This window comes from Paraburkholderia suaedae, assembly GCF_040812055.1.
Lineage (GTDB): Bacteria > Pseudomonadota > Gammaproteobacteria > Burkholderiales > Burkholderiaceae > Paraburkholderia.
Map to the genome: position 1 here is coordinate 1 of NZ_JBFOAH010000002.1, position 55695 is coordinate 55695.

53 protein-coding genes, 2 tRNA genes and 3 pseudogenes (1 of these 58 only partly in view) are annotated in these 55695 nt (G+C 59.5%); 33 read left to right on the forward strand and 25 right to left on the reverse strand.

Translation table 11 applies throughout. The features are described from left to right. Positions 1-133, forward strand: a pseudogene (locus ABQJ48_RS03395) (ABC transporter ATP-binding protein); the annotation flags it as partial. Between the two features lie 97 nt (positions 134-230). Here ABQJ48_RS03395 and ABQJ48_RS03400 read toward each other — a convergent pair. The 3 genes from ABQJ48_RS03400 to ABQJ48_RS03410 form a co-directional block, all read right to left on the reverse strand. Further along, complete coding sequence (locus ABQJ48_RS03400) at positions 231-701, reverse strand: GNAT family acetyltransferase (protein WP_367835995.1); 471 nt, start codon at positions 699-701, stop codon at positions 231-233. Between the two features lie 18 nt (positions 702-719). Next, on the reverse strand, positions 720-1904 hold the full coding sequence (locus ABQJ48_RS03405) for an acetylornithine transaminase (protein WP_367835996.1): 1185 nt from the start codon (positions 1902-1904) through the stop codon (positions 720-722). A 369-nt stretch (positions 1905-2273) separates the two neighbouring features. Continuing rightward, complete coding sequence (locus ABQJ48_RS03410) at positions 2274-3305, reverse strand: CDP-6-deoxy-delta-3,4-glucoseen reductase (protein WP_367835997.1); 1032 nt, start codon at positions 3303-3305, stop codon at positions 2274-2276. Between the two features lie 93 nt (positions 3306-3398). Between ABQJ48_RS03410 and ABQJ48_RS03415 the strand changes: the two genes are divergently transcribed. Then, complete coding sequence (locus tag ABQJ48_RS03415) at positions 3399-4448, forward strand: NAD-dependent epimerase/dehydratase family protein (protein ID WP_367835999.1); 1050 nt, start codon at positions 3399-3401, stop codon at positions 4446-4448. Between the two features lie 310 nt (positions 4449-4758). Here ABQJ48_RS03415 and ABQJ48_RS03420 read toward each other — a convergent pair whose 3' ends face one another. Together ABQJ48_RS03420 and ABQJ48_RS03425 are read right to left on the reverse strand one after the other, a co-directional pair. Then, positions 4759-4947 (reverse strand): hypothetical protein, encoded by a 189-nt coding sequence (locus ABQJ48_RS03420; protein ID WP_367836000.1) that lies wholly within the window; start codon positions 4945-4947, stop codon positions 4759-4761. Positions 4948-5113: 166 nt separating this feature from the next. Next, a complete protein-coding gene (locus ABQJ48_RS03425; RefSeq protein ID WP_367836002.1) occupies positions 5114-5824 on the reverse strand; it encodes a pseudouridine synthase in 711 nt (236 codons plus the stop codon). 93 nt (positions 5825-5917) lie between these two features. Between ABQJ48_RS03425 and ABQJ48_RS03430 the strand changes: the two genes are divergently transcribed. The 10 genes and pseudogenes from ABQJ48_RS03430 to ABQJ48_RS03475 all read left to right on the forward strand — a co-directional run bounded on the left by ABQJ48_RS03430 (position 5918) and on the right by ABQJ48_RS03475 (position 16946). Next, positions 5918-7165 carry an MFS transporter gene (locus ABQJ48_RS03430; protein ID WP_367836003.1) on the forward strand — a complete coding sequence of 416 codons (1248 nt, stop codon included), beginning with the start codon at positions 5918-5920 and terminating at the stop codon, positions 7163-7165. A gap of 1 nt (position 7166) precedes the next feature. Beyond that, entirely contained in the window at positions 7167-7340 is a 174-nt protein-coding gene (locus ABQJ48_RS03435) for a hypothetical protein (RefSeq protein WP_367836004.1), read from the forward strand. Further along, positions 7337-8311 carry a MurR/RpiR family transcriptional regulator gene (locus ABQJ48_RS03440; protein ID WP_367836005.1) on the forward strand — a complete coding sequence of 325 codons (975 nt, stop codon included), beginning with the start codon at positions 7337-7339 and terminating at the stop codon, positions 8309-8311. The genes ABQJ48_RS03435 and ABQJ48_RS03440 overlap by 4 nt, the downstream gene beginning before the upstream one ends. Further along, on the forward strand, positions 8308-9303 hold the full coding sequence (locus ABQJ48_RS03445; protein ID WP_367836006.1) for an isoaspartyl peptidase/L-asparaginase family protein: 996 nt from the start codon (positions 8308-8310) through the stop codon (positions 9301-9303). The genes ABQJ48_RS03440 and ABQJ48_RS03445 overlap by 4 nt, the downstream gene beginning before the upstream one ends. Positions 9304-9389: 86 nt before the next feature. Continuing rightward, positions 9390-11312 carry a dipeptide ABC transporter ATP-binding protein gene (locus ABQJ48_RS03450; protein WP_367836007.1) on the forward strand — a complete coding sequence of 641 codons (1923 nt, stop codon included), beginning with the start codon at positions 9390-9392 and terminating at the stop codon, positions 11310-11312. Positions 11313-11480: 168 nt separating this feature from the next. Beyond that, entirely contained in the window at positions 11481-13043 is a 1563-nt protein-coding gene (gene gsiB, locus ABQJ48_RS03455) for a glutathione ABC transporter substrate-binding protein GsiB (RefSeq protein ID WP_367836008.1), read from the forward strand. A gap of 133 nt (positions 13044-13176) precedes the next feature. After that, positions 13177-14097, forward strand: coding sequence for a glutathione ABC transporter permease GsiC (gsiC, locus tag ABQJ48_RS03460; protein WP_367836009.1), 921 nt, complete (start codon positions 13177-13179; stop codon positions 14095-14097). A 7-nt stretch (positions 14098-14104) separates the two neighbouring features. Further along, a pseudogene (gsiD, locus tag ABQJ48_RS03465) lies at positions 14105-15010 on the forward strand (glutathione ABC transporter permease GsiD). Next, positions 15007-16113: a DmpA family aminopeptidase gene (locus ABQJ48_RS03470; protein ID WP_367836010.1), complete on the forward strand. Its 1107-nt coding sequence runs from the start codon at positions 15007-15009 to the stop codon at positions 16111-16113. Before gsiD ends, ABQJ48_RS03470 begins: the two are co-directional and overlap by 4 nt. Next, positions 16113-16946, forward strand: a complete 834-nt coding sequence (locus ABQJ48_RS03475; RefSeq protein ID WP_367836012.1) for a M55 family metallopeptidase — start codon at positions 16113-16115, stop codon at positions 16944-16946. Before ABQJ48_RS03470 ends, ABQJ48_RS03475 begins: the two co-directional genes overlap by 1 nt. A 287-nt stretch (positions 16947-17233) precedes the next feature. On the opposite strand, the gene ABQJ48_RS03480 is transcribed toward ABQJ48_RS03475, so the two are convergent. Next, complete coding sequence (locus ABQJ48_RS03480) at positions 17234-18148, reverse strand: alpha/beta fold hydrolase (RefSeq protein ID WP_367836013.1); 915 nt, start codon at positions 18146-18148, stop codon at positions 17234-17236. Positions 18149-18303: 155 nt separating this feature from the next. Between ABQJ48_RS03480 and ABQJ48_RS03485 the strand changes: the two are divergent. Then, a pseudogene (locus ABQJ48_RS03485) lies at positions 18304-18728 on the forward strand (aromatic amino acid transporter AroP); the annotation flags it as partial. A 175-nt stretch (positions 18729-18903) separates the two neighbouring features. Here the strand turns inward: ABQJ48_RS03485 and ABQJ48_RS03490 are convergent. Continuing rightward, positions 18904-18988, reverse strand: a tRNA-Leu gene (locus ABQJ48_RS03490). A gap of 559 nt (positions 18989-19547) precedes the next feature. On the opposite strand from ABQJ48_RS03490, the gene ABQJ48_RS03495 reads away from it, so the two are divergent. The 3 genes from ABQJ48_RS03495 (at position 19548) to ABQJ48_RS03505 (ending at position 21511) form a co-directional block, all read left to right on the forward strand. Continuing rightward, on the forward strand, positions 19548-19850 hold the full coding sequence (locus ABQJ48_RS03495) for a YkgJ family cysteine cluster protein (protein WP_367836509.1): 303 nt from the start codon (positions 19548-19550) through the stop codon (positions 19848-19850). 144 nt (positions 19851-19994) lie between these two features. After that, the gene (locus ABQJ48_RS03500) at positions 19995-20588 is read left to right on the forward strand and encodes a DUF1439 domain-containing protein (protein ID WP_367836014.1); all 594 of its coding nucleotides are present in this window, start codon (positions 19995-19997) and stop codon (positions 20586-20588) included. 86 nt (positions 20589-20674) lie between these two features. Next, the gene (locus ABQJ48_RS03505; protein ID WP_367836015.1) at positions 20675-21511 is read left to right on the forward strand and encodes an undecaprenyl-diphosphate phosphatase; all 837 of its coding nucleotides are present in this window, start codon (positions 20675-20677) and stop codon (positions 21509-21511) included. A 173-nt stretch (positions 21512-21684) separates the two neighbouring features. Here ABQJ48_RS03505 and trmB read toward each other — a convergent pair whose 3' ends face one another. Continuing rightward, positions 21685-22488 (reverse strand): tRNA (guanosine(46)-N7)-methyltransferase TrmB, encoded by an 804-nt coding sequence (trmB, locus tag ABQJ48_RS03510; protein WP_367836016.1) that lies wholly within the window; start codon positions 22486-22488, stop codon positions 21685-21687. Positions 22489-22924: 436 nt separating this feature from the next. Next, a tRNA-Gly gene (locus tag ABQJ48_RS03515) sits at positions 22925-22998 on the reverse strand. 215 nt (positions 22999-23213) lie between these two features. Between ABQJ48_RS03515 and ABQJ48_RS03520 the strand changes: the two genes are divergently transcribed. From ABQJ48_RS03520 to ABQJ48_RS03530, 3 genes are read left to right on the forward strand one after another with little or no spacing between them, the layout of a single operon-like run. Further along, the gene (locus ABQJ48_RS03520) at positions 23214-24662 is read left to right on the forward strand and encodes a hypothetical protein (RefSeq protein ID WP_367836017.1); all 1449 of its coding nucleotides are present in this window, start codon (positions 23214-23216) and stop codon (positions 24660-24662) included. A gap of 16 nt (positions 24663-24678) precedes the next feature. Then, the gene (locus ABQJ48_RS03525) at positions 24679-26121 is read left to right on the forward strand and encodes a hypothetical protein (protein WP_367836018.1); all 1443 of its coding nucleotides are present in this window, start codon (positions 24679-24681) and stop codon (positions 26119-26121) included. Between the two features lie 34 nt (positions 26122-26155). After that, positions 26156-26644 carry a hypothetical protein gene (locus ABQJ48_RS03530; RefSeq protein ID WP_367836020.1) on the forward strand — a complete coding sequence of 163 codons (489 nt, stop codon included), beginning with the start codon at positions 26156-26158 and terminating at the stop codon, positions 26642-26644. A 38-nt stretch (positions 26645-26682) separates the two neighbouring features. On the opposite strand, the gene mcrC is transcribed toward ABQJ48_RS03530, so the two are convergent. The 7 genes from mcrC to ABQJ48_RS03565 form a co-directional block, all read right to left on the reverse strand. Continuing rightward, entirely contained in the window at positions 26683-27732 is a 1050-nt protein-coding gene (gene mcrC, locus ABQJ48_RS03535) for a 5-methylcytosine-specific restriction endonuclease system specificity protein McrC (RefSeq protein WP_367836021.1), read from the reverse strand. Next, the gene (locus tag ABQJ48_RS03540) at positions 27729-30173 is read right to left on the reverse strand and encodes an AAA family ATPase (RefSeq protein ID WP_367836023.1); all 2445 of its coding nucleotides are present in this window, start codon (positions 30171-30173) and stop codon (positions 27729-27731) included. Before ABQJ48_RS03540 ends, mcrC begins: the two co-directional genes overlap by 4 nt. 513 nt (positions 30174-30686) lie before the next feature. Then, the gene (locus tag ABQJ48_RS03545; RefSeq protein ID WP_367836024.1) at positions 30687-31205 is read right to left on the reverse strand and encodes a hypothetical protein; all 519 of its coding nucleotides are present in this window, start codon (positions 31203-31205) and stop codon (positions 30687-30689) included. An 18-nt stretch (positions 31206-31223) separates the two neighbouring features. After that, positions 31224-32075, reverse strand: coding sequence for a hypothetical protein (locus tag ABQJ48_RS03550; RefSeq protein ID WP_367836025.1), 852 nt, complete (start codon positions 32073-32075; stop codon positions 31224-31226). Between the two features lie 202 nt (positions 32076-32277). Beyond that, positions 32278-32925 carry a hypothetical protein gene (locus tag ABQJ48_RS03555; RefSeq protein WP_367836027.1) on the reverse strand — a complete coding sequence of 216 codons (648 nt, stop codon included), beginning with the start codon at positions 32923-32925 and terminating at the stop codon, positions 32278-32280. A gap of 170 nt (positions 32926-33095) precedes the next feature. Beyond that, entirely contained in the window at positions 33096-33611 is a 516-nt protein-coding gene (locus tag ABQJ48_RS03560) for a hypothetical protein (protein WP_367836028.1), read from the reverse strand. A 46-nt stretch (positions 33612-33657) separates the two neighbouring features. Beyond that, positions 33658-34488: a hypothetical protein gene (locus ABQJ48_RS03565; RefSeq protein ID WP_367836029.1), complete on the reverse strand. Its 831-nt coding sequence runs from the start codon at positions 34486-34488 to the stop codon at positions 33658-33660. A 269-nt stretch (positions 34489-34757) separates the two neighbouring features. Here ABQJ48_RS03565 and ABQJ48_RS03570 point away from each other — a divergent pair, with 269 nt between their 5' ends. Both ABQJ48_RS03570 and ABQJ48_RS03575 read left to right on the forward strand, forming a co-directional pair. Then, positions 34758-34982: a hypothetical protein gene (locus tag ABQJ48_RS03570; protein ID WP_367836030.1), complete on the forward strand. Its 225-nt coding sequence runs from the start codon at positions 34758-34760 to the stop codon at positions 34980-34982. Further along, on the forward strand, positions 34979-35254 hold the full coding sequence (locus ABQJ48_RS03575) for a hypothetical protein (RefSeq protein WP_367836031.1): 276 nt from the start codon (positions 34979-34981) through the stop codon (positions 35252-35254). The genes ABQJ48_RS03570 and ABQJ48_RS03575 overlap by 4 nt, the downstream gene beginning before the upstream one ends. A 32-nt stretch (positions 35255-35286) precedes the next feature. Here the strand turns inward: ABQJ48_RS03575 and ABQJ48_RS03580 are convergent, their stop codons facing one another. Further along, entirely contained in the window at positions 35287-35685 is a 399-nt protein-coding gene (locus ABQJ48_RS03580) for a helix-turn-helix domain-containing protein (protein WP_367836032.1), read from the reverse strand. A gap of 197 nt (positions 35686-35882) precedes the next feature. Between ABQJ48_RS03580 and ABQJ48_RS03585 the strand changes: the two genes are divergently transcribed. The 3 genes from ABQJ48_RS03585 to ABQJ48_RS03595 are packed head-to-tail and all read left to right on the forward strand — an operon-like array spanning position 35883 to position 37155. Then, positions 35883-36362, forward strand: a complete 480-nt coding sequence (locus ABQJ48_RS03585; protein WP_367836033.1) for a MarR family transcriptional regulator — start codon at positions 35883-35885, stop codon at positions 36360-36362. Between the two features lie 58 nt (positions 36363-36420). Further along, positions 36421-36753, forward strand: coding sequence for a hypothetical protein (locus ABQJ48_RS03590; protein WP_367836034.1), 333 nt, complete (start codon positions 36421-36423; stop codon positions 36751-36753). Between the two features lie 42 nt (positions 36754-36795). Continuing rightward, positions 36796-37155 carry a hypothetical protein gene (locus ABQJ48_RS03595; protein WP_367836035.1) on the forward strand — a complete coding sequence of 120 codons (360 nt, stop codon included), beginning with the start codon at positions 36796-36798 and terminating at the stop codon, positions 37153-37155. Positions 37156-37268: 113 nt separating this feature from the next. Here ABQJ48_RS03595 and ABQJ48_RS03600 read toward each other — a convergent pair whose 3' ends face one another. Beyond that, positions 37269-38414, reverse strand: coding sequence for a tyrosine-type recombinase/integrase (locus ABQJ48_RS03600; RefSeq protein ID WP_367836036.1), 1146 nt, complete (start codon positions 38412-38414; stop codon positions 37269-37271). A 773-nt stretch (positions 38415-39187) separates the two neighbouring features. Between ABQJ48_RS03600 and ABQJ48_RS03605 the strand changes: the two genes are divergently transcribed. Then, positions 39188-39967: a hypothetical protein gene (locus tag ABQJ48_RS03605; RefSeq protein ID WP_367836037.1), complete on the forward strand. Its 780-nt coding sequence runs from the start codon at positions 39188-39190 to the stop codon at positions 39965-39967. Positions 39968-39970: 3 nt separating this feature from the next. After that, positions 39971-43219, forward strand: a complete 3249-nt coding sequence (locus ABQJ48_RS03610; protein ID WP_367836038.1) for a plasmid replication protein, CyRepA1 family — start codon at positions 39971-39973, stop codon at positions 43217-43219. A gap of 422 nt (positions 43220-43641) precedes the next feature. On the opposite strand, the gene ABQJ48_RS03615 is transcribed toward ABQJ48_RS03610, so the two are convergent. Continuing rightward, the gene (locus tag ABQJ48_RS03615) at positions 43642-44172 is read right to left on the reverse strand and encodes a hypothetical protein (protein WP_367836039.1); all 531 of its coding nucleotides are present in this window, start codon (positions 44170-44172) and stop codon (positions 43642-43644) included. Between the two features lie 66 nt (positions 44173-44238). After that, positions 44239-45270: a hypothetical protein gene (locus ABQJ48_RS03620; RefSeq protein WP_367836040.1), complete on the reverse strand. Its 1032-nt coding sequence runs from the start codon at positions 45268-45270 to the stop codon at positions 44239-44241. A 389-nt stretch (positions 45271-45659) separates the two neighbouring features. Here ABQJ48_RS03620 and ABQJ48_RS03625 point away from each other — a divergent pair, with 389 nt between their 5' ends. The 5 genes from ABQJ48_RS03625 (at position 45660) to ABQJ48_RS03645 (ending at position 49895) form a co-directional block, all read left to right on the forward strand. Next, positions 45660-45974: a hypothetical protein gene (locus ABQJ48_RS03625; RefSeq protein ID WP_367836042.1), complete on the forward strand. Its 315-nt coding sequence runs from the start codon at positions 45660-45662 to the stop codon at positions 45972-45974. Positions 45975-46112: 138 nt separating this feature from the next. Beyond that, the gene (locus ABQJ48_RS03630; RefSeq protein WP_367836044.1) at positions 46113-47105 is read left to right on the forward strand and encodes an SMODS domain-containing nucleotidyltransferase; all 993 of its coding nucleotides are present in this window, start codon (positions 46113-46115) and stop codon (positions 47103-47105) included. Next, positions 47105-47602, forward strand: a complete 498-nt coding sequence (locus ABQJ48_RS03635; protein WP_367836045.1) for a hypothetical protein — start codon at positions 47105-47107, stop codon at positions 47600-47602. The genes ABQJ48_RS03630 and ABQJ48_RS03635 overlap by 1 nt, the downstream gene beginning before the upstream one ends. Positions 47603-47659: 57 nt before the next feature. Beyond that, positions 47660-49081, forward strand: a complete 1422-nt coding sequence (locus tag ABQJ48_RS03640) for a hypothetical protein (RefSeq protein WP_367836046.1) — start codon at positions 47660-47662, stop codon at positions 49079-49081. 133 nt (positions 49082-49214) lie between these two features. After that, the gene (locus tag ABQJ48_RS03645; protein ID WP_367836047.1) at positions 49215-49895 is read left to right on the forward strand and encodes a hypothetical protein; all 681 of its coding nucleotides are present in this window, start codon (positions 49215-49217) and stop codon (positions 49893-49895) included. Positions 49896-50403: 508 nt separating this feature from the next. Here ABQJ48_RS03645 and ABQJ48_RS03650 read toward each other — a convergent pair. From ABQJ48_RS03650 to ABQJ48_RS03660, 3 genes are all read right to left on the reverse strand, one after another. Next, positions 50404-50967: a YggT family protein gene (locus ABQJ48_RS03650; protein ID WP_367836048.1), complete on the reverse strand. Its 564-nt coding sequence runs from the start codon at positions 50965-50967 to the stop codon at positions 50404-50406. Positions 50968-51157: 190 nt separating this feature from the next. After that, complete coding sequence (locus ABQJ48_RS03655; protein WP_367836049.1) at positions 51158-51478, reverse strand: EthD family reductase; 321 nt, start codon at positions 51476-51478, stop codon at positions 51158-51160. A gap of 77 nt (positions 51479-51555) precedes the next feature. Beyond that, the gene (locus tag ABQJ48_RS03660; protein ID WP_367836050.1) at positions 51556-52491 is read right to left on the reverse strand and encodes a Rossmann-like and DUF2520 domain-containing protein; all 936 of its coding nucleotides are present in this window, start codon (positions 52489-52491) and stop codon (positions 51556-51558) included. A 792-nt stretch (positions 52492-53283) separates the two neighbouring features. Between ABQJ48_RS03660 and ABQJ48_RS03665 the strand changes: the two genes are divergently transcribed. After that, positions 53284-53571, forward strand: a complete 288-nt coding sequence (locus ABQJ48_RS03665; RefSeq protein ID WP_367836052.1) for a hypothetical protein — start codon at positions 53284-53286, stop codon at positions 53569-53571. Positions 53572-53744: 173 nt separating this feature from the next. Next, positions 53745-54710: a threo-3-hydroxy-L-aspartate ammonia-lyase gene (locus tag ABQJ48_RS03670; RefSeq protein ID WP_367836053.1), complete on the forward strand. Its 966-nt coding sequence runs from the start codon at positions 53745-53747 to the stop codon at positions 54708-54710. 40 nt (positions 54711-54750) lie between these two features. Here the strand turns inward: ABQJ48_RS03670 and ABQJ48_RS03675 are convergent, their stop codons facing one another. Then, positions 54751-55428, reverse strand: a complete 678-nt coding sequence (locus ABQJ48_RS03675; RefSeq protein WP_367836054.1) for a LysE family translocator — start codon at positions 55426-55428, stop codon at positions 54751-54753. A gap of 53 nt (positions 55429-55481) precedes the next feature. Beyond that, positions 55482-55695, reverse strand: partial view of a UbiD family decarboxylase gene (locus tag ABQJ48_RS03680; RefSeq protein ID WP_367836056.1) — the end only. It continues 1355 nt past the right edge of the window; only the last 214 of its 1569 coding nucleotides appear in the window; its start codon lies off the right edge, out of view — the gene reads right to left on this strand; its stop codon occupies positions 55482-55484.

Here is a 55695-nt window from a genome sequence, read left to right on the forward strand (position 1 = left end):
GCAGAACGCGCGCCTCGCATTGCAGGCGGCTAACCGCGGCTATGTGATGGACTCGGGTCTGGTCACGATGTCCGGCGACGCGAAGCAGATGCTGGACGATCCTAAGGTGCGCGCGGCTTATCTAGGCGAATGAGTGGGTGAATGAGTGGGTGAATAAGCAGCCGTACCGATGAAAAAAGGCCGCATGCGAGAGATCGCATGCGGCCTTTGCCATTCAGGCGTGCCGCGGATCAGGCCGCCGGCGCCGAATCCGCCAATGCGCCAAGGCGCTTGCCAAGACTGACCACCGGATCGGCGCGATACCCGAGCGCCTCGTAAAACGCGCGCAACCCGGCCTTCGCCGACAATATCTGCAAATTCAGCTTCGGGCAGCCGCGCTCGCTCAACGCCTGTTCCACCTGTGCGACGAGGCGCGCGCCGATGCCATGCCGACGCAGCGACTCCTGTACCGCGAGCGAGTACATCCAGCCACGGTGCCCGTCGTAGCCGCCCATCACCGTGCCGACGACGCGCTCGTCGAGCACCGCGACAAAGAACAGCTCCGGCTGCGTCGCCAGCTTGTTGGTAATCGACAGATGCGCATTGCGCTGCGGCCTCGTCGGGTCGCGGTACTCGGGAAACGCTTGCTGCCACAGCGCGACCACCGCATCGGTATCGCGTGTGTCGAAGCGGCGGATGGCCGGGGTGGCGCGCGTCGTCATCAGCGTGCTCCGCTTCGATTACAGCGTGTCGAGGATCGAACGCAGCATCGCCATCATCTGGTCGATCTCTTCGTTCGTCACGTTCAGGGCCGGCATGAAGCGCAACAGGTTCGGACGCGCCGCATTCAACAGCACGCCGTCGGGTTGCATGTCGCGCGCCTTCTCGACGATCTGTGGGCCGGTGTCCTTGTCGAGCAGCAACGCACGCAGCAGACCTTCGCCGCGTTCGCCGCGGAAGCCGCGCTCGGCCGACAACTCCAGCAGCTTCGCGCGCAGGTACTCGCCGCGCGCCCGGACGCCTTCGAGAAAGCCCGGGGCGGTCAGTTGCGAGATCACCGAATAGCCGACCGCGGTCATCAGCGGATTGCCGTTGTAGGTGCCGCCCTGATCGCCGGCTTCGAACACCGCGACCTCGGCCTTCGACAACAGCGCCGCGAGCGGCACGCCGCCGCCGATGCCCTTGCCGAGCGTCATGATGTCCGGCTCGATGCCCGACAGCTCATAGGCGAACAGCGTGCCCGCACGGCCGCAGCCGCTTTGCACTTCGTCGACGATCAGCAGCAGGTTGTGCCTGGTCGTCAGCTCGCGCAGTTGTTGCATGAATTCGCGCGATGCGGGTATCACGCCGCCTTCGCCCTGAATCGGTTCGAGCATCACGGCGACCGTCTTCGCATTGATGAGCTTTTCCACCGATGCAATGTCGTTCAGCTCGGCCTTCGGGAAGCCCGCCACTTGCGGCGCGTAGATGGTGTCCCAGCCCGGCTTGCCGCTCGCCGACATGGTGGCGAGTGTACGGCCGTGGAAGCTGTGATCGAACGTGATGATTTCGAACGCGCCGTCCTTGAACTTTCTGCCCCACTTGCGCGCGAGCTTGATCGCGCCTTCGTTCGCTTCCGCGCCGCTGTTGGCGAAAAACACCTTGTCGAAGCAGCTGTGTTGCGTGAGGAGACCCGCGAGTCGCGCCATCGGCTCGTTGTAGAAGGCCGGCGACGGATTGATTAGCAGCTTCGCCTGCTGGTTCAGCGCTTCGATCATGCCGTCGTTGCAATGGCCGAGACTGTTGACCGCCCAGCCCTGGATGAAGTCGAGATAGCGCTTGCCCTGATTGTCGTAGAGCCAGGAGCCCTTGCCATGCGTGAAAACGATGTCGGGCCGGTTCGTGATGTACATCAGCGACTCGATTGGATACTCATTGAAATTCATGACGGCGGGCTCCAGGCAACAGGGTGAAAGCAGGTGAAAGGGGATGATGAGCAGGCCGAAGATCAAACTGCGGCCGGAAAAACGAAAAGCCACGGCATGCCGTGGCTTTCATGATTCGAACAGCTTGCGCCTTTGTATGGCGCGAATCCGTGACGAAGCCAGCGGCGCCCCTAGGGGAGCGGCGAGCGGCGACGTCGGAGTTCGGACCGGATACGGTTCATGCGCGAAAGAATACGACAGGCAAAGCGCCGGTGTAAACCATGAATTTGCACCGAGGCACGTGAAAGCGAAGTTCGGCGCGCCCGCTTGGTGCTGACCGCTGGTGCTGGAAACGGTCTCATCGACATGGGGACGAGACCGTTCGTTTGCTCAAATCGCGTTGGCCAGGTCCGCCTCGCTCGTGAACGAGTCCGCGTAGAACTCCTCTTCTGGCAGGCCGTGATGCAGCGTGAAATCGCGTTGCGCCGATTCGACCATCACCGGCGCGCCGCACGCGTACACCTGGTACGCCGACAGATCGGGCAGGTCTTCGATCACCGCGCGATGCACGAAACCGACCCGGCCGGTCCACGCGTCGCTCGGGTCCGGTTCGGACAGCACGGGCACGAACTTGAAGTTGGGAATCTCGCCCGCCCATTGTTCAGCCAGATCGAGCAAGTACAGATCCTTCTTTCGACGCGCGCCCCAGTACAACGTCATCGGCCGCTCGAGGTTCTTGAACGCCGCGTGCTCGACGATCGCCTTGAGCGGCGCGAAGCCCGTTCCCGACGCGAGCAGCACGATCGGCTTATCCGAGTCTTCGCGCAGGAAGAAGGTGCCGAGCGGTGCTTCGAAGCGCAGGATGTCGCGCTCTTTCATCGTGTTGAACACGTGATCCGTGAAGGCGCCGCCGGGCATGTGACGGATGTGCAGTTCGATCGGGCCTTCCGTATGCGGCGCGTTTGCCATCGAATAGCTGCGGCGCTTGCCGTCCTTCAGGATGAATTCGAGGTACTGCCCGGCAAGGTATTGCAGACGTTCGTTGGCGGGCAGTTGCAGCCTAAGGACGATGACGTCGTCGGCCTTGCGCTCGATCGCGTTCACGCGGCACGGCAGCTTCTTGACCTGCACGTCGCCGACACCGGCTACTTCGCGGATGTCCACTTCCAGATCGGAGCAGGCGGTCGCGCAGCACAGCAGCGCCATGCCGCGCGTCTTTTCGTCGTTCGACAACGCCGACGACGAATGCGCGCGCTGTTCTATCTCGCCGCTCGCTATGGTGCCCTTGCACGAGCCGCAGGCGCCGTTCTTGCAGCCATACGGCAGGCCGATGCCCTGACGCAAGGCCGCGCTCAGCACAGGTTCGTCCGGTTCCACCTGAAACTGCCGGCCGCTTTGCCGGAGCTTGACGTTAAATGCCATAGAGTGTTCGAAATAGTAAGTCGGGAATCGTTATCGGACCGGCCGCTCAACCGCGCGCTACCTGCCGCGCTTGACGGCTACAATGCGTCCACCATGAATGCGACACGAAACTTCCGCCGGCCGCGCGTGTTGATCGTAGGATGCGGCGATGTCGGCATGCGCTGCGTGCCTTTGCTGCAACCGCGCGCGCATGTTTTCGCACTGACCAGTCATGCTGAACGCAGCGCCGAATTGCGCGCGCTGGGCGTGACGCCGCTGGTCGGCGATCTCGACGTGCGCAGCAGCCTGAAGCGGCTCACGGGCCTGGCTCTTACGGTGCTGCATCTCGCCCCGCCGCAGAAAACGGGCGACGAGGACCGCCGCACCCGCGCGTTGCTCGCGACACTGAGCGCGCGACGCGCTGTGGCGCGGCGCATCGCGCGTGCGGCGGTGAGGCCGGCAGTCTCGCTGACAGGGCGCTTGCGCCACGCGTCGCTCTCCGTTCGTGCCTCGTGGGCGCTCTCTGAAACAGCCGATATTGTACCCGACGGGGTGCGCCGGTTTGCCGGTTTGCGGGCGCCCGTGCGTCTCGTGTATGCGAGCACGACGGGGGTCTATGGCGATTGCGGGGGCGCGTGGATCGACGAAACGCGCGCAACGCATCCCGCGAACGCGCGCGCCAAACGCCGGGTGTCGGCCGAGCGGCAGTTGCGGCGCGCAAGCGCGCGTGGCAGCGTCGCGGCGAGCATCGCGCGGATTCCGGGCATCTACGCGGGCAACCGTCTGCCGCTCGCGCGGCTCGAAAAGGGGACGCCCGCGCTGATCGACGCGGACGACGTCTACACCAATCACATTCATGCCGACGACCTGGCCGCGATTCTCGTGCGCCTCGCGACGCACGGCAAGCCGGCGCGCGCGATTCACGCATCCGACGACTCGTCGCTGAAGATGGGCGAGTACTTCGATGCGGTAGCCGATGCGTTCGGCCTGCCGCGCGCGCCGCGCATCACGCGCGCCGAAGCGGAGGAGCGGATCGATCCGAGCCTGCTGTCGTTCATGCGCGAATCGAGGCGCCTCTTGAACCGGCGTCTGAAGGACGAGTTGCGCGTGCGGTTGCGCTATCCGAGCGTGGCGGACTTTCTACGTGAGGCGGGCGCGAAGTAGCAAGGCCAGGCGACGCGACGCTGTCAAGCGACGGGCTGAAGTCAGGACGTGAAGCCAGGACGTAAAAGCGAAGGGCTAAAGCGAGGACGAAAAGCGCAGAGGTCGGCGGACGGCGCGCCGGGGCGACGGTGCTGAAAGCGCTGTGCCAAGTGCGCGCAAATGCGCGACAAACGCCGCGCAAAAGCGAGGCGCCAATCCAGCAAGAACCGCACACCCGCACGACCCAAGCCCGGCAAACGCTCACCGGGCCAAGCATTGCCCGGCGCAATTGCAGCGTGCGTCGGGCTCGCGGCTCCCGCTCCTCGCCGGCTCAGGTCAGCGACGGCAGGAATTCCAGCAGCAGGAAGCACAGCATCCCGCCAATCAAAGCGCCGATCAGGTTCGGATGGTACTTGTGGCGCAGCCGCATGACGATGAGCATGCCGCCGACCACCAACAGTCCGAGGCATGTGAACGCGATCATCACTTGCGAGCTCGCGATATTGTCGCCGATAAGCATGGCGCCCCTCCTTGTCAGCTTTTGTAGGTATTTATGTGGACAAGTATAGGGCGAGGTGAAAGAAACACCATGCTGCGCTGCAGCGCTCCCAGCACGGTTTGCGCCATCCATCTGCAGGCGCGCGGGCTTTCTTTGTTCAATCAAGACCTTGCGCACGGCTAGCGGTTTACCCCCTCCGTAAAGAACCGAGGTCGGTTGCGTCGAGCCATTGCCAGGTGCCGGGCGCGAGCGTCGCCGGCAACTCCAGTCCGCCGATCCGCTCGCGATGCAGCGCATCGCAACGGTTGCCGGCCGCCGCGATCATCCGCTTGACCTGGTGATACTTGCCTTCCATCACGGTGAGCGCAAGCGTGTGAGCATCGCGTGCTTCGGCGTCGAGCGCGGCAACCGGTTTCGTCTCACCGTGCAGCAACACGCCGCCGCGTAGCGCGCTCAGTTGCGCGTCGTCGAGCGGGTGACGCGTAGTCGCGATGTACAGCTTCGGCACCTTGCGTTTTGGCGACGTGAACTGGTGCACGAACTTGCCGTCGTCGGAGAGTAGCAGCAGGCCAGTCGTGTCCTGGTCGAGCCGGCCCACGCATTGCACGCCGCGCTCGGCGAACTGCGGCGGCAACAGGCTGAACACGCTCGGATGATGCTGCGGCTCGCGCGAACACTCGTACCCGGCGGGCTTGTTCAGCAGCACATACGCATGCTCGCGATACGGCCACACGACCTCGTCTACGCTGAAGTGAAGGCCGTCGTCGCAAGTCGGGAAATCGGCGTCGGCGTCGGTGCAGACCACGCCGCCGATGCTCACCCGAGCGTCGGCAATCAGCGCGCGGCATTGACGGCGTGAGCCGAAGCCTTGGGTGAAGAGGATGCTTTCGAGATTCATGGCGAGCGAAGAATAACACCGCAAGAACCGGAGCGCCGCGCAGCGGGGGACGAACGACCATGGTGTTCCGAATCGCGCCGCAGGAGTTCTCCCATGCATGTCCCGCCATCGTCCGCGCTTCGTTTGCCTGCCGCGTTCCAGCGGCTCGCCTGGTCGAACCTCGCGGCGCAATCGGCGGAGCAGATCAGTCTTGCCGCCGCGCCGCTCGTCGCAGTGTTCGCGCTCGGCGCCGATGCGCATGGCACCGGGCTGTTGCAAACCGCGCAGACGCTGCCGTTCCTGTTGCTGTCGATACCGCTCGGCGTATGGGCCGACCGCCGCTCGCGCCGCCTGCTGATGACGCTCGCCGAAAGCATGCGCGCATTTGCGATGCTGTGCGTGCTGCTGCTCGTGACGACGCATGCGCTGAGTCTGCCGCTGCTCGCCGCGCTCGGCTTCATCGCGGCGACTGGAACCGTGGCGTACAACGTCGCGGCGCCTTCGCTAGTGCCGTCGATCGTGCCCCGCGAAGCCTATGCGAGCGCCAACGGCCGGCTCGAGCTCGCGCGCAGCGTCGCCTATTCGGCGGGGCCCGCGCTGGGAGGCCTGCTGGTCGGCTGGATCGGCGCGGGCTGGGCCCACGGTTGCGCGGCGGCGCAATCGGCGCTGGCCGTCTCCTTGCTGGCCGGACTGCGCGAACCGCCGCGCGCCGCAGCGCCCGCGCGTCACTTCATGCTGGAACTGCGCGACGGTACGCGCTTCGTGCTGCACGACGCGCTGCTGCGGCCGATGCTCGCGACCGCCGTGTTCTTCAACCTCGGCTTCTTCATCCTGCAAGCGGTGTATGTGCCGTATGCGGTGCATCGGTTGGGGCTGAGCGCGTCGGCGGTCAGGGTGACGCTTGGCGCTTACGGTGGCGGCATGGTGTGCGGCGCGTTGGCCGCGCCCGCCATCGCCCGGCGCCTCGCGTTCGGCCGCGTGCTGGTAATCGGGCCGTCGTGCGGTTTGCTGGCGTCGCTCGTGATGGTGGCGACGCTCGTCGCGCCGTCGTTCTGGCTCGCGACGGCGAGCTTCTTCCTGCTCGGTGCCGGGCCGATTCTGTGGGTGGTTGGCTCGACGACGCTGCGCCAGGCGATCACGCCTGCGCGGATGATGGGCCGCGTGTCGGCGTTAATCAGCACCGCCACCTACGGCGCGCGCCCAGTCGGCGCGCTGCTCGGCACGCTGATGAGTGCGCGCTGGAACGTCGACGCGTGCCTGGTCGCCGCGGCGGCCGCCTTTCTGGTGCAGGCGCTGATCATCTTCATGTCGCCGGCCGCGCGGCTCGCGTGCATCCCCGACGTCGATGCCGCGACCTGCTGACATGAAAACGCATTTTCATTGCGCTGCTCGCGAGCATCCAAAGCGGGTGTATCCAGTTCGCCGCGGATCAGTGAAAACCCTCGAAAATGAAAATGAATTTTTTTCTAAAGATTTTCCATGTAAATATAATTTCACGCCTTCCAACTACGACCGCCGCGCCCATCCGCTCGCATGATCCATCATCCGTCCGTCGCATCCAGTTCAGCCGAGCAGGCCATTGCCACGCGCATCGCCGCCGCGATGCCGACCCTCACGCCGATCCACCGGCGCATGGGCGACTACGTGCTGGCTAATCTGTTTCGCGCGGCGACCATGCGCATCGATGAACTGGCGAGCGTGGTCGGCGCCTCGGTCGCGACCGCCAATCGCTTTGCGCGCGCGCTCGGCTTCGACGGCTATCCGCAGTTTCGCGAGGCGCTGGTGCGCGGCTTCGAGGCCACGCTCGCGCCGGTCGAGCGCTTGCGCAGCGCGCAGGAATCGCTCGCGGCCGGCGACGATCTAATCGACGCGTCACTCGAGCAAGCGGCCAACAACCTGCACGCGACGCGCACGGCCATCGACCGCGCCGCCGCCGACGCCGCCGTCCAAGCCATCATCGCGGCGCGCCGTGTGTTCGTACTCGGCTACGGCGCGAGCGCGTTTCTCGCCGGCCTGATGGAACACGGCCTGATGCCGTATCACGACAACGTGCAGTCGCTGGCGCTGATCGGCGGTCCGTCGCATGCGGCGCGGCGTCTGTTCGCGTCCAACGAAGGCGATCTCGTGATCGGCATCGCGTTTCCGCGCTATGTCGAAGACACGATCGAACTCGCGCGCCGCGCAGCCAGCCAGGGCGCGCGCGTGCTCGCGCTGACCGATGGCCCGCGCTCGCCGCTCGCGCAGTTCGCCGATCTCTCGCTCTTTATTCACGCTGACCGGCGCCTTGCGTCGAACGCCGATTCGGCCGTGCTCGCGGTGATCGAAGCGTTGTGCGACGCGGTCGCATATCGCGCCAAACGCTCGGTGAAGGCGGCCGCCGACGTCAGCGAATTCGTGCTGCCGTGGCTCGTCGATCCGCAGTCGGGCGCGGCCTATGCAGCCGGCGACGCGCCGCGCGTCACGCGCGGCACTCCCCGAACCACTCGCACTACCAAAGCTAAACGATGAACTCCAACGCAGTCATTGCCATTCATGGCGGGGCAGGGACGATCCTGCGCGCGTCGATGTCGGCCAGCGCCGAGACCGAATACCAGGCGGCCTTGCACGCGGTATTGAGCACCGGCCAGCGCGTGCTGGCCGACGGCGGCAGCGCGCTCGACGCGGTCTGCGAAGCCGTGCGTCTGCTCGAAGACTGCCCGCTCTTCAATGCGGGACGCGGCGCCGTGTACACGGCGGCCGGCACGCACGAACTGGACGCGGCCATCATGGACGGCAGCACGCTGGAAGCCGGCGCGATCTGCTGCGTGAAGCGCGTGCGCAACCCGATTCTGGCGGCGCGCTGCGTGCTCGAACGCAGCGAGCACGTGCTGTTCACCGGCGCGGGCGCGGAGGCGTTCGCGGCCGCGCAAGGGCTCGAATTGGTCGAGCCGGCTTACTTCGATACCGAAGCGCGTCATCGTCAGTGGCTGCTCGCGCGCGATCAGCAGCGCGCGATGCTCGATCACGACGGCGCGTCGCTCGCCGCTACATCGTCGGCGAATAGCGACGATGAACCCGCGCCGCACGAACCGATCGATCCGAACCGCAAGTTCGGCACCGTCGGCGCGGTCGCGCTCGATCTGAACGGTCACGTGGCGGCGGCGACCTCGACCGGCGGCGTCACCAACAAGCAGCTCGGCCGCGTCGGCGACACGCCGCTGATCGGCGCGGGCTGCTACGCCGACGACGCGACCTGCGCCGTGTCGACCACAGGTTCCGGCGAGATGTTCATGCGCATGGTCGCCGCCTACGATGTCGCCGCACAAATGGCGTACCGCAACGTGTCGCTGCAAGACGCGGCGCACGACGTCGTGATGAACCGCCTGCCGAAGATCGACGGACGCGGCGGCCTGATCGCCGTCGATGCGCGCGGCAACGTCACGCTGCCATTCAATACCGAAGGCATGTACCGCGGTTTCGCGCGGCTGGGCGAAGCGCCGGTGACGGCGATTTATCGCTAGCGCGTGCGCCGCAACGCCGCTTGCAACCGTATCTGAACCCGCGCCAGAACCCGCGTTAGCCGCGTTCGACATTCAAAGGAACCACCGTGCCGAGCTCATCGCCCACTGCCCGTCCGCTTATCGAAACCTTGCCGCCGCAATGCGTGCTCGCGGTCGACGACCTGTCGGTCGCGTTCCGGCGCGGCGGTTCGACCTTTAACGCGGTGCGCAATCTGTCGCTGACGGTCGAGCGGGGCGAGACGCTGGCCATCGTCGGCGAATCGGGCTCGGGCAAATCGGTGACGTCGCTCGCGTTGATGCGGCTGATCGAGCACGGCGGTGGGCGCCTGGCCGGCGGCAGCATCGCATTCCGGCGCCGCGACGGCAGCGTGCTCGATCTCGCGAAGGCGTCGGCCGGCACGATGCGCGCGATTCGCGGCGCTGACATCGCGATGATCTTCCAGGAGCCGATGACCTCGCTCAATCCGGTCTTCACGGTGGGTGACCAGATCAGCGAAGCGATCGCACTGCATCAGGGCAAGAGCCGCCAGGCCGCGCATGCGGAAACGCGACGTTTACTGGAATTGGTTCGGATTCCTGAGGCTCGGCGCGTGGCGGCGCGCTTTCCGCATCAACTGTCGGGCGGCATGCGCCAGCGCGTGATGATCGCGATGGCGTTGTCCTGCAAGCCGGCGCTGCTGATCGCCGACGAGCCCACCACCGCGCTGGATGTGACGATTCAGGCGCAGATTCTGCAACTGATTCGCGGCCTGCAGGACGAGATGAACATGGGCGTGATCTTCATCACGCACGACATGGGCGTGGTCGCCGAAGTGGCCGATCGCGTGCTGGTGATGTACCGCGGCGAGAAGGTCGAAGAGGGCGCATCCGACGCGCTGTTCGCCGCGCCCTCGCATCCTTATACGAGGGCGTTGCTCGCGGCGGTGCCGCGTTTGGGCGCCATGCAGGGCACCGATCGGCCCGCGCGCTTCCCGATTCTCACCGTCGAACAAGCGGGATCGAGCGGCAGCGATCGAGCCGGGCGGCCCCCCGCCGCCGTGGCGATGCAAACGCAGCCGCTGGTGGAGCAAAGCACGCCGCCGATTCTGCGCGTGCGCGATCTGGTCACGCGCTTTCCGGTGCGCAGCGGTCTGTTCGGCAGGGTCACGGGCCGCGTGCATGCGGTCGAAAAAGTCAGCTTCGATCTGCGTCCCGGCGAAACGCTCGCGCTGGTCGGCGAATCGGGTTGCGGCAAGTCGACCACTGGGCGCTCGCTGCTGCGTCTCGTAGAAAGTCAAAGCGGTTCCATCGAATTTGGCGGCAAGGAAATCAGTTCGCTGACCGGGCCCGCGTTGCAGGCATTGCGCCGCGATATTCAGTTCATTTTCCAGGACCCGTTCGCGTCGCTCAATCCGCGTCTGACGGTCGGCTTCTCGATCATGGAGCCGCTGCTCGTGCATGGCGTCGCGCAAGGCGAAGAGGCCCAGGCGCGGGTCGCCTGGCTGCTCGAAAAAGTCGGCTTGCCGGCCGAGGCAGCGCGCCGTTATCCGCACGAATTCTCCGGCGGCCAGTGGCAACGCATCGCGATTGCCCGAGCGCTCGCATTGAATCCGAAAGTGGTGATCGCCGACGAATCCGTGTCCGCGCTCGACGTGTCGGTGCAGGCGCAGATCGTCAATCTGATGCTCGATCTGCAACGCGAACTCGGTGTCGCCTATCTGTTCATTTCGCACGACATGGCGGTGGTCGAGCGTGTCAGTCATCGCGTCGCCGTCATGTATCTCGGCCAGATCGTCGAGATCGGACCGCGCCGCGCAGTATTCGAAGCGCCGCAGCACCCGTACACGCGAAAGCTGATGGGCGCCGTGCCGGTGGCCGATCCGGCGCGCCGGCACGCGAGGCGCATGCTCGCCGCCGACGACATCCCCAGCCCGATCCGCGCACTCGACGACGAACCGGTCGTCGCGCCGCTCGTCGCGGTCGGAGCGGACCATTTCGTCGCGCAGCATCGGGTCGGCGGCGCTTATTGAGGCGACGACGCGACGGCCAAGACCGAAGCAGATAAGCGACGCAAATAAGCGACGCAAGCAAAGCAACAACAGAAGCAGAACACCGAAGCGCAAAGCAACGCAACGCAAAGCAAAGCGAGTCCTCTCGCAACCTCAACCTGTTTCACCTCGCAGCCTGGAGCCAACCTCATGAACCTGCTGGTCCCGTCTTCTCCGTTTCGTTTGCGCGCGCTGGTCAGCGGCGGCGCGGTAGTGTTCGCGATGCTCGCGGGCAATGCGGCGCACGCCGATACGACCGCCGTGATGGCCGTCGCAACCAATTTCACGTCGCTCGATCCGTACGACGCCAATGACACGCTGTCGCAAGCCGTCGCGAAGTCGTTCTACCAAGGTCTGTTCGGTTTCGACAAAGACATGAAGTTGATCAACGTGCTGGCCGATAGCTACGAAGCCAGCCCGGATGCCACGGTCTACACGTTCAAGCTGCGGCACGGCGTGAAGTTCCAGGACGGCACGGACTTCAACGCGGCCGCGGTGAAAGCGAACTTCGATCGCGTGACCGATCCGGCGAACAAGTTGAAGCGCTACAACATGTTCAGCCGCATCGAGAAGACCGAAGTGGTCGATCCGTACACGGTGCGGGTGACCCTCAAGGCGCCGTTCTCGGCTTTCGTCAACGTGCTCGCGCATCCGTCGGCGGTGATGATTTCGCCGGAAGCGCTGAAGAAGTACGGCAAGGACATCGCCTTTCATCCGGTCGGCACCGGACCGTTCGAGCTGGTGAAATGGGACCCGGCCGGCGATCTGACGGTGAAGAAGTTCGCCGGCTACTGGAAGAAGGGCTACCCGAAGATCGACGCGATCGACTGGAAGCCGGTGGTGGACAACAATACGCGCGCCGCGCTGATGCGCACCGGGGAAGCGGACTTTGCGTTCCAGGTGCCGTTCGAACAGGCCGCTCAATTGCAGTCGAGTTCGAAGGTCGAGCTGATCGCCGGGCCGTCCATCATTCAGCGCTACATCAGCCTGAACATGAACCAGAAGCCGTTCGACAACCCGAAGGTGCGGGAAGCGCTGAATTACGCGGTCAACAAGGAAGCGTTGTGCAAGGTCGCCTTCGCCGGCTACGCGACGCCCGCCGACGGCGTGGTGCCGCAAGGCGTCGACTATGCGGTGAAGCTCGGGCCCTGGCCGTACGACCCCGCGAAGGCGCGCGCACTGCTGAAGGAAGCAGGCTATCCGAACGGTTTCGAGACCACGCTGTGGTCCGGGTATAACTACTCGACCGCGCAGAAGGTGATCCAGTTCGTGCAGCAGCAACTCGCACAGGTCGGCATCAAGGCGCAGGTCGAAGCGCTCGAAGCCGGCCAGCGCGTCGCCAAGGTGGAGAGCGCGCAAGACCCGGCCACCGCGCCGGTGCGGATGTATTACTCGGGCTGGTCGTCGTCGACGGGCGAGGCGGACTGGGCCGTCACCCCGCTGCTCGCGTCGGTGTCGTTCCCGCCGAAGATGGTCAACACCGCGTACTACAGGAACGACACCGTCGACAGCGACCTGTCGAAGGCGCTGCTCACGACCGACCGCGCGCAGAAGGCCGCGCTCTACACCGACGCGCAGAAACGCATCTGGGCCGACGCGCCGTGGATCTTCCTCGTGAAGGAAAAGGTCGTGTATGCGCGCAGCAAGCGTCTGTCGGGCGCTTACGTCGCGCCCGACGGCTCGTTCAACTTCGACGAGATCGCGATCAAGTGACGAGCTGATGCGCTGACCGTGCGAACCCGGACGCCTCTGCTGTCGCAGTTGTTTCAGCAGCGCGCCGAACCGCACGGTCGCGATACCGCCGCAACGATTCGTCGTTGCCCGCATCATTGCCGGATTGGGTTACATGCTGAACTTCCTCGTCAAACGTCTTTTTGGCCTGCTGCCGACGCTGTTCATCGTCGCCGTGCTGGTGTTTCTGTTCGTGCATCTGCTGCCGGGCGATCCGGCGCGGCTTGCCGCCGGTCCCGAAGCGGACGAGGCGACCGTGGCGCTGGTGCGCGCCGACCTCGGCCTCGACCGGCCGATGCCGCAGCAGTTCGTCCACTTCTTCTGGCGCATCGCGCATGGCGACTTCGGCATCTCGACGCGCAGCAAGCGGCCGGTCAGCCAGGAAATCGCCGAGCGCTTCATGCCGACGCTGTGGCTGACCATTGCGAGCATGACGTGGGCGGTCGTGATCGGCATGGCGCTCGGCATCGTCTCGGCCGTGTGGCGCAACCGCTGGCCCGACCGGCTCGGCATGACGCTCGCGGTGTCGGGCATTTCGTTTCCCGCGTTCGCGCTTGGCATGCTGCTGATGGAGATTTTCTCGGTGAAGCTCGGCTGGCTGCCGATCGTCGGCGATGGTTCATGGCAGAGCTACGTGCTGCCGTCCCTCACGTTGGGCGCGGCTGTTGCGGCGGTGATGGCGCGCTTCACGCGGGCGTCTTTCGTGGAAGTGATGCACGAGGACTTCGTGCGCACTGCGCGCGCCAAGGGCGTGCCGGAGCGGCTCGTGATCGTCAAACACTGTCTGCGCAACGCGCTGATTCCGGTCGTCACGATGATGGGCCTGCAATTCGGCTTTCTGCTGGGCGGCTCGATCGTCGTCGAGGTGGTGTTCAATTGGCCAGGCCTCGGACGCCTGCTGGTGGACGCGGTATCGATGCGCGACTATCCGGTGATTCAGGCCGAAGTGCTGTTGTTCTCGCTGGAATTCGTCATCATCAACCTGGTCGTGGACGTGCTGTACGCCGTGATCAACCCGACCATCCGTTTCAAGTGAGGCCCGCATGAGCATCTCAGCAACCGAGGCGAGTGCGGCACGCGCCGCTATCGCGCAAAGCGCGATCCGCACGCCGTGGAGCGAGTTCTGGCGCAAATTCCGCAAGCAGCACGTGGCGCTGGCCGCGGGCATTTTCGTGCTGCTGCTGATTGCGGTGGCGATCGCCGCGCCGCACATCGTGCGCTATGACCCGGAGAATTTCTTCGACTACGACGCGCTGAACGCGGGACCGTCCGCCGCGCACTGGTTCGGCGTCGATTCGCTGGGCCGCGACATTTTCAGCCGCATTCTGGTGGGCTCGCGCATTTCCCTCGAAGCGGGCTTTCTGTCCGTGGCGATCGGCGCGTTGATCGGCACTTTGTTCGGACTGCTGGCCGGTTACTACGAAGGCTGGTGGGACCGCATCACGATGCGCGTGGCCGACGTACTGTTCGCGTTCCCCGGCATTTTGCTGGCGATCGGCGTGGTGGCGATTCTCGGCAACGGCATGATCAACGTGATCTGCGCGGTGGCGATCTTCAGCGTCCCCGCGTTCGCGCGGCTGGTGCGCGGCAATACGCTGATGCTCAAGCAGCTCACGTATATCGAAGCGGCGCGCAGCATCGGTGCGTCCGACTGGACCATCATCATGCGGCACATCTTGCCGGGCACGATTTCGTCGGTGGTGGTGTACTTCACCATGCGTATCGGCACCTCGATCATCACCGCCGCGAGTCTGTCGTTCCTCGGCCTGGGCGCGCAACCGCCCACTCCCGAGTGAGGCGCGATGCTCAACGAGGCGCGCGCCGATATGGTCACGGCGCCCCACATCGCGCTCTTTCCGAGTCTGGCGATTTTCCTGACCGTGCTGGCGTTCAACCTGCTCGGCGACGGCCTGCGCGACGCGCTCGACCCGAAGCTCGACCGGCCATGAGCGCGGCCGCTGATTCAGTGCTGCCCGCGCCGCATATCGGCACGTTGCCGGGCGGACCGCTCGGTACGATTGCCGATGTCGCCGGCGTGACGGTCGGCCATTGCACGCTCGACCAGGGTGCGCTGCAAACCGGCGTGACCGTGGTTCGTCCGCATGGTGGCGATCCGTTCATCGACAAGGTGCCGGCCGCGGCATCGGCGATCAACGGCTTCGGCAAAAGCATCGGACTCCTACAGGTGGAAGAGCTTGGCACGCTGGAGACGCCGATCGCGCTGACCAATACGTTCGGCGTCGGGGCGCTCGCGCAGGCGCAGATTCGTGCCGCGATCCGCGCGAATCCGCGGATCGGGCGCGATTGGCCGACGGTCAATCCGCTGGTGTTCGAATGCAATGACGGCTATCTGAACGACATCCAGGCGCTGGCCGTCACCGAACGGCATTTCGACCACGCATTCGACAACGCGAGTCCCCAGGTCGCGCGCGGCGCGCTCGGCGCGGGGCGGGGAATGTCGTGCTTCGATCTGAAGGGTGGCATCGGTACCGCGTCGCGCGTGATCGATGCGGCGGGACGCGGCTATACCGTCGGCGCCCTGGTGCTGGCGAACTTCGGCCGCCTGCCGATGCTGACGATCGACGGCATGCCGCTTGGCCGCGTGCTGGCCGAACGCGCCCGCGCAGCGCAGTCGGCGGCTGAAGCAGCGGCGGCTGGCGCTGCGCTCGCGAAGCCCGAGCAAGGCTCGATCATCATGATCGTCGCCACCGATGCGCCGCTCGACGCACGCCAGCTCAAGCGTTTAGCGTTGCGCGCGGCGGCCGGTCTCGCACGAAGCGGCTCAGTGTACGGCCACGGCAGCGGCGACATTGCGCTGGCGTTTTCAACGGCCTATACCGTGCCGCACGCGGCCGACTTCGTCGCGCTGCCGCCTCTGGTCGCCGACGCGCATCTGGACCCGCTGTTTCGCGCATGCGCGGACAGCGTCGAGCAGGCGATCGTCGATGCGTTGTGGAGCGCCGTTTCGGTGGCGGGCCGCGACGGTCATCGACGCTTGTCGCTGCACGACAGCGTGCCCGACCTCGCTCAACGACTGAAAGCCACTTGCTGATGAAAGTCCTGATTTCCGTCGATATCGAAGGCGTAGCTGGCGTCTTTCTTCCCGAGCAGACGCGTGCGGGCAATGGCGAATACGAAGCCGCGCGCCGCTGGATGACGCTCGAAGCCAACGCCGCGATCGAAGGCGCGTTCGAAGGCGGCGCCACCGAGGTTTGGGTCAACGATTCGCACGGCGGCTTTCGCAACCTGCTGCCCGACCTGCTCGATGCGCGCGCTCAGGTCGTGCTCGGCAAGCCGCGCACGCTGGGCATGATGGCGGGGCTCGAATATGGCGCGGCGCTCGTCTTCATGATCGGCTATCACGCGATGTCGCAAACGCGCGGCGTCCTCGCGCACACGATCAACAGCTTTGCGTTCGCGCGCGTGTCGTTCGACGGCGTGGAGCTTGGCGAGGCGGGCGTGTACGGTGCGTTGGCAGAAGAATATGGCGCACAGGTGGTGCTTTTATCCGGCGACGATGTCTTCGCAGAACAAACCGCGCTGCGTTTTCCGCATGCGCGGTTCGTCATCACGAAGCGCGCGACCGGGCATGGAAGCGGGGTCACGCAATCGCCGGCGAGCGCGCGCGCGGCGCTCAGGAGCGCCGCGCGGGAGGTGCTGCAGCAGCACCTAGCCGATGCTTGTGCGCCGCACGCTATGCGTGCCGACGCCAAGCCGGTCGAGTGCGAGCTGCGCGCGCAGACCAGCGCGCTCGCCGATCTGTTCTGCCAATGGCCGACACTCACGCGCGTCGACGCACTGACGTTGCGCTTTAGCGCGGCGTCGGCCGAGCATGCGGTGCGGATGCTGAACTGCCTGTCGGCGATGTCGTTCATGCTGCGGTAGCCGTAGCGGTCCCCACGCGACGTGGTGAGCGCGAAGCACGAGCTCGCGTTGCCGCCGAAGATCCAGTGGGCGCAGGCCAGGGGCTTTAGCCGGTATCTGCTGCGGGCAGTGCTCAACAGTCGAAGGGGACGAGGTCGTCCAACTGCCGACCACGAATCTGCGCTGAGCGCTGCGGTAGACCATGCGCGTTCGAAGGCGCGCTCAGGCCGTGCCCGAGGACGCGCGGCGGCAAGCGCCGACGATCGCCGATGATCGCGCACGCGTGGCGCGCATCCCCACCTGCCACGTTACGGGTGCCGGCTCAGCTGCCGCGCCGCACGGTCGATCACATCGGCAATCGCGCCCGCATGCGAGACCGGCGCGAGATGGCTCGACGCGATCGGCACGATCATCGCGCCCATTCGGTCGGCCATGAATTTCTGCACTTCGGGCGAGACCGCGCGGTCTCGGGTCGTCAGCACGTACCACGACGGCTTTTCTTTCCAGCCGAGCTGGCTCACTGTCTCGCTGAACGCCTTCGCGGCGATCGGCACTTGCGCGGCGCTGAGCACGCGGGTCAGGTTCTCGGGCACGTCTGCGGCGAAGTCCGCGTGATACCGGCCACGATCGAGCCACAGAAAGCCGCTCGAGTCCGTGATCGTGGCCTCGCCCGCGGCCATCGGCGGGCCGCGCTTGAGCAGGTCCATCGACGACTCGCCCAACGTCGGCGCAATCGCGGCCACGTACACGAGGCCCGCGACGTTCGGCGCGTTCGCGCCCGCTTCGGTGATCACGACGCCGCCCCACGAATGGCCGACCAGTATCGTGGGACCATCCTGGCGCGCGAGCACGCGTCGGGTCGCGGCGACGTCGTCGGCGAGCGACGTGAGCGGGTTCTGCACCGAGCTCACGTGATAGCCCTTGCGCTGCAGTTTCGCGATCACGCCGTTCCAGCTCGACCCGTCGACGAACGCGCCGTGAACCAGCACCACATTGCGCACCGGGCCGCTGATCGGCGCCGCGGCAGCTGCGGCCGGCGCGGTGGCGGCAGGCGCGGGCGCGGGCATCGGTGCCGGCATCGGCGTGGGCACTTGGGGCGCGCTCGCTTGCGGGGCGGGCTCGTCGGCCGGCGCGGACGCGGGCGCCGCTGTTTGCCCGACCGCGCCGGCCGCAGCGAAGCAGAGACACCAGGCGGCGGCGCAAAGCAGACTTTTGAGCGACATGTCGAATCTCCGCAGACTCAAGTTCGAGTAGGCGACCATACCGAAGCGCCACGCGGGTGACAATCACAAACGTCCGCGTTAAGTGCGGCGCAGAACTAACGCGGGTTGATCCCAGTATTTAGGCTGTTTCGGGCGAGGTAAAATTATCTGTTTTGCCCGGCCGGCTGATGAGGGTCGATCGGCGCGGCGTGCCGTACATGGCGGTTGGTTTGTCGGCGCTCGCGACGTTCACCTGCGTGATCTATCTGATTCCGGCCGAAGCGCTCGGCCTGCTGATGGCGCTGGTGGTCGCAGCATTGGTGCTGAACTGGGCGCTGATTAGCCTCACGCATCTGAAGTCGCGCAAGGCGATGATGGCGGCCGGCGAAACGCTCTCGTATTCAAGTCGTTCTGGTTTCCGGTCAGCAACTGGATCTGCCTGGCGTTCATGGGGCTGATTCTCGTGATTCTCGCGATGACGCCCGGTCTGTCCATCTCGGTGTTGCTGGTGCCGATGTGGTTGATGGCCATGTGGGGCGGCTATGTGTTCAAGCGTCGGCGGGCACAAGCGCGGCTTGGCGTGCGAGTAGCGGGGCGATGAGGATTTCGAGGCAGCGTGGGCGGCGGGTTTTGCGTTCGCGCTGCCTGGTTTGATGCGAGGTTGTTGCGCTCGATGCCATCTCGCGGGCAGAGGAATGCAGCGGCCAGAAGCGACAAACCCCGCGGGCAGCAAGCGCTGGCGGGGTTCGAGGAAAAACGGAGTCGATACAGTTCTTTGGTGCCCAGGGCCGGAATCGAACCGGCACGCCTTGCGGCGGGGGATTTTGAGTCCCCTGCGTCTACCAATTTCACCACCTGGGCAGGTCCTGCAGCGTACGCGTCAGAAAGATGGCGCGTAGCGAAGACGCAGATTATGGCCGAAAATCCGACGACGGGCAAGCCAGTTGCTTGCACGCCGCGCGCAGTGCTCGCAGCGTGCGAGGGTCGGCTGGCCGAGAGAGCGATCGACCATCCTCGCGATCTTGCGCAGTTGAATACGAAGGATGGCGTCGACCGTGTGCGCTATATCTGGCGAGCGGATCACGGCGGAACAACGTTCGGGCCACGGTGCTCATTAGCGGTTCGCGTCGGTTCGCTGCAGTTGCGCAGCCGGCGGACGCTGTGTCCGCCAGGATCGGCTGGACACCGTGAGTCGAACGCCAGGCCGTCTGTCGCGCACGGCCTCCCGGGCGTTCAGCTTCAGCGAGAGATTCACGGCACGATTGCATGGAAACGGTCGCGCGCAAATGCGGTGGCACAATGCGGTTCTGGCCAGGCGTTGAGTGTTTTCGGGATCAGGAAGAGTGCCGTGAGTGATGTACCCAATAGCGTACCTAAGAGCGTGCAGCAGATTGCAAAGACAAACGCGCCGGACGGCGTCGTGACGCGCGAGTCGCCGTTTCACGTAGCCGGTCATGCATGCCGCCCCGACTGCGGCGCGTGCTGTATCGCGCCGTCGATTTCGGGTCCCATCCCCGGCATGCCAGAAGGCAAGCCGGCCGGCGTGCGTTGCGTGCAACTCGGCGACGACTTGCGCTGCGCGATCTTTGGCCGCCCCGAGCGACCGGCATGTTGCTCCGGCCTACAGCCGCAATCCGACATGTGCGGGACGAACCGTGCCGAAGCGCTCGCATGGCTCACGTGGCTCGAAGTGCAAACTCAGCCGCGAGCGGTCGCGCGGTAGTCGCGTGCTGCTCTGCTGTATTCCTATCGCGCCTGACGCCCGTTAAGTGAATGACCTTTGCCATGCGGACCAGTCCATCCCGCATCGGCCCAACCTTGAGCTAACCCAACCGAATGCTCGGAAAGCCTTCCCCGGAGATTTCGCATGACTCGATCCGCAGCGCCGGCCCGGCGCCGTTTTTTGGGAGCCGCGCTGACAGCGTGTAGCGTGCTTGGCATCACCCTTTCGCTCGCGGCGTGCGCAACGCCGATTTTTCCGTTCATTCCGTCGCACTACACGTTCTCGCAGCAGCAAGTGCAGGACGCGGTGCAGCGCAAGTTCCCGTATCAGCGCACGGTCTCGCAAGTGTTCGATGTCGCGCTGACCCACCCCGTGGTTGGTTTGCTGCCGGACGCGAACCGCGTCTCGGTCAAGCTGGACGCGCGCTTTGCGAGCCCGTTCATGCCGCAGCCGGTAGACGGCGTATTCACGCTGTCGAGCGAACTGGCCTACGATCCCGCCAGCCGCTCGGTCGTGCTCAAGTCGCCGAATGTCGACAATGTGACGGTGACCGGCCAGGCACAGGCCTACACGCAGCAGATCAACGCGGCCGCCGCTCTGCTCGCGACACAGTTGCTAACCAATTATCCGATCTACACGTTCAAGCCGGAACAACTGCAATTTGCCGGCGTGAGCTATGAACCCGGTACAATCACCATCCTTACAAACGGCATACGCGTCCAGATCGTCGAAAAATGACGAGGCGCGCGGCCGGCAGGGCCGCGCGCGTATGAGACTTTTCGAGCCGGCCCTGTCCCTTCCGTTCTACGCGATGAGGAGCAGGGATGGACTGGCTACTGGCTTGCAAGGCGCTGATTCTGGGCGTCGTCGAAGGGTTGACGGAGTTTTTGCCGGTGTCGAGTACGGGGCACCTGATCGTCGTCGGCAGTCTGCTTGACTTCACCGACCAATACGCGAAAACCTTCGATGTCGTGATCCAGCTCGGCGCGATCCTCGCCGTCTGCTGGGAGTTCCGCCGCCGCATCGGCAGCGTGGTGGCCGGCCTGCCGAGCCGGCCAGACGCGCGCCGCTTTACGCTCAACGTGATCATTGCGACCATTCCGGCGATTGTGCTCGGTCTGCTTTTCGAAAAATCCATCAAGGCCGTGCTGTTTTCGCCGGTACCGGTGGCGTTTGCACTGGTGGTCGGCGGCCTCGTGATTCTCGGGGCGGAGGCTCGCGAGCGGGCGCGTGGCGACGCAGTGGTGCGGGTGCGCGACGTGGACGATCTGAGCGCGCTCGATGCGCTGAAGGTGGGCTTCGCGCAGTGTTTCGCGCTGATTCCGGGCATGTCGCGTTCGGGCTCGACGATCATCGGCGGGATGCTGTTCGGGCTCGAGCGGCGCGTTGCGACCGAGTTTTCGTTTTTTCTCGCGATTCCGATCATCTTCGGCGCGACCGCTTATGAGCTCTACAAAGACTGGCATCTGCTGTCCACCGACGCGCTCGGCAACTTCGCGATCGGCTTCGCGGCGGCCTTCGTCAGCGCTTTTATGTGCGTGCGCTGGCTGTTGCGCTACATCGCGTCGCATGATTTCACCGCGTTCGCGTGGTATCGGATCGGCTTTGGGCTGTTGATTCTGCTGGTCGGCTACAGCGGTGCGTTGAGTTGGACCGACTGACGGTTCCAGTTTGACAGCGCCATGAAGGTCCACGTTGGTGGACTTTTCGGATTGCTGACCAAGCCCAGGCTCTTGCGAGCGTGGGGTCAAGTTTCTCAGGCTTGGTAGCGCGCCATGCGTCGCCCGGCGCGGTGGATTTCGCTATCGGCCAATCACGGCTTCCCGCCCGGTTTTCACTGCGTGCCGCGTTTGCGGAACACCAGATCCCACACCCCATGGCCGAGCCGCAGCCCGCGACGCTCGAACTTCGTCACCGGACGATACTCGGGGCGCGGCGCATAGTTGTCGGCGGTATTCTCGAGCGCGGGCTCGGCGCCGAGCACTTCGAGCATCTGTTCCGCGTAGTTCTGCCAGTCGGTCGCGCAGTGCAGGTAGGCGCCGGGCTTCAGCCGCGACGCCAGCAGCGCGACGAACTTCGGCTGGATCAGCCGGCGCTTGTGGTGACGCGCCTTGTGCCACGGGTCGGGGAAGAAGATGTGCACGCCGTCGAGGCTCTCGGCCGCGATCATTTGTTCGAGCACTTCTACCGCGTCGTGCTGAATGATGCGGATATTCGCCAGCGACTGGTCGCCCATCAGCTTGAGCAACGCGCCCACACCGGGTTCGTGCACTTCGACGCCGAGGAAGTCGTCGCCGGGACGCTGCGACGCGATCTCCGCGGTGCTCGCGCCCATCCCGAAACCAATTTCCAATATGCGCGGCGCCGTGCGGCCGAACACCGTGTCCCAATCCGGCTGCTCGTGCGCGAAGGGCAGCACGAAACGTGGGCCGAGCTCGTCCATGGCGCGGCGCTGGCCGGTCGACACGCGGCCCGCGCGGGTGACAAAGCTGCGGATGCGGCGACGGTGCAGCGCTTCCTCGGGTGCTTCCTGCGACGCTTGCTGCAGTGTGGCGTCGCCGGCAGGTTGGCCTTCGGATTCTTGCGATGTAGTCGGGAGTTGTTCCGGCAGGCCGGTGTCGTTGGGATCGTGGATCATCGTCGATGCTGCTGCTAGGGTGAGGGCTGTGCGGCTTGCGGGCGACAGAAAGGGCCTCGGCCGCGCTAACGCGGCGGGAGCCGGCAATTGTCCGCGCGGCAGGCAGATGGCATACGCAGCGCGCGCTATGCCGGATCGCCGCCGCTACAAAAAAGCCGCCTTCGTGGAGGCGGCTCATGCTTGGTTTCGGCTGAACGCGTCAGCCGGAAGGTGGAGCGGGCGTTGCAAGTGCGCGTACGGTAGCACAACCGAAAAGGGTGCGTCCAGACGAAGGGTGGTTGATGTCGTCGCGCTGAAGGGAGCGACGGGAACGTAGCCGCGGGTGGGACACGGGGACTAACAATTTTTTTGGGACTGACTGTGCCTGGTCGAACGCGGCTGAGCCCCGTTGGACCTCCCCGAGCCGCGCTGCGGGGACGCCCTGGCTGGAAATGTCTGGAGCGGGCGATGGGAATCGAACCCACGGCTCTAGCTTGGGAAGCTAGGGTATTACCATTATACGACGCCCGCAGAGCCCGCTATTTTACAGGGGTTTCGGCGCTTTGGGGAGTCGGAATCGTGTTCAGTGGCGTGAAAAGTGTATGCACTTCGGGTTCTTTTGCTGGCATCGCTGCATCGCAGCGCCGTCCGGGGCCGCTCGCGGCCGTCGAGAGGCGCGTGCGAGCGGGACATCCGTGAAAGCCCAGCGTATCATCATCCGACTCACGATCATGGACTATTAAGCAATGGCGTCGACCGGCATTCCGTTCCAAATATCAAGCTACACGCAATTGGAAATCGACCGTTTTATGGCAATCGCCGAGCATTGGACCAACGCGGCGCGGCACGTCATCATTTCGTACTTGATCGTGGAGGTCGCGGGGACGACGTGGCTTCATTGGGCTATCGTTCGTCATATTTACGAAACGGTTCGGCCAAGCTTGCTTGAGCCGTCGGTCGTGTCGATCGGCGGGGTGACGGTTGGGCGGCTGGCGATCGATCTGGAGAGCGAAAACTTCGATCTAGATCGAATAGTCCAGTCTGGGCAAATCGAACTGGACGGACAGATTTACGCGCTTCCGCAGGCCGATGGCTCATCGTTAAACGCAACGTTCTTCGCGGACAGCCATCCTCAGGTTCAACTTGGTCAAGCGAGATCGCCCGCACTGATATTGTCGGCTGGAAGATCGCCGAGTATTGAGGGTCGGATGCTGGCAGATCTGGAAAATCGTCTTCGATCCCTGGATACGCCGTACGATGGCATGGCCGACCTGCTAAATGAACATCTTTTGCCAACGGCAGTCTTGCAGCGACCGGAAACAGCGATTGAGATACTACTTGAAAAGCCAGCGGAGACCATCGTGGCCGACTCAAGGATCGCCAATAGCAAGCTTTCGGTCAAGATAGTCGCAAGCCCGCGTATTGACACATCCTTACTGAAGGTGGGTGTAAAGGTTGCGCCGGAGGGGCAGACAGCCAAGAGATTGTCGATCGGCGGGGCGCCCCTCAACTGGATTATTCAGGATGACGGGTTAAAAGGTGCGATTGTCGAGCAAGATGTTGGCGATACGCCGGTCTGCCAAGTCTTTCTGAGTTACGCGGGGCACCACGTTTCCCGTTGGTGGGTCGGTGATCCTACGCGGTTGCCCAGTCAGCGCGCGGCATTCCTTGCACAATTCGATAAGGACCTCGCAAAGCTACGCGAAGAACTCTTGTCGCGCGACTCACGTGGTCACCCGTTCGAACGAGTTTTGGCGCTGGTGCTGGAAGAGCTCGGATTCGACTGTATGTATCTTGGCGAGGTATCCCACTTGCAGGAAGCACCAGATATTTATTGTGAGACCCCGACTCGCAGGGTCGCAGTAATCGAGTGCGCGGCAGCCGTTACGAACTCCTCCGAGAAGCTTTCGAAGCTACACCAGCGCGTGCTTCGTATAAAGGATGGCTTTGCCGCACAGCGACTCGGGAACGTTCAGGTGAACGGAGTCCTCGTCACAAAGCACGGAGATGCAGAGATCGGGCCGTTTATCGAGGAAGCAGGACGGTTTGGATTGGGCATCGTCGGCTTTTCCGCGTTGACGCGTCTTGCGGATGGATTGCGTTTCAGGACTCAGCCCGATGCACTATACGATGAGCTTTTTGGCTCCGTTCAACGATCGGCGGATTTGTTCGATCAAGTTGGCGTAGCTCAGTAACCAGGTACGGTGAGATATGACTCTGTTGGTGGCTGGCGTAGACAGGCAGTGCGTGTGGATGGTGGCGGACACAGCAATCACAAGGGACACGATGCCTACAAGAGATCGCGCGTACCGCCTCAAGATCACTCCGCTCGCCGGCCGGTCGTTGCTCGGATTCGCGAATAATGCAGACGAAGGCGTGCGGGTTACGGACATCGTCTCGTCTACCGCTCCGGGGAAGGCCGTCCTCGATACGCTATACCGGGAGCATCTTGCGCATCCAGACGTCGATTTCGCGTACGCGTACTTGGACGCGGATCAGCCACGATTGTTCAAGATCGCCGAGGGTGTTGTAACTGAGGTCCAGACTTTATATCTAGGACAACGAGACGCATTCGAAGCGCTCCAGCGTGCTCGCCACACGACCGAGATCGACCACGCGCCTGAAGCTATGCATACGTTCATGTGCGGTCTTGCTGACCTGCGACCGAACAAGGACATGGCTGAAATCGTCGTGCCGGAGGCGCTCAGCCGAACTATAGTCGCCATGCAGAATGTGTTCGTGGCAACAGGTAGTCGGGATGTGGGTGGGGTCGCAATACCGTACGTTGCCTCGCCGTATGGGACGCAGATATGTGACTACGCATATGCGGTCACTGACGCCATCCTTTCTGATATTCGGGCCGGGACCGTCATCCCACATGGAACGGCACAAGGAGGGGGATTTAGCGTGTGTGTGACGGATGTCAGGGGGCGAGACGGACTGGTCATATATTGGTTGCAAAAACCGGGCGGCAAAGTGATTCTTCGCGACGGAAGGACATACGTTGAACATGACTTCGCTGGTTCACCGTCGGTGTTCAAGGACGCAGTCCGGCAAGCACTTGGATGCGAAGTTGAGTTGTTTTTTAGCGAGGCGGGGGCCGGGCCGATTCGTTCGCTGCACACCTTGGTAGACCAGTCGGGTCGACCCCGCCTATCAGTCGCCGTTGGAGAACAGGGGCTCACGTTCGCATGGGTACAGAATACACCCGACTCTTTTCGTGCGAAGCAGGCCATACCCTTGGAGAAAATGACAGCGGTGGATGCAGCAGAGAGCGGTCCAGTGGCAGTTACCCTAACGGACAACCGGGACTCCCTTGCCATTGGCATACCTTCGACGGGTGAAGGTGCGACGCATTTATCGCTGATGGCACACGAAGTTGACGCTTTGATTATGCGTCTCGCCGAACTGCGCGCGTCTATGAAAGTTGCTGTACCTAACGAGCTGTCTTCGCCTTCTAGGCTGATCGCTCAACTGGACCCGGCGTGGCGCACTAGACACGAGGTACATCCCGACGCGCAGGGAATCTTGTTGAAGCTCCGGCACAGTGGCTACGGATGGCAGGCCTACTTGTTGCCCTATCACGAAGCGCAAGCCTTGGGACAATGGCTGGTGGACAATTCCAAAGACCCCAACGGGAACACACCGGAGTGACAGCAAACGGTCCGGGGATATCCGGGGAGGCATCATGCAACGCGAAATGTTGATAGGTTGCGTTCGCACGGCGCTTTCATTGATAACCGAGCCTCGATTTTTCGAAACGGAACGTGGTTTCCAAGGAGCGCTTCTCGCCGAACTTCACCGACTTGTACCGCTGCCGATTGGTACCGTGATCGAGCAGGAATATCAGAAGCGCTTGCAGCAGCACGGTTTATCGCAGCGACCCGATATCATCATTCACGAACCGTTTGACCCGACCCGACATCGAACCCCGGCCGAAGGCAATCATGCCGTGGTTGAACTCAAATTAAAGGCCACGCGAGCGCAAGCGGTTGTTGACTTCGGCAAACTCTGCGTCATCATGGACGTGCTCGAATATCCGCTTGCGATATTCGTCAATGTCGGATCGCTGGTCAATCATGTCGAGGCTTCCCCACCTGCATTGCGCGGCCGCCTCGTCTGCTTCGCTGTTTGGAAAGAAGGAGCAAGCGTCAAGGTGACTGAGGATCGGACATAGTTGGTCGCGTACCTTCGTGTATGCGTTCGTCATCGACGCTACGCCGTTGCACTGAAAATCGCGACCAGCTCGTCATGAATGTGAGGCCATTGCTGACTCATATCCACCGTGTGCAGGGACACTTCGAACCCTTGGATGCGATAGCGTTCAGCCACAGTACGGTCCACTTTCGGATACACCAGCATCCCGCGCACGTCTTCGCGAGACTGCGCCCTGTAGTTCGTGAGATAGCCCATCAACTGGTACAGGTTTTCAACGTGGAATTTTTCGGCGCCAAAGCGGCTCACCATTGTCTTCTGGTAGTACTTGGCATCAACGATCAGGCACCGGTTCCCACGGCGTAAAGTTATGTCTGTTTCCATCCTTGGCAGGAAGGACAACGTTGGATCGGTCTCACTGTTGGCTTCCCATGCAATATGATTTCGCCCTACCTGCCACCCGTCGATCTCTTGCCTTGCGAATTGGTAGAGGAAATTCTGGAAGACGTTCGACATGATGCGTTCGTCGCGCACGAAATCATAGAAGCGGAATTTTCCGTTTTGCGGGTCAACTAACGAATTATCCTGGATCAGTCTGCACACACTCAGCAGGAAGCGGTAATACCGATTGTTTCCATGTAGTTGGACTTTCCGATAGGTGTGACCCGTGACATTGATCTCCGAAATCCCTGACAGCTGCTTGCGGAGCTGATGCACTCGGTGCCGCAGCTCGTCGTGGAGGTCGGCGTGGTTTTCAAGGATGCGAAGCGTGCTTTTGATAATCTGATTGGACCGTGTATCTACGGTCAGCTCGTCAAACACGCACGCGGCCTTGCCATGCTTCGGCAGAAAGCGTCTCGCCGAACGAAGGACATCAATGCGGCCTCGGACGCCGGCGATTTCTTCTTCCCGCGACTCGTAGCCCTGCTCCAAACCTCTTCGCGCAAGGTGTTCAACACCTTGTACTAAGACAACGGCCAACAGATCTAGTACGTTTTCACCAGGCAGCCGGTCAAGATCTGTCAGCTCCGCTTGCCGCAGATAATTCCACGCATAGCAGAGCATGTAATAGACGTTGCGGATAGGAATGCGAGTTTCAGCTACGCTCATTCTTGCATCAACCGACGTAGCCAATCCCCGTGCTGGTCGGGGTCATCGAACCAGTACTCTTCAAGCAGGGGGGAGATTTCTGATTTGATCACTTCCCGATACCATTCGACGTCCGGAACGGTGCCCGCGTCATGGTCTGGGCAGAAATAGCTGTGCCCAATGCGAAATCCTCTGCCAAGGTTTGCCGTATCCTTGGCAATGGCACTGTTAAGGGCTTCCATGTCGCTGCAGATACGCTTGATCAACGACTCGTCGGTGCCTTTCGCAAGCATGCTTGTCTGATATTGCTGCGTATCGAAACCGGGCTCGACGTCTAGGAAAGCAAAGCGGCGACGAAGTGCGTAATCCACCATTGCCAGCGATCGGTCCGCTGTGTTCATCAGCCCAATGATGAATACGTTGGGCGGCACGTAGAAAGTTTCCGATTCGCTTTCTGCATAGGTCAGTGGCACGGCCCATTCCTCGCCGCGCTTGTCGGATTCAATGAGCATCATCAATTCGCCGAACACCTTGCTTAGGTTTGCCCGGTTGATTTCGTCAATGATGAACACATACGCGCGGTCACGGTCTGCTCTAGCTTTGTCGCAAAACGCGTGAAACACGCCGTTTTTCTTCCGGAAGCCGGTTCCATCCGGGCGGTAGCCTTGGATAAAATCCTCGTAGGCATAGGCTTGGTGGAACTGCACCATCCCAAGGCGAAGCGGATCCTTTTCCCGCATCATCAGGTAGGCAAGCCGTTTGGCTGCATAAGTTTTTCCGACGCCCGGCGGCCCTTGCAAAATGAGGTTCTTTTTTTGACCTAGCCTTCGAACCATTTCCTCTAGTCGCGGCCTGGGAATGAACACCTCCTGAAGAGCATCGTCTATGGTATATGGTGTGGGCGACAAGACTTGTTGAGAGGCAACAGGCGCAGACGGTTCAAGTATGCGGATGTAAGTGTCGATCATCCGGTCAAGTGTCTCCGTGATTGCGCTCGCATCTATTTTTGTGGAGGTTGGCGTCGCAATCGCGACCCAAGATTCGCCGTATCTTTCCGGTTTCTTGCCGTGCGCCGTGTCAAAGTACTCGTGGATCGTTTGGATGTCTGCTGGCAGCGATCCCCACTGCAAATCAGGTGCTTGTGTATCGCTAACGCCGTAAGCTAGGATCAGTACCCCCTGCTCACGGTAGTACAGCAGGACCGGATAGATTCCCTTGGATGTGACCTGTCCTTTCCCGAGGAACGATACCCAAGGAACCGCTGCAAAATTTCCGAACCCAAAACTGAGCTTGATCTCAAGTCCTCGATAACTGCTAGGGTAGCTTGAGGTCGATTGAGATGTTCGCTCATCTGCCTGCCTGATAAATCGTTCAACGAGATCGGCGATAAAGCGCTTGGCTTCGATTTGAAAGCCCAGATTGCGCAGAGCCTTGAAGGCTCCAGATTCCTCGCCGCCCTTGAATTGGTCTCTCGGTAAATCAGAGCCGGTGGCAATTCTCGCGGACAGTTGGAGAACAAGTTTGGGAGGGTAGCGGCGATCCTCGTAGACCAGATCGTACCTCGTGGATTCTGCACCAGCGGGTACACCTTTCTGGTCGATCTCTTCGAGCGCCTTCAGCACGTGCGCGCGCGTCAAGCTCTGCGTCGCCTCTGTAAAACTACTGGCTCCCCATTCTTCCCTTAGCGGAGATACGTAAAAGTCGAGTTGTTTCGTCCCATACTGCTGTTCGTACTTTTGACGAATACCAGAGAGGATTCTGTCGACATCAACACCGCTTAGGCGAGAAAACGGCCTTCCCTCGGTATCGCCCAAAGCATTGACTATCTTTTCTCGGTCTCCTCCGCCGAAGATGCGTTCGAAGGAGTCCGGGAACAGCAGGAACAGGAGCATGTGACGAAACTGGCGCTTGTCTGAATCAGGTTGGAGGCTCAACCAATCCGCAAATTGCCAGGCGTCGCTGATGAGGCCCTGTCTATCCTGAATGGGGAGTTTTTTGAACGCTGAGAAAACGGAAATCGCGTAATTTAGCTCGCGCCAGCGGTGATTGTTGTAGCCCGATCCGGCACTCCCAACACCTTCCAGCATTTCCGCGGACAACCACCCATCCGCGCTGTTAGGTGCCGGAGATCCACTGGCCTCCCAGAGTTGGCGAATCTCTTTCGATTTGGATTCGGCTCCAATGTTGCTCGGACACAGCAACATCAGCCAATTCAGTTCGGCAGCGAGGTGAAATATGGTGCTATTACCTCGTTCCAACTGACTGCGGAGCTTGGTCCAGTAGCCTCCATCACCTTCGTCAAGATCACGCGCGGTCGAATTGCTAAGCTCGGTGAATTTTTCGCTCGTCCATAGTTTTTCCTCTGAGAACACTGAACCGTCTAACAACAGCGCATTCTCTTTCCAATGTTCCGCAGCCTGCAGCGCGAAGGCCGCATTATTATTACCGCAATATCGGCTCATGAAGACCCCGGTTTCTTAACCCAAGCGTTTATGGTTAGCAGATGAGAGCTATGTAAGGGTGAAGTCTATCAGCCTGAGCACAAGCAGAATACTACGTGCCGGAACCGCTCCGGAAATCTCTTCAACGCCACAGAGGGAACGGCGGCTGCCCTTGAAACCCGCCGCTTGCTGAAAGAGGTGTGCGTCGGCGAAGACGGGTCGAGCTGAGACGACTAGCCCAGTGCAGCATTATTAGCGTATGCCGTGTTGCTCCCAGCATGACAAAGCTGGGATAGTCTTCGCATGGAAGGCATCGATCCCAACGACGATTTTCGGGCGCTTACCGCCGACCAGATTCGCAGACTGGCGATGGCCACCCAAGACGATTTGGCCGGGGGGCCTACCGCGTACCGAATTCTGCGACAAGCTGGTGCAGACGCTCGAAGAAGTGCCGGGGTACGAGTCGGGCGACGTTGGGTCGGCGCTGATCGATTCGGCATGGGCTGAGTACACCCAACCTCACCGTGGCGTCACTCACCGGCGTGTCAGCGCTTGAAGCACCAGTCCGACGATTTTGAGCACGGTATCGGTAAGCCATGGGAAATTGCTTCGCCACCACGGCGCGTTTTGCTCAGCCCCGGCGCCAACAGCGTCGTCCGACTCGGCCATTACATATTCCGAGCATTCGGAAAAATGACCGGTATCCAGGACCCTGTATTGCACTTCCCAATATTTGTCGTACTCTCCCTCGGTAGTCGGAGCACCTGTTAGTCCCGGGATTGCTCGCGAGGATTCGAATAACTGGACCTCGGGACAGAGACCTCGTGCAATGAAGTTGTCCCGTCCGCCCGCGCTGAATGGCCCTTCGCCGACCACACGGATAATAGGCGCTCGAAGTTCGGCGAGGTTAATGGAGTCTTCGAAGGGCCAATCGTTAGCAATGGCCAGAGTGTGCGCCCGGCGTTCGCAACGATTGAGGATAGGGCAGCGCGCGGGTAACTTTTGCGTTCGCGAGAACTCGAAGTACTCGGATTTATTGTTTAAGTTAGGCATCAGCAAATCAGTTGGGGTTCAATTTTGGGAGACACGCTGCACAACCTCGTTCATCGAATAGTGCACGAACTGCTTGCCCAGTTCAGTAAGGACGTATTGCTTGTTGCCGTCGAACGCTGATTCGACGGTGGCATTGGCTGAGCCTGGTGGCTTACGCACCGCTTGCTTGCGCAGAAATTGCCCATCGGCGTTTGTGTCACGCGCTTGTCGAATGACACCGCCGGTACTGAGATCGCGGATCAGCAGCTTGTATAGGTCAGCTTCCGCCGAGTCTTCGCGAACAAGATCGCCGTAGATCGCAGACCAGATATCAAACCGTGTGGAGCCGGGATTGCTGAAGATTTCGCGGATCACTGCCAGATGGGATTCATGATAAGTGTCCAGCCAGTCGATGAAGAGCCGAACAACGTCATCGGAACACAGGCGCGTCCCAGCAGCGTTCGTCACGAGGTTTGCCACGTAGCGGCGCTTTTCTTCGGTGTCTGCCCTGTCCCAAGCGCGAAAGGCTTTCCGAACGATGTCTAGATATTCGTCGCTCGCGAGCCGCTCATCGATATCATCGCCGATTGCCTCGAATCGCTGACCGATATCTTGCATGGTCCCACTGAGGGTTTCCATCTTGGCTTGATGTTCTTCGAGCCATTGCGTCTGGAGGGACGATGCATGCAGACCGGCCTCCTCGGTCTTCATGCTCGCGAGCGCGCTGATGAATCCGCCGACCCATGGAATGCTTCCGAGCGCCGCCAAAGCAAACTTTTCGAGAATGCGGCGTTTCGTGCTCGGGTTAAGCCGTTCGAGTTGAGTTCTAATCCGATCGACGGTCGAATCCGTTGGAACGATCGTGTTAGCTGTGCTGTCATCCGAATTCATCCGGCCTCCACGCATTGCGCTTTAGGGCACAGACAATTCTACAGCACAGGTTCTTGGATTTTTGCGTAGACCGAGCGATAGCAGGTGTCGGCAACCGCCCGTAGCCAGTGTGTTGACGGTGTCGGGCAGTGCGAAAAACACTCGCGCTTCGCAGTAGGAGAGACGCGTAGCGTATGACGGAAGCAGACCTTCGGCTGAGTGTTTATTCAGCACCGGTACCCGTTGCAAAGATGTCAGGAAATTCGTCTCCGCATAGATTCAGAAGGGCGTCATGGATCGCGCTATCTTGTTCTGCGCTGTCCGAATGAGCACACAAAGCAAGATAAAAGTTATTTTGCTCCTGCACTCCAAAGATCAACCACTCACCGGTCAGTTTTCGCTTGGTGGCGCGATCCTGATAGCCTTCGATCACGAGTTCGTGAGCCAACCTTCCTTGCCAGCCAGCAGCGGACGGATTTTGGTTTTCCTCTGCTGCGACTTGCGCACATAACTTGTCGAACTTGTCGCTCTCCGAGCCAGACAAGCCCCACTGGTTGGAGATGTTATGCATAAGAAAGCGCGGATCGAAGAAATGGACCTTCCATAGCCCACGCAGAGGTTCGTGCTTGAATGGGCGGGGTTTCGCGGTGCTGCTGCGATTTGGACCGCGCCCTTCAAGTTGTTGTATTACGTCGGCAATCGCAAAGGTGTTGATGGTCCGTTGCTTCCACGCGCTGGCCAATTGTACGAGCGAGAATTTGCTCAATCTTGAGGTGTCGATTCCAGCGATTCCGGCGTTCGATTCAGTGAACGACTGAATGTCATCCTCGGATACGCCGAAACCAGCCATGATGCTCGGATCAAGCGCCACGATTCGTCCTCTCTTCTAGGGAGGGGCGGCTGCGACGTCCCCCGTTGGCAAGACAACGCGGTCGGCGGGATAGTTTCCGCATGAACGATACGTCAAGTCACGGCTTTTTTTCGCCCCTACCCGAACGTTTGTTTCTCCGAGAATTGGTTGCTCGCAGCGGTGCCATTACGTTAAAGGGATACCGTCGACGGCCCGTCAGGGTTGGCGTCAAAGAACGCGTCTGCGTCTCGGACGAAGCGGAAGAAAAGACGCCAATGGGCTTCGGCCATGTTAATTCCCACTTGAAAATTGATTCCGTACCTCGCGCATCGCGCGTAATGGCCAAACATATAGAGCGCCACTTGTTGGTCTAATTGGCTGCTATCAATCAGAATTTGAATCTCTTCGAAAAACGTTAAAAATTTACGTTTTCGATCCCAGATGTCGGGGTTCGCTAGCGCGACATCGTCTGAGTCAATTAAGCAGAGAACTGCATATAGCTCTGCGTTATCAAACAATCGCCGGTGTTGATTTAAGAAAAACTCCGTGCGTTTCAGTTTTGCTGCCGCGTCTCGGTCAACAAATTCCTTTTCACGTTGTTCACCTAGACGTTTTAGCTCGTGACGAATTTTATATAGTCCGACCAGGCCGAATACTACCGCGGCTGCGGTCCCAATCGCCTGCCAGAACACACCCCACTCGGACATGAGCATGCACGTGGACGTGTACCAGAGGCAAAATAAGCTAGGACTGTTAGCCATCTGATTGGACTTGTTGCGCGTCGTGAATGACGTATCGTTTAACAATGCCTTGCGCACTTTCGACTGAGGAAACTTTGAGAATTAATTTACCGGTTCGTCCATCTACTCGACGGGCCATGGAATCTACGACTAATCTCTTAACTCTATTTCCAGAGCTCCCAGATATTTCAAAGGAAATCACTTTTCCGTCATCGTCAGAGTACAAACGCCCGAAGTCGCTCAGGACGTTAAAGCGAGTAATATTCCCCTGTATTGTGCGTTTCTCCGATTTGACTTCACGGACCGTAACAAAGTCGCGAGTGTGAGAATCCATCGTCAGAACGTCTCCCTTACGTGGGCGTGCTAGGGTGATGCTCACGGTTTCGTCAGTTGTAATCGGGCGTTGTAGTTCCCTCATCGCTGACTCTAAGGCATCAGCGATCTCGTGAATAAATTCGGAGTCTCGGCGAATAGCTGCTTCGACAAAAGGAGTCTCCGGCTGGAAGGGAAGCCCGAGGGCGGCTGACCAACAGCAAGTTAGATAGTCCCAGAAGCTATTAACCAGCTTACTCGGTCCGATCTTTTTAATCGTTTTCGGGTGGAACCGTATGTCAATGCGTTCTTCAAAACACCCTTTCATTGAGGAGTGGATGAATGTTTGAACGCCATGTGCGCCGTCCGCGCGCGTGCGAATCTGATGATCATTTGCAAACGCATGGCTCGCGATATTGATACCTCGCGCAATGCCCATTATCGTTCTTGCCCCGTCATGCAGATCAAGAATGCCGTCGTCGGCGGTGCCACCCTCCACTCGAAGAAGGGCGCTGACTTCTTTTTCTTCCATGGTCTATTCTTTGTTTTGTGGATTGTTCCCGTATTTTTTAGCACGGTAGCACAAATTCTGACGGCCAACGGGCGTGGCAGCGATATCGTGGAGCGAAGCAGCAATAATATGCCTGTCGCATCTAGCCTTATCATCGAAATGCCGTAGATGCACACCATTGACCTTGAACGATTAGAGGGTGGTCCGCGCTGCCAAGCAGTATGGCGAAAACACTGTGGCGACGAGAACACCTCCTTGTCAGATTGCCGCATCGCCCGGATAGTCGTCGCATGGACGACACTAAACACAACAGCGATCTCCCGCCTCTCACTGCCGGCCAGATTTGCGAACTGGCCGCTGCCATTCGCGACGTTTTCGGAGGCAACCTTTCTCGGACGCAGTTCGCCGACAAGCTGCTGATGTTTCTTGAGGATGTGCCCGGATACGAATCCGGTGACGCCTCGTCATCGCTCATTGAGTCGGCCTGGGCCACGTATCACAGGGCGGAAGAATGATTTCGCCACTCTTTCATGTCGGCGAGGTCGTTGCAACGCGCCAAGTCTTCGCGCATCTTGAATACCACCGCATCGCGGCATTCTCATATCTGAAGCGTCACGCGTGTGGAGACTGGGGGACGGTGTCGCCCGAGGATGCAGAGGCAAACCGGTCTGCGGTCGAGAATGGTGCGCGAATCGTGTCGAGCTACGACATTGCAGGAAAACGGGTCTGGATAATCACCGAAGCAGATCGCAGCGTGACGACGCTGCTGTTTCCGGACGAATATTGATTGGCAGAATGGATTGGGCCCGGCCTTGCAGGCTATTTGCGTCGATGGCCCTTGCCCGCATGCTTCGCCTTGAGCATATCGGTCAGCTGCTGCACGAAATTGACGACGAGCGCGCGTTCGTCCGCATCTAGCCCATTCAGTGCATTTGCCACATTCGCCAGTTGATCGTCAGGCCGCTTTGAACCGCGCTGTAATAGCTGATCCACTGAGCATTCCAGTGCATCGCTCAGTTGTTGAAGGCGATGCAGCGTTGGTACTCGCGTTCCGCGTTCCCACCGGCTGACTGCCTCTTGTTCAAGGTCGATCATTTCTGCGAGCTGCGCTTGCGTCAGCCCGCGCGCGCGTCGTTGTTCGGCAATGGCGCTCCCGACACGTGCGGCAAGCAATGCGTCTTGAGCTTCGTCGGTAGGCGGGGTAGGTCTGATCGGCATAGAACAATATGGTGGTCTTCATTCCGAAATTGATGAACAACCATATTGGAATTATATATTCCAATATGGTTGAATTTCAAAGATTTTTCCCGTATTGTGCTGGGAAGGCCTGATCGGTTGGGGAAGTCACAGACACCGGCAGGCTAGGGGCCACCATCAATCGGAGGCTTTGTTAGTTCCAGAAGAATCACCGATCTATGACTACGACCGACTCACTTTCCCGATTTCATACCTTCATGGCTGCCTACGAAAGCTGCCGCTCATCCGCGCTTGGTAGCGCGTTGCAAATGACGCCGGTGGCTGCACGTGCGCTTGGCTTGATCTGCGCGTTTCCCGGAATGACCCTGCATGAATTGAGTTGCATCCTCGGAGGGAGTCAAGGTCAGGTCATCGGGGCCGCGTTTGACCTGCATCACCTCGGGTATATCGAACGAATCGAAGAGCGGAATGACGAAGGGCGGCGGCTGCTTCAACCGATCAGGGAGCGTATGCTTGGTTTCGACGGTTATCATCGCCTCGTCAACAACCTTGCGGCCGAGGCTGGGATTGCTGAACAACTGGAAGCGTTGCTTCCGAGATTTCAGGATGTGCTGCTAAAGGCTCTAGAGGAATTGCAGGGCGACGCGCAGAGCGTCCAGTATCAGGCACAGCGTCGGATCTTGTCGCGTTTCGCGTGATCAATGCCGGCGATCTTCCAACGCATCGATGTCACGATTTGCTGAACGAGATCTGCACATGCAATTCGAGAAGTTGTTCGAAGAAAGGGTATGGCCGGAGACGCCGGAGCGCCTTGGCGTCATGTCGGTTGATTCGCTCAACCGCGGATGGAAGTTTGTGGCCGCAGAGTTCGGCTATCTCATCGCACACGCGAAGGACGGCAAGGATGCATTGCTTGGTCGCATGTGCAGGCGCGATGATGGAAAGTTCTGCGTCGAAATCGTTGTGCGTGCCCCAATCGAAAACAATGCGCTTGGCCGTTACGTGTTCTGGCATGTCGATTCAACCGATAAGCAGCGTTACGCCCGGCGGCTTTATGAGGTAATGCGTAGCCACCTCGATAGGCAGTAGATGAAGAAATTTGATAGTCACGATATAGAGTAGGGAGCCAACATGCTGCGCCCGACTAAAGAAGAGTTTCGGCGCTGGGGTGTAACGGGACTCAGGTTCTTCGGAACGTACCTGCACCGCAATCCGCGCTTTTACAAATACACTTGGCAAATATGGACGCCCGATTCGCCGCTCGAAGGATCGGAATTCTTCGAGCACGGTCCGCGCTATAGCACGGCGCAATTCGTTGAAATGGAGAAGCGGTTGTTCGATGCTGGCGCGTCGGGATTCATCTACAACCGACAACTGCCTCGTCTCGGGCTCGGTACGCCGTTTGACTTGACGTACCCCCGATGGGCAGACCGGGAATGGGCGCTCGCATGGGAAGATGACCCGGACGCGGAATGGAATGGGCACAAGTGAACGGGACACACAGCCGTGGTTTGCTTTGCCGTGAATCCCGGTTTTGTACGCCTATTATAAATCCTCAAAGTGCCCCAAATTCAGGCGAGCTGGAATCGTCAAATACTGCAGATTCATGCGGGTTGCAGCAGCGAGTCGATGACTTTTACGGCCTTGCGACTTGCGTCATTCGGGCTCAAGTGAGCGTAGCGTTGGGTCATCTTCGGATCGCTGTGCCCGAGCAGCACTGACACTTCATACAGGCTGACACCAGCCTTGACCAGCTTGCTCGCGAACGTATGGCGAAACGTGTGCAGCGTAACGCGTCCACCGCGCTCCTTCACGGCAGCCGGATCGTTTAGTCCGGCGCGCTCGATCGCCTTCTTGATTGACTTCGTGCTGTAGCCGCGTTCGTTGCCGGTGCGATCCTCGAACACATATCGTTGACCCGGCCTGCGTTCGTCCCACCGACGACGGAGGATCGTTTCCAGCCGGGACGTCATGTACAGCACGTCCTCGTTTCTTACCTTGCTCCGGTACAGATTGATTGTGCAGGCATCGAGGCTAATCGCCGACCACGGAATGTTTGCGACCTCAGAGTAGCGACACCCCGTATCTAGCAGGAAAACCGTGATGTCGTAGTTATCCTGCACATTCCGCGTCATCTCGGGTGTCCGCATTTCTAACGGCTTTAAACCGTTTCTAAGCCGCTCCGGATCGAGTTCGAGCAATAACGCCGACTCCTCGCTGGAATCCAGATATCGAAGCCTATAAGAAGTCTTAAGCGCGGGAAACACGATCTCGCGATTCACTTTGAAGCCGAGCTTCGTCATCTCGTTGATGGTCGCGCGCAGCAAACCAATCTCGTGCTTGATCGTCGCGGGCTTGTCGCCTTCGGCTTTGCGTTTCGCAACGAGGACTTCGAAATCGCGCGTTGTCAGTTCGTGCAACCGCGTGTCGGGCGAAAATCCATAGCAGGGCAGCTTCGCCTTCGTCTTCGAATGAAGCTTGTACCCCATCGCTTTACGGATACCCGACCACATGCCGCTGTAATAGGCGGTGCCCTTGCGGGCCTCCACGTACTGCTCCAGCGCATCCTTTACTGTGATTTCGGGTGAGTCACCGAGGTATCGTTCGCTGTGGGCGCGGTTGCGGAACTCGCGTTCGACTTGCGCGGCCTTCGTCTTGTTCGGCGTGCCGGTCGAGCCGAAGAATTTCTTGCCCTGAATCTGGAACTGGTAGTACCAGTTTTTGCTGTTGTTTCGGCGGATGAGTGTCATGTGTGTTGCTCCTTACAGAATGTAATTGATGAGCAACACCATCCGGGCTGACACGGAGTATGACAACAGCTTTCGCCCATGCCAGCGAACAAATTTCCGGGAGAGATTGCGGCCGCAGACAGCGACATCTCCGGCCACGTCGCTCGGGCGTTACAGATAACTCGCCCCTTTAGCAACTCAGGAAAAAGAGCTTATCTATTTTTTAATGAACACCCCGCGCCTGTCGGGCAATTGAAAGCTTATTCAGGTTCAGGACGAGAGCAATGGGGCAAAGAGAGGAGGGGGCGGAGCAGGTTATGAATTGGAATGGACGTTCGCGCGGCGCGCTAATCGGTGTACAGGCTGTATGGAAGAGGGCACGCGCGGTGCAATTTCGCAGATAAGACGCCGCTTTATCAACACAAGCAAAACACTTGTCTACGAATTGATGAATATCCGCGCGCTTGTCGGATCGGGGGGCAGACCAGTGATTTGACAGTCAGTAGTCTGGTGCGGTAATCTGCGGCCCGCTGATTCGAGAGTAGGCAAGCGTGAGACACGCTACTGATACATAGGTAGTGGTATTGAACCTTTCCGGCGACAGGTAACGTGCGTCGTCATGGGCTTCCAGGTGGAAGCCGGCCCGGTGGAAGACCGGGCGGTTAGGGGGTATAGGCAATCGAACCAGCCTATAGCGAATGATCTTCGGGGTCATTCGCTATAGGCTGGCCCGTGTGCCTGCCCACTCTCCTGGTTGGTAGCCATTGGTCAAGTCCTTTTTCATGGAGATGACGATGGTTACGAACACTTTCCCTAAGACTCCCCGGCGTCCGATTGCTGACGATGTCTGCTCAACACGCAATTCCCTTTCTGAGGGGCCGACCGAGGCTAACTCGATCCCAGTATCGAGCATTGCGACGCTGAAAGTCGCGATCAATTATCGCGTCAAAAACAAGATTCTGCCTGACGATGCGGCTGGTCGGAAGCGTGCGAATTGGACGTTCACGAATCGTGAGCTTACCCCTGAAGATTTCATCGAGCAGGTAAGTTCAGGGTTTGCCTTTTGTCCCTGGCTGAGTGGACGTCGGCATCCCAGTAATTTCCGGTGCATGCAAGTGCTGGCTGTGGACGTCGATTTCGGTCTGACGATTGATGACGTTCTGGCTAACAAATTCTTCGAGACGTTCGGGTGGTTCATCTATACGACATCGAGCCATAAACCGGACGCGCATCACTTCCGGGTTGTGTTTTTGCTGGCGCAGCCAATCGATACAGTAGAACGGATGAATCAGGCATATACCGGTATTAGGATGATTGTCGGAGGCGGTCTTTGCAGTAAAGACGCGTCTCGCATGTTCTATGGCTCGGAGAATTGTGAGATTTACCGTGCAGGCCATGTGCTTCCGGCAGAACAACTTGAATCCGTGATTGAACTCGGCCAGATCGCGATTGATTGTCGCGAGTATGTTGAACACCTGCGGCGTGACTTGAATCGCCAGTGGCATGTTCATACATCCGATTTCCGGCCTATCGAACGCAAGCTGGTTGACGCCTGCTATTCGGATGGGGAGTAAGCCATGGATTTGAACATTTCCAATGCTTTTGGTCCGTGCTCGACTGATACCTCTACGGGCATCGAGGTAGTCCGCGACCGCGAGCACTTTCCTCCGACACACCAAGCGAGCGAGATCGAAATTTGCAACATCACGACGCTGAAGGTTGCGATCAATCGGCACGTCAAAAACAAGATTGCCCGCGATGATTCCGTCGGTTGGTCCAAGGCCACCTATAAATTCGAGAATCTGGAGCTTGCGCCGGATGCCTTCATCGAGGAAGTGCGGGCAGGTTACGCCTTCTGCGCGTGGCTGAAAGGGCAACGCAAGTCGACTAATTTCCTGTGCATGCAGGTACTGGCAGTCGATATTGACTCCGGGCTGACGGTTGAAGATGTCCTCGCGAATCCGTTCTTCAAGAAATTCGGATGGTTTATCTACACGACGCCGAGTCATCGTCCGGACGCGCACCGGTTCCGGATTGTGTTCCTGATGGAGCAACCGATCGAGACTGAGCAGCGGATGAATCTCGCCTACACTGGCATCATCCGTATGTTTGCGGGCGACCGTTCTTGTACGGATGCAAGTCGTTTGTTCTACGGTTCGGAAAATTGTGAGGTCCATCGCGTCGATCACGTACTTCCGATGGAACAGGTCGAGTACGTTATCGAACTGGGCGAGAACGAGATTCACAACGATGGGCGCTCCATTTCTGCGGGTGGTCATGCAAATAGTCGCTCGTCGGTGGCACTCGATAAAGACGAGATTATCAAGACCGAAAGCGACGGGACATATCTGCTTCACGAGTTGACGCGGGGAACGCGTGTTTTCTGCCCGCGTCATATGGACAAGCACGCCAGTGCGTTCATTGTTACGTCAAAGGCTGGGCAGAATGGCGTGTATTGCAGCGCATGTGCGCAGACCTTCTGGCCGAAGTGGAATCACCGCTCGCACCTCCACATGTACGATTTTTATGCATTCGAAGACGGGCTGATCGAGATCGACTACGAGGAGCAATTGCAACATCCGTCAGAGTGGCTTGACGATGAAGCGCCGGTCGAGTACCGCGAGATGGTGGACGAAAAAGCGGTGTTTGTGAGGGACGTGCAGCTCCTCGGTGATGCCGGATTTTCCGATTTCGCGGATGGGGTGAATTGCGTTCGTAGTCCGAAAGGAACCGGAAAGACCTTTTTGCTTGAGCGCGCCGTAGAGAAATGGAAGGCTGAGGGGAAATCTGTCCTGTTGATTGTGCACCGGCAGGTGCTTGCTGAATCCCTCGCCAACCGCCTCAAGATGCACAACTATCTGAGGAAGCTGGAGGTCTACGAAGATCGCGACGAAGCGCTCAGGCACTGCGTAGTGTGTCTCGACAGCCTCGCTCGCTATCTCAATCCGGTACGTCATAAGTATGATGTGGTAGTCATCGATGAAATCGAACAGGTGTATTCGCATGTGTTGTCGGACACTCTCGCTGGGAACAAGCGGAAGTATTGTTTCAACCTGTTGCATCTCTACATTCGCCGGGCGAAACAGGTGGTACTGTGCGATGCCGATCTCGGTTGGCTGACCTTTAATATCACTGCCCGGCTTCGGGATGACGTGGGACCCGTTCGCTTTTACGTCAACCGGTTCCGCAAGAATCAGGATCCGACGCAGCCAAGGCATGTAGTGCATATGTACGCGAGTGAAGCTCAATTGCTCGATTACGCGGTTTTCGTTGTTGGGAGTGGTGGCAAGCAGTTCATCGCGTGCAATTCGAAGAAAAATGCGAAATCGATCAAAAAATTGTTGCAAGGTCGCTACGGAGAACGGATCAGGTTGAAAATTGTGACGTCTGATAACTCGACCACCGATGAATGCCGCCGGTTCATCGCGACTATCCAGGAGACGTCGGCAGATTATGATGTGCTGATTGTGTCTCCGTCGGTGGGGACGGGTGTTGACATCAACATCCCCAAACATCTGCCTCAATTTACACACGTATTTGGCTTTTTCGACGCTGCGGTCACTACACATTTCGAAATGGACCAGCAGCTTGCCCGTGTGCGCAATATGACGGAGCAGCACGTCTGGGTTTCGAAAGCGCGCCTGTATCTTGAATACGAGGTCGATGCTGTAAAGCAGAGCATCTTGTCACGTGGAGAACTGCCCGAAGTGCTGAAGGGATTCGATTGGGAGGGGCGCCCGCAATACGATGAGGATGACAAGTTGATCGAGGTCTATGCTCAGGTCAAGTCTATGCGTCACGCATCGCTCAATAACGTCCGCGAGCACTTCATTGAGTTGAAGAAGCGTGAGGGGTGGGATGTGGTCGAGGCAAGGCACGACCTGACAGAAGATCCGAAGAACTTGCAGAAGGCGTATTACGGCGCAAAGAAAGCTGTCGTGGAAGAGGAGTTCGATGCGATTGTGAATGCCTCCCGCATTGACCGCAAGCGTTACCTCGAATTGTGCGACAAGCAGACCGTGAGCATCGCCGAGAAGGCTCAGATCTCTCGCTACCAGATCGAAGCCTTCTACGGCGTGAAGGAATTCTCTGCCGATTTGGTGCGGCTGGATGACCACGGCCGTTATCGCGAATGCGTGAGGTTTAGTTCGGTATTCTTTTCCAACAAGTATCAGCGCAATCAGTTTGCCTTGTTCGACCACAGCGTGTCGGTAACGGAGCGGGACGATTACGTCCGGAAGTGCAAGCTGCTGGAGAAACTGCTTCGCGCTGCCGGTGTGGTGGATGAGAAAGGCAGGCCGGATACGTTTGCCGAGTTCGAGTCGCGGACACTCGATGCCTTCATCGATGCCGTTGAACTGCACGTTCAGCAAATTGGGCTGGTGCTTGACGTGCGTGTTCGGGATGACTTGCGTAAAAAGCCTATGCTCCAGCTCAAGGCCTTCTTGAAGTTGATTGGCATCGAAACGGCGAGGAAGAGTCCGGACTATGAAGGGCCGAAGAAGATTTACAAGTACTCGCTCGACCTGAATTCGATTGATTTGATTGAGAAGTACCGGAAGAACTACATGAAGGGGATGACGGAAATTCGGCTTCAGCAAAACGTACTCGATGGTGGGGCAATGCTTGTCGTGACCGAGACGCCCGAAAAACAGAAGCGGATTAGGTTTGTGAACATCGATAAGAAGCCTAAAAAGAAGTGGGAGGAACTCACGCCTCGTCAAAAGCAACGGGAGTCGCTCAAGATGCCGAGGAAGATTGCCTCTAGCAAAAAGAAGAAGGAGGAAAAGTTTGTCGCTATTCCGATCAAGCCAATCGATGATTAATCGTAGTGCTTATTAAAGATCCGCGATATTCAATAATTTGTAGATAAGTGTTTTCTCTGTGTTGATAAAGCGGTGACTTATGTACTCGAAATGGGGCCAACGATAAGTTGGCCCCACGGCAGAATCTTAATAAGCTGATGACCTAGCACGGAGATCCCCGTTAGATCAAGGGGATATGAGGTGGGAGGGAAAGGTGACGTGAAAACTGTCGCTGTTGCGCACCGGATTTCACGCTGCCGGCTACCCGTACGATGACACCATTGATCGGTTGATCCGCGATCTAAAGCAGACGATCAGCAGGCGGCACAGGGCAATCGTTACCGCTGCTTGGCCGAGCTCGACGAACGTTTTGGCGCTCAAGCGCATTGCGGACGCACAGGGCCGATCTCACTTGGCAGATAGTGGCGAGCCTCGATTCACATCTACTCGTCGAGCTCTAGGTGCATCCCGGCCAAAAGACGATGCGCTAACTGAATCTCATCATCAAGCGCTCTAGAAAAGTTCATTGCAAACATCATGAAGCCTGCTGCAACCTCGTCAGCCTCGTCAGCGAATTTTTGTACTTCAGCCAGTTCTAATTCGACATTTTTTTGTTCATGACGAATTGTGGCTCGCACATTGAATCCCAGCTCGGTTGCAAAAGTCTCCATAAAGAGAGGGTTGTGTGCGATGGTATTGCGATTGGCCATGACCGGCCAATATTTTCTCTTATGATCCTTTAGCGCCTTTGCCAGAGTATCAGATAGATCTTCCTTGGCGGATTTTGAAATCCGTTCTACTCGCTGTGAGAAATCCTCGATCCGCCAACTTTCTAGATCTTCGGGAGAAAGAACTTCTAGAATCTCGTTCACTGATCTTTCAATGCTGGCCGCTGCGAGGATTAGTCGCCCAACCGGATCTATCCACTTATCCTGCTCCGCCTTCGCGTGTCTCAAGAATTCTTCTGGCGACATCGAGTTCTCCTTTGTATTGTCTACGCTGCGCGCATTGTACGCGCGACCTTAAATCTATCGCGTATATCACTGAGCTTCACTTGTCATGTCGTGACGTACTCGTTTTAGCTTGTGAGGCTGTACCTCAACGCGAGTGTCTGCATGTTCTGTCGTAGGACTCAATTGATCTGGCGATGAGGCAGCTATCGGACTTCCGCTGAACGCTGCTTTCCATCCGGCGGCGAAAGTCTGAATTTGGGCGGGCGTGGTTTGCGTTAGCTGTGCCAGGCCGAGTATTCCGATGAATACGCCAAGCGTCGTTAGGCGCGTTTGCATCTTTGCTTCAAAAGCAGACTCAGTTGCCGTTCTCTCTATCCGGATAATTTCTGCGATTCGCCCAAGTTGATCGACGAGTTCGTGGCGGAGCGAAGCGAGAAGCAGGCGGTCGTGGATAGCGTTATACAATGGGCCGATCTCCGTTGTGAAGACTCGGGCCGGCGCGTCGAAGTAGTAGCTAGCGATGAAGCGAGAGATTTCCGAATGCATTGCTTCAGTGCGCTTCACCTTCGAGTCGTCGCGGCAGCATTCGGCAAGGTCGTGGATTGCTTGCTCTAAAACTCGATGGTAGGCGAGCCCGAGCATATATGCGGCTAAGGCGCGTCCTGCGCGGTCGCCGCCGGGCTCGGTTGAGAGTATCGCCATGCCTTTTGCATCGACTGTTGCTCGCACGCGTGCAACGGTCGAATAGTCGTCTTCGGTCAGGGTGGCCGTGCCACGAAAGAACGTCGATATTTCGCTGAACATTGTTGCGGCGGTACTGTTCGACCAGACGAAACGACCAATTTCGTATACTACCGTGCCTTTCTCTGCAAGTTGATTGGCTCGACCCCACGCGTATTTCATCGCGGTTTCGCTCAGGGTCTCGGTCGGGCAAAAGCAGAATACGACCGAACGATCAGAAGCTGAGAAGAAGCGGTAGGCGATTGGGTCATTCGCGTTTTGACGGACGCTCGTCATGGTCGAACTGTGAACGGGACCCAGAAAATACTCCCCTTTAAGGGGGGTATTCAGTTGTAGCGTTTTTATTGGCTGTTCGATACGGTAGATGATGCCTTGCACTTCGATCTCCTGCGACGGTCCTTATTGGGTTGCAACCCACCTAGCACTATTCGGCTACTTGTTTACGGCGATTGTTTAAAAAACTGTAGAGGCCGAAGGCGCGTGCGTCGAAGGTGTAAATTGCGTGCGGAAGTTCCGTTCAAAGGCATACGCGACCGGCCCCGGATGGCCTACGGCGGAATCCTAATAAGCTAACGGCCTCGCTCAAAAATCCCCGCCGGATCAAAGGGATAGAGGCGATGTAGACGAGGGTGACGTGAAAACTGTCACTGTTGCTCGATGAATTTCGAGGTGGTCGGCGTTGTGTTGGTCGTGGTCGTTCGCTTGCCGTTGCCTTGAAGGTCGATCTGCTGGACCCTGGACGCACTTTCAACGAATGGAGTGCGACCATGGTCGATCTGAAGCAGGGTGTGGCAAGCAAGGACGAGAAAGCGGGCAAGTCGGTTGCTGTTGACCCGAAGGCAACTGTTGTTGCGCCGGCCACAAGCTTGACGGCGAACGATACCGTAGCGAAGACTGAACCAGCTACGCCAACGAAGATGGAGTTGGCGACGGAGATCTATAAGCGCATGCGCGCGGTGAAGGACGTTACGAGGAAAGACATCATCGAGAAGTTCATCGCCGAGGTGAAGCTGACGAAGGCTGGTGCGAGCACCTACTACCAACTCATCAAAGACAAGCACGAGCCGCAGGGCAAAAAGTAATCGATGTTGCGATGCAATAAATCGGCTCCTTCGGGAGCCATTTTTTTGTCTCTTTTCAGCCCGGTCCGCTTACGCAGCTACGAGTACTGTATATTTGCACAGCATAGCTTTCGTCATAACGATGACGTGGAGGATGCTATGGGTATGCGCATACCAAACAGCCTTGCCGGGCTCGGAATGGTTCCACCATATAGCCTTGCCCAGATGCTGGGGATGGTGCCGCCACCTGCATCCAGCGTGCCGCAGTGGATGCACGTCACGTCTCGTTTTTCGCAGTTTCTCGTGAACCTTCAACTGACAGCCGCCCAAGACGCAGACGGGCGGCGGAAGAAGGCTGGGGTTGTCTCGTGCCTCAACAGTGCCTACTACGGCTCGACCTCAGAGTTCGATAACTCCTTTTACATTGGTTCGTGGGGTAAGGGGACGGCAATTCGTCCGCCACGTGATGTAGATGTATATTTTGTGCTGCCATCAGCGGCATATGGTCGGTTTGGTGCGTACGGATACAATCCGCAATCCGCTTTGCTGCAAGAGGTGAAGCGTGTCCTTCAGCGAAGTTATCCGACCACAACCAACATTCGCGGTGATGGGCCGGTTGTGTTGGTCGGATTCGATTCGTATAGCGTCGAGGTGGTGCCCGTCTTTTTTGTCGGAGACTTTCGCTATTGGGTGTGCGACACGAAAAATGGCGGGTCATACAAACAAACAGCGCCATGGGCGGAAATCGGTCACATCGAAAACGCAGACAAGCGGAACGCGAACAATCTGCGTCCGCTGATCCGCATGCTGAAATCGTGGCAGGCGTGCTGTTCGGTGCCGATCAAGTCGTTTCATCTTGAACTCCTTGCCGTCGACTATCTTGATCAATCTCAATGGCGTTTTAAGAACATCTTTTGGTACGACTGGGTTGTGCGCGACTTCTTTCTCTACATGATCAGTCGAGCGAACACCTTTGCGACTGCGCCTGGGACGGGCGAGTATATGTGGCTGGGTGAGACTTGGAAAAGTAAGGCAGAGAGCGCATATGCTCGGGCTGCTAAAGCTTCAAGCTACGAAGCTCAGAATATGATGATTGCTGCTGGCGAGGAATGGCAAAAGATCTTTGGTTCCAATATTCCAAGGACGGTTTGATGGACCAACAGACACAGAACATGATAGATGAGTGCAAGCGGCAGGAGGAATCCTGCCTTTATACGTCGGCGTCACTTTTCGAATGGTTGAAAGTGCTTCGCTTCTGGCGAGTCATCTTCGTCATCCTACCTATAGGTTTAGGTGCAGTCGCGACAGCGCCGTTGCTGGCAAAGCAACCGGGGTTCGAATGGTTGACTGCGATGTGCGCGTTGCTCGCAGGAATTTTTCCGGCAATCTACAAGGGACTTGATCTCGACGTAAGCTTGCAATCGATCGCCGACAATGCTCATGCATTCAAGGTGCTACAGGACCGCTTTCGTCAAGCGTGGCGCGTTGCAGCGCTTGGTCCGAGCGGAGAATTTCATGACCAATTCAAGGATCTGACTGACCGCATGGACGCAGCTAGGTCGATAAGCCTGACAGCGCCTGAGCGATATTTCCTAAAGGCGAAAGCTAAGATAGAAGCAGGGCACTATCGTTTCGAGGCCGATAGTTGATGGGTCGAATAAGCTTGCCACGATGACTACGTAGACGCTTCCGCTGAAAACATCCATATGAGCCATCGCACGTTAGAAGATCATTTCAGAGGCCTGTGGAATCGGGCTTGCAAGTTGCCATCGTTGGACAGTCTTAGCCCGGAATTGATTCGGGAGTGGGCGGCCGAGCGTGGCCTGACTGTCGATCATGTGGCGGAGGGCGATATCGGTACGTTTGTTACCACAAAGAGCATCGTGCTGACGGTAGATGGGCAACAGGCAGGTTTCCCAAAAATTCCGCCAGAGGGAGACGCAAACTGGCAGCTGCGTCGCCAGTTTGCAGATAGGGATGCCGGGCTTTGGGACAAGCTGGAGTGGTTTTCCCCTCTTTGGGTATCCATGGGCGCGACCCGAGAGTTGCTTAAGGCGGTCGAGAATTGCTCCAAGGAGCGAGCGCTCCAGCAATTTAACTACCATACATCGACCATATACACTCTTCCGTTTCAGGCAGTGTGTATTGCGCAAATCATGCCGGGAGCGCGTAGCCTTCGGGATGTTGTTCCCCTAGCAAGGGAAGCGTATCTTGCATTTTATAGTGGCTATCGCGCATCCAGCATCTCCGCTTTGATTCCAGCTTTAGAAGGAGCGCTGACGCGAATCGTTAGCCAAGGTGGCGGCGAACCTACCATAGCGGAGAAGATCGATCAGGCGATTGACCGAGCCATCGAATGTGCTGCCCGGCTGCATTTTCACCAGATATGGGTTCCGCATGAGTATTTGACCCTCGATTATCTCTACCCATTGGACGAGCGTGTTTTCACTTTTGAGTCATTTCGCCGCTGGCTGAAAACATCATTTTTTCAGAATACTGCTCAGTACGGTGGAACCACTTGGCTCAACAGGCATCTCTTCGCGCACGGGGTATCGTCAGACTGGCAGCAATCCTCGAATTTCACTCGGTTGATCGTGGCTCTGGCGACAATGGGGGTAATCGAAGCATGGCATGACGAGTCAAACAGCGTTTCACTGTTCTTTCCTGAAATGAACGAGGACAGCAAGTTGCTTTGGCAGCAGGCACTGTTCCAAGGGCAAGCCCAAGCCGCACTAAAAGTGATTGAGCAAAAGACTTATCACAAGCATGGGCGACTTGTCCCAGAGATGCCAACCGATAATGGTGCGCTGTTGCGCAAGGCCATTCTGATGGAGGACTGTATCAATGACTTGGTTCGTCCTTTACGAAATGCTGGATGGCAGGTGCATGTCGGTGAGCCAGACAACGAGGCGCTGTATGTGCTCGTGACTGCAAGCGCTAATGATCGAAAGTTTGGTGTCGCCTTGCTCTATAGTTGTGCGACCGCCAATGCGATTTATCGGGAGCTCGCGAGCAAGTGCGAGGCCGTCCTGTACCGTGGAGCGCCATACAATCAGAGCGGGTACGCATACGGAATTATGGTCCATGTTGGGCCCGTAACCGGTTGGCAGCCGCCGAAGCCTTTATAGTGCTTACGGATACCTTCTCCGCCTATAAGGAGTGAGGGCGAATCCGGAGATCGAGTCGCTTAGGATGGCACTGAGATGACGTCTGCTTGTCGTGACTGTTGATGGAAATATGAATGGTGGAGCTTGATAAACGATGAAATGGTGCGATGCTGATTTGCTTGCTCTTGATCGAATCTATGCTGAATCGGGTGTCGCATTTCACGCGCGACCGTTGCGCGCCGCCGCTGATTTGCTGGGGAGCGAGTTTGTTCTCGGCGTTGTTGGCAACAGTGAGGCCGAGGAGATCATGGATGCCTATCAGCGTCTGATCCCGGAAGTGAGTACGTCGTGGCCGGGGATGGGCATTGGTCTGGCAGCTTCTGTCGATCGAGTGCGCAAAGTCGTCGTCGCTGTTGCGCTGGGTCAACCTGCCATTAGTCTAGAGCAGGGACTCGGTTTCGCCTCTAGGTCGGAATGGCAGCAGTGGTGCCGTGACGATCCTGTCATCGCTGCTGGCAACGCGTTCGCGTTTGCAGATATCTATGACTTTACCTATGGGTTGAATGAACTCGAAGGTGGCAATGCTGTTGCGATTCAGTACTGGCGCCTAGCTCTTTCGAATCTGGAAGATGTGGCGAACAGCCTCTTCAACGGTTATAGCGTAGCCTCTATTTCGCAGCCGATTTGCATGACGGCTGAACTGGCGATGAAAGGTGCTCTGATCCATCTTGGAGATGATCCGGCAGAGCTTGCGAAGGGGCGCATCGGGCATCGACATTCTGTCCTCGCTGAGAGGTTGGCGAAAGCCTGCGCGCCCGTGACGACTCGTTACTGACATTGGCGGCTTCCAAATTGCCAGATTACGTGGGGAGCAGGTATCGAGACGCAGGACTGACCCGGCTTGATGTGGTGAAGCTTGCCGTTGGCGTTCAGTTCATTGCGGCATCGTCCGCTCGGCGCATATCCGGTCGTGATTTCGCTCAAGTACTGGAGCAAGATCAGTGGCCGGGACCACGCACATCCATCTTTGGATGACGGGGCGCCCGCTCGCGGCCTGAAAATTCCTAGCCATCAAGATGTAAGAAGCTATGCCGTTAGCTTCTTACCGTCGGAACTGGAATGAAAACTGGCGTCGCCGTCAAACCCGCATGACACGTGGTTTTCAATGGTGCCCGCTGGAAAACCACTTCCAAAACCCGCATGAATAGTGGCTTTGCTCAAGCCGTTGCAGCTTGGGAAGCTAGGGTATTACCATTATACGACGCCCGCAGAGCATACAATTCTACTCGGGAAACGGTGTTCAGCGCAAATCTGCCACCGTTTCCCGCCGAGGGACCGCGTCGTCAGATCACGAAGTAAGTCAGCTGAACGGCTGCGCGGGTGACCACCATCAACAGGACCTGGACGATCACGAATAGCAGGATCGGCGACAGGTCGATCCCGCCGAGTTGCGGCAACACGCGACGCAGCGGATTCAGAAACGGGGCCGTCAGCTGATACAGAATAGGCATGGCCGGCGAGCGCGGATTGAGCCACGACAGCAGGGCCATCAGGATCGTCATCCAGATGATCAGATTCAGCGCCCACTTGATGAGCGTCAGCACCGCGACGATGAGCAGCGTCGGCAGCAGGCCGAGCGGATCCGCGCCGGTGAGCACGACCATCAGCACCACATAGACGATCGCTGCGAGCAGCGCCGCCACCAGCGTCGCCCAGTCGATTCTGCGCGTGCTCGGCAGGATGTGCCGCAGGGGCAGGACGATCCAGTTGGTGGCTTGCAACACGGCATTCGTCACCGGGTTGTAGGGCGGCATGCGCACGACCTGCAGCCAGGCGCGCAGCAGCAGCGCCGCGCCGAACAGCGTGAAGACGGTGTTGAGCAAAAAACGGCCGATATCGCCAAACATCTCTTGTCCTTATGCTTCGGAGGGCGGCCGCCGATCGGCCGCGGGGTGCCAGCGAGGACCGATCGGTGCGCGCTGGCGGTTCGTTGGGATAGCACGCGCGTTGGGCGCGGTGGTTCAGTGAGGCTGCTTGCGTCTGCACGCGACGGCTGCTCGAATCGGTTGCCGCCGTTTCGCCACCGTCCGATCGTCATCACACGGAAATCTTGATCTCGCTGATCAGAATCATGCCGTTGCCGCCGTCCGTGTAGTTGGGGATGTCAGCCATCAGGCGCTCGGAAGCCGGCTTGAAGACCTTATAGAAATCGTCCGTGCTGTCGAACAGGAAGTGGCCCGCGGCGACATACGGCGGCGGCGTTCCCGGCGGCCCGGCATTGATGCCGACATCGACCGACCAGCCCTTGAGCGACGGCCCGAACAGCTGCGCCGCGAGCGGCATGTGCGTGGCGCAGTAATACTCCACGTCGAAATGGCCGTTTTCCCGGTACGGATAGAGGATGCTGACCTTGATCATTGTGCGTTCTCGTCTGTTGGTCTCGATGCGCGGCGTTCGCGGATTGCATGCGGCGCCGGACGTCACATTATCACGGCTTACTTGACGCTTGCACCTGCCGCCGCCTGAATCAGCGAGCGTTTGAGCGAATCTTCGACGGTCGCGGCGATCGCCTCCAGTGCGGCGGGCGGGGCGACGCGGCGTTGCGCGAGCCCGAGCGCGCGCCGCGACAACAGACCGTAGAGCGCCGCGTGATCGCCGCCGAGCCCTTCGAGCAGTGCCAGCTGCCGGGCCACGACCCCGTTGTCGCCGCGCGAGACCGGTCCCGCGAGCGCGTCGGGCAAGCCCTTGTCGCGCGCGGTTTCGATTGTGCCGGCGAGCATCGGCAGCAACGCGCGCAGGGCGTCGTCTTCGGCAAAACCGAGCGTGCGCCATAGCGCGACGCATTCGGCGAGGCTGCACAGCGCGAAGCTGGCCGCGTAGTGAGCGGCGGCGTGATACAGCATGCGGCCGCCCGCCGGAATCGACAACGGGTGGCAGCGCAAAGCGACGGCCAGCGCGGTCAGCGTGTCTTTCAGCGGGCCGTCGGCTTCGATCGTCACCGAGCAGCCGGCGATCCGTTCGATATCGGCGAGCTCGCCGCTAAAGAGGTAGAGTGGATGAAATCCGCCGATGGACGCCCCCTGGTCGCGCGCCGGGGCGAGCAGTTCGACCGGCGAAGCACCGCTGCAATGCACGAGCGCCTTGCCGTGGCGGCTCGCGGCGTCTGGGCCGAACCGCAGTGTGTGCGCTGACGAACCGATGCTGTCATCGGGAACGGCTAAAAACACGATGTCGGCTGTGTCGACCACCTGCTGCGGGTGGTCGGATGCCGCGCAATGCTCGATTTGACTGGCAAGCCGGCCGGCAGAGGCCGCTGAACGGCTCGCCACCGCTGTGACCGGGTAGCCGGCGCGTGAAAAGCTCAGCGCGAGACAACGTGCGAGTCGGCCGGCACCAATGAAGCCGATGCGTGGCAAAGGGGGCTGGGACATGATTGCCGGCTCCAGACGGAACGTTTGAACGGGAAAGCCGAAGTATCGCGCATTCGGTGTCGGCGGCGCGATCCGGCTTCGAATCGCCCGCGACAGTTCGGGGCCGATATGGCGCACGCAGCCAGCCATGCAGCGGCGCGGCGCTCGCAGGTTCAAAAGCTGCTCACAATGATTCGGACTGGTTTGGCAGTGGCTGTTTCCGGTACTTCGTTACACAGTCAGATTCGGGAGGTTCACGATGAGTATTTTTTCTTACCGAAAGCACCTGCGGTTCCTCACCCCTGCGCAGCGCCGTCGCTGGTGGGACCAGAAAAAGCGCCTGACGCCGCGCGTGCGCATTAGCGGCGCGTACGTCCCGCCCAGCGTTTCTCGAGAATTTACGTATGTGAAGGTCGGCTGAACCACCGGTCCGCACCGACGACAAATGCCCGGCATTCGCCGGGCATTTTCATTGGTCGCGCGGCTCTCGGTCCGCGCAATTCGTTGTCAGTATTGAAGTTAATTTGTAATCAAAGATTACCCAAATTCGACGCGGAAAATCGTATGCGCCGCTTGCAATTGCGCTAGTCCCGTTGGGACTGCGCGTAACCCTTTGATCACCGCCCGGTAACTGCGCTGCGGGGCCCGCCGTCGCGCTCGCATAGATGGGACGACGCATGCCGGCCCAACGCCGCGGATTGCAATTTGCAACAAATCTCAACAGATCCCTTTGACCTTTTTCGATAGATTGTTTGAGTAGCGTGCGATGCATGCGTAGTCGGCGTCCTCGATAGGCCGCGCCAGGAGAAAAAAGTGAAAAAGTTCGTTCCGTTTGTCGTTGCTGCACTCGGGCTGGGGCTCGCCGGGGCGGCAGAGGCTCATGTGTCTGTCGGTATCGGCATTGGCGTTCCGGTTGCGCCGGCTTATCCAGTGTATGCGGCGCCGCCGCCCGTCTATTACGCGCCAGCACCGGTCTACGCGCCGCCTGTTGTTTACGCGCCGCCGCCTGTAGTGGTGGGGGGTTATTACGGTTATGGCCGTCCGTATTATCGTCACGGCTATTACCGCGGTTATTACGGTCACGGTTACTACCGCCGCTAATCGCGGCAGGCAAAACATGATCGCCCACGGCGTAACGCCGGCTTGATTGCCGGGTTACGCCGTTTTTGTGTTTATGGGTTCTCCAGTTTCCGCGCGCATCAAGGCCGTCGTTCCAAAGCGTCGACGAAGCTGGGAGAATGGCTGCTTCGCAACCGCTCAAGAGAGTTTCGCCGATGCAAGCGCTTCCCGCTCCCAGTTTCGACGACGTACTCGACGCCGCAGCGCGTCTGGAAGGCGTCGCCCACCGGACACCCGTGCTCACCTCACGTACCTTTGACGAGCGCACGGGCGCGTCCGTGTTCTTCAAGTGTGAAAACTTCCAGCGCATGGGCGCGTTCAAATTCCGCGGCGCCTATAACGCGATCTCGCACTTCGATGCCGAGCAGCGCAAAGCGGGCGTGCTCACGTATTCGTCGGGCAACCATGCGCAGGCCATCGCGCTGTCGGCGCGCCTTGCCGGCATCCACGCGACGATCGTCATGCCGCACGACGCCCCCGCGGCGAAGGTCGCGGCCACCAAGGGCTACGGCGGCGAAGTAATTACCTATGACCGCTACACCGAGAACCGCGAAGAGATCGGCCGGCGGCTTGCGCAAGAGCGCGGCATGACGCTGATTCCGCCGTACGACCATCCGCACGTGATCGCCGGGCAGGGCACCGCGGTAAAAGAGTTGATCGATGAAACCGGCGTGCTGGACACGCTGGTCGTGTGCCTGGGCGGCGGCGGATTGCTCGGCGGCAGCGCGTTGTCGGCGGCGGCATTGAGTCCGGCGTGCACGGTGATCGGCGTCGAGCCGGCAGCGGGCAACGACGGCCAGCAATCGCTCGCACGCGGCGAGATCGTGCATATCGACACGCCGCGTACGATCGCCGACGGGGCTGCCTCGACGCATCTCGGCGATTACACGTTCGCGATCATTCGCGAGCGGGTCGCACGCATCGAAACGGTCAGCGACCAGCAGTTGATCGACACCATGCGCTTTTTCGCGCAGCGCATGAAGATCGTGGTCGAGCCGACCGGTTGTCTCGCCGCGGCGGCGGTGCTCCACGGCATCGTGCCGGTGAGAGGCCAGCGGGTCGGCGTGATAGTGAGCGGCGGCAACGTCGATCTGCCGAGGCTCGCGGAGTACCTGGCGTGAGCGAACGGTTTGGGGCTTGTGGATGCAAGCCGTTTTCCGGTCAGCTCGCCAGCTGCGAGGTCTGCACGATCAGATCGCGATACCCGTTGACGATCACGCTGTAAGAGAAGTACGCGAACAGAAGTGCGGATAGCACGTGGCAGGCGCGCAGCAAACCAACGCCCGCGCGCTTGCGTCCATGACTGCCGAGTCCGCATATAAAGATCGTCCAGCACAGACCGCCGAGAAAAAACCCGCCCAGGAACACCAGCGCGGCAGTGGGGCTGGTGGCCCCCGTTTTCGCGATCAATGCGCCGCCGACGGCGGCGAACCACAGAATGGCCGACGGCGACGACACGGCCAGCAGCACGCCGCGCAAAAAACCGCGCCACGCTGACGGATGCGACGCTTCGGTATTGCGAACGCCTGGCACCGCTGGCGCGGCCGCGGGAAACATTGCTTCGCGCGCCATCTTCCAGGTCAGGAACAGCAGGATCGCCGCGCCGCCGATCCACACCACCCAGCGCACCGATTCGAATTGCAGCAGCGCAGCCATGCCAGCGAGCGCGAGCGCCGCGTAAATCAGATCGCCGATGCAGGAGCCGAGGCCGAGCCAGAACCCCGGCTTGAAACCGTGCGACAGCGCGAGCGAAATCATCGCGACGTTCACGAGACCGATGTCCAGGCACAGCGACAACGACAGCAAAAATCCGTCCGACATCATTGAAAACGCGTGCATCGGTGCAACCGCTCCTTCGGCTTTTTTGTTGTCTGTGTCGTTCGGCTCGCGCCTTATAGGCCCAACTCGTTCCACAAGCTATCGACGCGCTGCTTGACCGCGTCGTCCATCACGATCGGGCGGCCCCATTCGCGATCGGTTTCGCCGGGCCACTTGTTGGTCGCGTCGAGTCCCATTTTGGAGCCAAGGCCCGCCACCGGCGACGCGAAATCCAGATAGTCGATCGGCGTGCGATCGACCAGCACCGTATCGCGCGCCGGATCGATG

What these genes read in the sequence shown, in the direction of transcription:
- ABQJ48_RS03645 (WP_367836047.1), top strand. Translation starts at nt 49,215, where the DNA reads ATGAAATGGTGCGATGCTGATTTGCTTGCTCTTGATCGAATCTATGCT.
- ABQJ48_RS03420 (WP_367836000.1), bottom strand. Translation starts at nt 4,947, where the DNA reads ATGCTTATCGGCGACAATATCGCGAGCTCGCAAGTGATGATCGCGTTC.
- ABQJ48_RS03600 (WP_367836036.1), bottom strand. Translation starts at nt 38,414, where the DNA reads ATGACACTCATCCGCCGAAACAACAGCAAAAACTGGTACTACCAGTTC.
- ABQJ48_RS03675 (WP_367836054.1), bottom strand. Translation starts at nt 55,428, where the DNA reads ATGCACGCGTTTTCAATGATGTCGGACGGATTTTTGCTGTCGTTGTCG.
- ABQJ48_RS03630 (WP_367836044.1), top strand. Translation starts at nt 46,113, where the DNA reads ATGGGTATGCGCATACCAAACAGCCTTGCCGGGCTCGGAATGGTTCCA.
- ABQJ48_RS03425 (WP_367836002.1), bottom strand. Translation starts at nt 5,824, where the DNA reads ATGAATCTCGAAAGCATCCTCTTCACCCAAGGCTTCGGCTCACGCCGT.
- ABQJ48_RS03590 (WP_367836034.1), top strand. Translation starts at nt 36,421, where the DNA reads ATGCAATTCGAGAAGTTGTTCGAAGAAAGGGTATGGCCGGAGACGCCG.
- ABQJ48_RS03500 (WP_367836014.1), top strand. Translation starts at nt 19,995, where the DNA reads ATGACTCGATCCGCAGCGCCGGCCCGGCGCCGTTTTTTGGGAGCCGCG.
- ABQJ48_RS03415 (WP_367835999.1), top strand. Translation starts at nt 3,399, where the DNA reads ATGAATGCGACACGAAACTTCCGCCGGCCGCGCGTGTTGATCGTAGGA.
- ABQJ48_RS03585 (WP_367836033.1), top strand. Translation starts at nt 35,883, where the DNA reads ATGACTACGACCGACTCACTTTCCCGATTTCATACCTTCATGGCTGCC.
- ABQJ48_RS03430 (WP_367836003.1), top strand. Translation starts at nt 5,918, where the DNA reads ATGCATGTCCCGCCATCGTCCGCGCTTCGTTTGCCTGCCGCGTTCCAG.
- ABQJ48_RS03565 (WP_367836029.1), bottom strand. Translation starts at nt 34,488, where the DNA reads ATGGAAGAAAAAGAAGTCAGCGCCCTTCTTCGAGTGGAGGGTGGCACC.
- ABQJ48_RS03400 (WP_367835995.1), bottom strand. Translation starts at nt 701, where the DNA reads ATGACGACGCGCGCCACCCCGGCCATCCGCCGCTTCGACACACGCGAT.
- ABQJ48_RS03580 (WP_367836032.1), bottom strand. Translation starts at nt 35,685, where the DNA reads ATGCCGATCAGACCTACCCCGCCTACCGACGAAGCTCAAGACGCATTG.
- ABQJ48_RS03440 (WP_367836005.1), top strand. Translation starts at nt 7,337, where the DNA reads ATGATCCATCATCCGTCCGTCGCATCCAGTTCAGCCGAGCAGGCCATT.
- ABQJ48_RS03575 (WP_367836031.1), top strand. Translation starts at nt 34,979, where the DNA reads ATGATTTCGCCACTCTTTCATGTCGGCGAGGTCGTTGCAACGCGCCAA.
- ABQJ48_RS03530 (WP_367836020.1), top strand. Translation starts at nt 26,156, where the DNA reads ATGCAACGCGAAATGTTGATAGGTTGCGTTCGCACGGCGCTTTCATTG.
- ABQJ48_RS03605 (WP_367836037.1), top strand. Translation starts at nt 39,188, where the DNA reads ATGGTTACGAACACTTTCCCTAAGACTCCCCGGCGTCCGATTGCTGAC.
- ABQJ48_RS03615 (WP_367836039.1), bottom strand. Translation starts at nt 44,172, where the DNA reads ATGTCGCCAGAAGAATTCTTGAGACACGCGAAGGCGGAGCAGGATAAG.
- trmB (WP_367836016.1), bottom strand. Translation starts at nt 22,488, where the DNA reads ATGATCCACGATCCCAACGACACCGGCCTGCCGGAACAACTCCCGACT.
- ABQJ48_RS03635 (WP_367836045.1), top strand. Translation starts at nt 47,105, where the DNA reads ATGGACCAACAGACACAGAACATGATAGATGAGTGCAAGCGGCAGGAG.
- ABQJ48_RS03505 (WP_367836015.1), top strand. Translation starts at nt 20,675, where the DNA reads ATGGACTGGCTACTGGCTTGCAAGGCGCTGATTCTGGGCGTCGTCGAA.
- ABQJ48_RS03650 (WP_367836048.1), bottom strand. Translation starts at nt 50,967, where the DNA reads ATGTTTGGCGATATCGGCCGTTTTTTGCTCAACACCGTCTTCACGCTG.
- ABQJ48_RS03560 (WP_367836028.1), bottom strand. Translation starts at nt 33,611, where the DNA reads ATGTCCGAGTGGGGTGTGTTCTGGCAGGCGATTGGGACCGCAGCCGCG.
- ABQJ48_RS03435 (WP_367836004.1), top strand. Translation starts at nt 7,167, where the DNA reads ATGAAAACGCATTTTCATTGCGCTGCTCGCGAGCATCCAAAGCGGGTG.
- ABQJ48_RS03625 (WP_367836042.1), top strand. Translation starts at nt 45,660, where the DNA reads ATGGTCGATCTGAAGCAGGGTGTGGCAAGCAAGGACGAGAAAGCGGGC.
- ABQJ48_RS03540 (WP_367836023.1), bottom strand. Translation starts at nt 30,173, where the DNA reads ATGAGCCGATATTGCGGTAATAATAATGCGGCCTTCGCGCTGCAGGCT.
- ABQJ48_RS03525 (WP_367836018.1), top strand. Translation starts at nt 24,679, where the DNA reads ATGACTCTGTTGGTGGCTGGCGTAGACAGGCAGTGCGTGTGGATGGTG.
- ABQJ48_RS03655 (WP_367836049.1), bottom strand. Translation starts at nt 51,478, where the DNA reads ATGATCAAGGTCAGCATCCTCTATCCGTACCGGGAAAACGGCCATTTC.
- ABQJ48_RS03470 (WP_367836010.1), top strand. Translation starts at nt 15,007, where the DNA reads ATGAGCGCGGCCGCTGATTCAGTGCTGCCCGCGCCGCATATCGGCACG.
- ABQJ48_RS03480 (WP_367836013.1), bottom strand. Translation starts at nt 18,148, where the DNA reads ATGTCGCTCAAAAGTCTGCTTTGCGCCGCCGCCTGGTGTCTCTGCTTC.
- ABQJ48_RS03410 (WP_367835997.1), bottom strand. Translation starts at nt 3,305, where the DNA reads ATGGCATTTAACGTCAAGCTCCGGCAAAGCGGCCGGCAGTTTCAGGTG.
- ABQJ48_RS03670 (WP_367836053.1), top strand. Translation starts at nt 53,745, where the DNA reads ATGCAAGCGCTTCCCGCTCCCAGTTTCGACGACGTACTCGACGCCGCA.
- ABQJ48_RS03595 (WP_367836035.1), top strand. Translation starts at nt 36,796, where the DNA reads ATGCTGCGCCCGACTAAAGAAGAGTTTCGGCGCTGGGGTGTAACGGGA.
- ABQJ48_RS03550 (WP_367836025.1), bottom strand. Translation starts at nt 32,075, where the DNA reads ATGAATTCGGATGACAGCACAGCTAACACGATCGTTCCAACGGATTCG.
- ABQJ48_RS03405 (WP_367835996.1), bottom strand. Translation starts at nt 1,904, where the DNA reads ATGAATTTCAATGAGTATCCAATCGAGTCGCTGATGTACATCACGAAC.
- ABQJ48_RS03610 (WP_367836038.1), top strand. Translation starts at nt 39,971, where the DNA reads ATGGATTTGAACATTTCCAATGCTTTTGGTCCGTGCTCGACTGATACC.
- gsiC (WP_367836009.1), top strand. Translation starts at nt 13,177, where the DNA reads ATGCTGAACTTCCTCGTCAAACGTCTTTTTGGCCTGCTGCCGACGCTG.
- ABQJ48_RS03570 (WP_367836030.1), top strand. Translation starts at nt 34,758, where the DNA reads ATGGACGACACTAAACACAACAGCGATCTCCCGCCTCTCACTGCCGGC.
- ABQJ48_RS03475 (WP_367836012.1), top strand. Translation starts at nt 16,113, where the DNA reads ATGAAAGTCCTGATTTCCGTCGATATCGAAGGCGTAGCTGGCGTCTTT.
- gsiB (WP_367836008.1), top strand. Translation starts at nt 11,481, where the DNA reads ATGAACCTGCTGGTCCCGTCTTCTCCGTTTCGTTTGCGCGCGCTGGTC.
- ABQJ48_RS03445 (WP_367836006.1), top strand. Translation starts at nt 8,308, where the DNA reads ATGAACTCCAACGCAGTCATTGCCATTCATGGCGGGGCAGGGACGATC.
- mcrC (WP_367836021.1), bottom strand. Translation starts at nt 27,732, where the DNA reads ATGAGCGTAGCTGAAACTCGCATTCCTATCCGCAACGTCTATTACATG.
- ABQJ48_RS03520 (WP_367836017.1), top strand. Translation starts at nt 23,214, where the DNA reads ATGGCGTCGACCGGCATTCCGTTCCAAATATCAAGCTACACGCAATTG.
- ABQJ48_RS03640 (WP_367836046.1), top strand. Translation starts at nt 47,660, where the DNA reads ATGAGCCATCGCACGTTAGAAGATCATTTCAGAGGCCTGTGGAATCGG.
- ABQJ48_RS03545 (WP_367836024.1), bottom strand. Translation starts at nt 31,205, where the DNA reads ATGCCTAACTTAAACAATAAATCCGAGTACTTCGAGTTCTCGCGAACG.
- ABQJ48_RS03660 (WP_367836050.1), bottom strand. Translation starts at nt 52,491, where the DNA reads ATGTCCCAGCCCCCTTTGCCACGCATCGGCTTCATTGGTGCCGGCCGA.